The sequence below is a fragment of the Streptomyces sp. NPDC040589 genome, assembly GCF_055594445.1.
The window spans coordinates 702653-758937 of record NZ_JBVIWP010000002.1 but is presented as its reverse complement, the minus strand read 5'-3'; the positions used below and the strand labels follow the sequence as shown (position 1 = coordinate 758937).

49 protein-coding genes and 3 pseudogenes (2 of these 52 running past the window's edge) are annotated in these 56285 nt (G+C 71.6%); 25 read left to right on the top strand and 27 right to left on the bottom strand.

Going from position 1 to position 56285, the window contains the following annotated elements; genetic code table 11:
- The 4 genes from ACZ58V_RS10430 to ACZ58V_RS10415 form a co-directional block, all read left to right on the top strand.
- Nucleotides 1-485, top strand: partial view of a 6-phospho-beta-glucosidase gene (locus ACZ58V_RS10430; RefSeq protein WP_468184239.1) — the end only. Its footprint begins 853 nt before the window's first position; 485 of the gene's 1338 nt are visible here — the last part of the coding sequence; its start codon lies off the left edge, out of view; its stop codon occupies nucleotides 483-485.
- A 54-nt stretch (nucleotides 486-539) separates the two neighbouring features.
- Nucleotides 540-3581, top strand: coding sequence for an alpha-mannosidase (locus ACZ58V_RS10425; protein ID WP_471289457.1), 3042 nt, complete (start codon nucleotides 540-542; stop codon nucleotides 3579-3581).
- 3 nt (nucleotides 3582-3584) lie between these two features.
- A complete protein-coding gene (locus tag ACZ58V_RS10420; RefSeq protein ID WP_471289454.1) occupies nucleotides 3585-4835 on the top strand; it encodes an alpha-L-fucosidase in 1251 nt (416 codons plus the stop codon).
- 155 nt (nucleotides 4836-4990) lie between these two features.
- A complete protein-coding gene (locus ACZ58V_RS10415) occupies nucleotides 4991-5845 on the top strand; it encodes a sulfotransferase family protein (RefSeq protein WP_468186100.1) in 855 nt (284 codons plus the stop codon).
- A 16-nt stretch (nucleotides 5846-5861) separates the two neighbouring features.
- Here ACZ58V_RS10415 and ACZ58V_RS10410 read toward each other — a convergent pair whose 3' ends face one another.
- Nucleotides 5862-6989: an ATP-grasp domain-containing protein gene (locus tag ACZ58V_RS10410; RefSeq protein WP_468184247.1), complete on the bottom strand. Its 1128-nt coding sequence runs from the start codon at nucleotides 6987-6989 to the stop codon at nucleotides 5862-5864.
- A gap of 258 nt (nucleotides 6990-7247) precedes the next feature.
- On the opposite strand from ACZ58V_RS10410, the gene ACZ58V_RS10405 reads away from it, so the two are divergent.
- Nucleotides 7248-8108: a metallophosphoesterase family protein gene (locus ACZ58V_RS10405; protein WP_468184249.1), complete on the top strand. Its 861-nt coding sequence runs from the start codon at nucleotides 7248-7250 to the stop codon at nucleotides 8106-8108.
- Complete coding sequence (locus tag ACZ58V_RS10400) at nucleotides 8105-8764, top strand: 4'-phosphopantetheinyl transferase family protein (protein ID WP_468184252.1); 660 nt, start codon at nucleotides 8105-8107, stop codon at nucleotides 8762-8764. The genes ACZ58V_RS10405 and ACZ58V_RS10400 overlap by 4 nt, the downstream gene beginning before the upstream one ends.
- 108 nt (nucleotides 8765-8872) lie before the next feature.
- On the opposite strand, the gene ACZ58V_RS10395 is transcribed toward ACZ58V_RS10400, so the two are convergent.
- From ACZ58V_RS10395 to ACZ58V_RS10385, 3 genes are all read right to left on the bottom strand, one after another.
- Nucleotides 8873-9097, bottom strand: coding sequence for a hypothetical protein (locus ACZ58V_RS10395; protein ID WP_359889451.1), 225 nt, complete (start codon nucleotides 9095-9097; stop codon nucleotides 8873-8875).
- Between the two features lie 157 nt (nucleotides 9098-9254).
- Nucleotides 9255-9785, bottom strand: coding sequence for a toxin-antitoxin system, toxin component (locus tag ACZ58V_RS10390; protein WP_468186103.1), 531 nt, complete (start codon nucleotides 9783-9785; stop codon nucleotides 9255-9257).
- A gap of 32 nt (nucleotides 9786-9817) precedes the next feature.
- Entirely contained in the window at nucleotides 9818-10477 is a 660-nt protein-coding gene (locus ACZ58V_RS10385) for a helix-turn-helix domain-containing protein (protein WP_189726086.1), read from the bottom strand.
- Between the two features lie 238 nt (nucleotides 10478-10715).
- Here ACZ58V_RS10385 and ACZ58V_RS10380 point away from each other — a divergent pair, with 238 nt between their 5' ends.
- The 7 genes from ACZ58V_RS10380 (at nucleotide 10716) to ACZ58V_RS10350 (ending at nucleotide 16864) form a co-directional block, all read left to right on the top strand.
- A complete protein-coding gene (locus tag ACZ58V_RS10380; protein ID WP_468184258.1) occupies nucleotides 10716-11375 on the top strand; it encodes an MmyB family transcriptional regulator in 660 nt (219 codons plus the stop codon).
- A gap of 70 nt (nucleotides 11376-11445) precedes the next feature.
- Complete coding sequence (locus ACZ58V_RS10375) at nucleotides 11446-12600, top strand: NAD(P)/FAD-dependent oxidoreductase (RefSeq protein WP_471289450.1); 1155 nt, start codon at nucleotides 11446-11448, stop codon at nucleotides 12598-12600.
- A complete protein-coding gene (locus ACZ58V_RS10370; protein ID WP_184588232.1) occupies nucleotides 12597-12911 on the top strand; it encodes a (2Fe-2S)-binding protein in 315 nt (104 codons plus the stop codon). The genes ACZ58V_RS10375 and ACZ58V_RS10370 overlap by 4 nt, the downstream gene beginning before the upstream one ends.
- Complete coding sequence (locus ACZ58V_RS10365) at nucleotides 12901-14265, top strand: FAD-dependent oxidoreductase (protein ID WP_471289449.1); 1365 nt, start codon at nucleotides 12901-12903, stop codon at nucleotides 14263-14265. The genes ACZ58V_RS10370 and ACZ58V_RS10365 overlap by 11 nt, the downstream gene beginning before the upstream one ends.
- Nucleotides 14262-15152, top strand: coding sequence for a dihydrodipicolinate synthase family protein (locus ACZ58V_RS10360; protein WP_468184267.1), 891 nt, complete (start codon nucleotides 14262-14264; stop codon nucleotides 15150-15152). Before ACZ58V_RS10365 ends, ACZ58V_RS10360 begins: the two co-directional genes overlap by 4 nt.
- Nucleotides 15153-15157: 5 nt before the next feature.
- A complete protein-coding gene (locus tag ACZ58V_RS10355; protein WP_471289446.1) occupies nucleotides 15158-16159 on the top strand; it encodes a proline racemase family protein in 1002 nt (333 codons plus the stop codon).
- A 30-nt stretch (nucleotides 16160-16189) separates the two neighbouring features.
- Nucleotides 16190-16864 (top strand): GntR family transcriptional regulator, encoded by a 675-nt coding sequence (locus ACZ58V_RS10350; RefSeq protein ID WP_471289444.1) that lies wholly within the window; start codon nucleotides 16190-16192, stop codon nucleotides 16862-16864.
- 9 nt (nucleotides 16865-16873) lie between these two features.
- On the opposite strand, the gene ACZ58V_RS10345 is transcribed toward ACZ58V_RS10350, so the two are convergent.
- The 3 genes from ACZ58V_RS10345 to ACZ58V_RS10335 are packed head-to-tail and all read right to left on the bottom strand — an operon-like array spanning nucleotide 16874 to nucleotide 19064.
- Nucleotides 16874-17809: a PDR/VanB family oxidoreductase gene (locus tag ACZ58V_RS10345; RefSeq protein ID WP_471289443.1), complete on the bottom strand. Its 936-nt coding sequence runs from the start codon at nucleotides 17807-17809 to the stop codon at nucleotides 16874-16876.
- Nucleotides 17806-17997 carry a hypothetical protein gene (locus tag ACZ58V_RS10340; RefSeq protein WP_468184278.1) on the bottom strand — a complete coding sequence of 64 codons (192 nt, stop codon included), beginning with the start codon at nucleotides 17995-17997 and terminating at the stop codon, nucleotides 17806-17808. Before ACZ58V_RS10340 ends, ACZ58V_RS10345 begins: the two co-directional genes overlap by 4 nt.
- Entirely contained in the window at nucleotides 17994-19064 is a 1071-nt protein-coding gene (locus ACZ58V_RS10335; RefSeq protein ID WP_468184281.1) for a Rieske 2Fe-2S domain-containing protein, read from the bottom strand. The genes ACZ58V_RS10340 and ACZ58V_RS10335 overlap by 4 nt, the downstream gene beginning before the upstream one ends.
- 463 nt (nucleotides 19065-19527) lie before the next feature.
- Here ACZ58V_RS10335 and ACZ58V_RS10330 point away from each other — a divergent pair, with 463 nt between their 5' ends.
- Complete coding sequence (locus ACZ58V_RS10330; RefSeq protein ID WP_468184284.1) at nucleotides 19528-20052, top strand: RICIN domain-containing protein; 525 nt, start codon at nucleotides 19528-19530, stop codon at nucleotides 20050-20052.
- A 76-nt stretch (nucleotides 20053-20128) separates the two neighbouring features.
- Here ACZ58V_RS10330 and pcp read toward each other — a convergent pair.
- Both pcp and ACZ58V_RS10320 read right to left on the bottom strand, forming a co-directional pair.
- A pseudogene (gene pcp, locus ACZ58V_RS10325) lies at nucleotides 20129-20778 on the bottom strand (pyroglutamyl-peptidase I).
- Nucleotides 20779-20820: 42 nt separating this feature from the next.
- Complete coding sequence (locus ACZ58V_RS10320; protein ID WP_471289441.1) at nucleotides 20821-21123, bottom strand: hypothetical protein; 303 nt, start codon at nucleotides 21121-21123, stop codon at nucleotides 20821-20823.
- Nucleotides 21124-21242: 119 nt separating this feature from the next.
- Between ACZ58V_RS10320 and ACZ58V_RS10315 the strand changes: the two genes are divergently transcribed.
- Both ACZ58V_RS10315 and ACZ58V_RS10310 read left to right on the top strand, forming a co-directional pair.
- Nucleotides 21243-21980 carry a peptidoglycan-binding protein gene (locus ACZ58V_RS10315; RefSeq protein WP_468184290.1) on the top strand — a complete coding sequence of 246 codons (738 nt, stop codon included), beginning with the start codon at nucleotides 21243-21245 and terminating at the stop codon, nucleotides 21978-21980.
- 158 nt (nucleotides 21981-22138) lie between these two features.
- Nucleotides 22139-23224 (top strand): hypothetical protein, encoded by a 1086-nt coding sequence (locus tag ACZ58V_RS10310; RefSeq protein ID WP_468184293.1) that lies wholly within the window; start codon nucleotides 22139-22141, stop codon nucleotides 23222-23224.
- A 14-nt stretch (nucleotides 23225-23238) separates the two neighbouring features.
- Here ACZ58V_RS10310 and ACZ58V_RS10305 read toward each other — a convergent pair whose 3' ends face one another.
- Complete coding sequence (locus tag ACZ58V_RS10305; RefSeq protein WP_471289439.1) at nucleotides 23239-24528, bottom strand: MFS transporter; 1290 nt, start codon at nucleotides 24526-24528, stop codon at nucleotides 23239-23241.
- A gap of 163 nt (nucleotides 24529-24691) precedes the next feature.
- On the opposite strand from ACZ58V_RS10305, the gene ACZ58V_RS10300 reads away from it, so the two are divergent.
- On the top strand, nucleotides 24692-26743 hold the full coding sequence (locus ACZ58V_RS10300) for a phosphocholine-specific phospholipase C (RefSeq protein ID WP_471289437.1): 2052 nt from the start codon (nucleotides 24692-24694) through the stop codon (nucleotides 26741-26743).
- Here the strand turns inward: ACZ58V_RS10300 and ACZ58V_RS10295 are convergent.
- The gene (locus ACZ58V_RS10295; RefSeq protein WP_471289436.1) at nucleotides 26733-27686 is read right to left on the bottom strand and encodes a DMT family protein; all 954 of its coding nucleotides are present in this window, start codon (nucleotides 27684-27686) and stop codon (nucleotides 26733-26735) included. The genes ACZ58V_RS10300 and ACZ58V_RS10295 overlap by 11 nt on opposite strands.
- Nucleotides 27683-28513 (bottom strand): phosphatase PAP2 family protein, encoded by an 831-nt coding sequence (locus ACZ58V_RS10290; protein WP_468184304.1) that lies wholly within the window; start codon nucleotides 28511-28513, stop codon nucleotides 27683-27685. Before ACZ58V_RS10290 ends, ACZ58V_RS10295 begins: the two co-directional genes overlap by 4 nt.
- Nucleotides 28514-28677: 164 nt before the next feature.
- Between ACZ58V_RS10290 and ACZ58V_RS10285 the strand changes: the two genes are divergently transcribed.
- Nucleotides 28678-29292, top strand: coding sequence for a TetR/AcrR family transcriptional regulator (locus ACZ58V_RS10285; protein ID WP_471289434.1), 615 nt, complete (start codon nucleotides 28678-28680; stop codon nucleotides 29290-29292).
- 171 nt (nucleotides 29293-29463) lie between these two features.
- Here ACZ58V_RS10285 and ACZ58V_RS10280 read toward each other — a convergent pair.
- The 4 genes and pseudogenes from ACZ58V_RS10280 to ACZ58V_RS10265 form a co-directional block, all read right to left on the bottom strand.
- Nucleotides 29464-30372: pseudogene (locus ACZ58V_RS10280) on the bottom strand (hypothetical protein); the annotation flags it as partial.
- Between the two features lie 798 nt (nucleotides 30373-31170).
- Nucleotides 31171-31287 (bottom strand): annotated as a pseudogene (locus ACZ58V_RS10275) (DUF2510 domain-containing protein); the annotation flags it as partial.
- Nucleotides 31288-31344: 57 nt separating this feature from the next.
- Nucleotides 31345-32499 (bottom strand): anhydro-N-acetylmuramic acid kinase, encoded by a 1155-nt coding sequence (locus ACZ58V_RS10270; protein ID WP_471289433.1) that lies wholly within the window; start codon nucleotides 32497-32499, stop codon nucleotides 31345-31347.
- Nucleotides 32500-32503: 4 nt separating this feature from the next.
- Nucleotides 32504-33805 carry an MFS transporter gene (locus ACZ58V_RS10265; protein WP_471289431.1) on the bottom strand — a complete coding sequence of 434 codons (1302 nt, stop codon included), beginning with the start codon at nucleotides 33803-33805 and terminating at the stop codon, nucleotides 32504-32506.
- A gap of 180 nt (nucleotides 33806-33985) precedes the next feature.
- On the opposite strand from ACZ58V_RS10265, the gene ACZ58V_RS10260 reads away from it, so the two are divergent.
- Entirely contained in the window at nucleotides 33986-36670 is a 2685-nt protein-coding gene (locus ACZ58V_RS10260; RefSeq protein ID WP_471289430.1) for an ATP-binding protein, read from the top strand.
- 21 nt (nucleotides 36671-36691) lie between these two features.
- Here ACZ58V_RS10260 and pcaDC read toward each other — a convergent pair whose 3' ends face one another.
- From pcaDC to ACZ58V_RS10225, 7 genes are all read right to left on the bottom strand, one after another.
- Entirely contained in the window at nucleotides 36692-37813 is a 1122-nt protein-coding gene (gene pcaDC / locus ACZ58V_RS10255; RefSeq protein WP_471289429.1) for a bifunctional 3-oxoadipate enol-lactonase/4-carboxymuconolactone decarboxylase PcaDC, read from the bottom strand.
- Nucleotides 37810-39102, bottom strand: a complete 1293-nt coding sequence (gene pcaB / locus ACZ58V_RS10250; RefSeq protein WP_471289428.1) for a 3-carboxy-cis,cis-muconate cycloisomerase — start codon at nucleotides 39100-39102, stop codon at nucleotides 37810-37812. The genes pcaDC and pcaB overlap by 4 nt, the downstream gene beginning before the upstream one ends.
- Nucleotides 39099-39704: a protocatechuate 3,4-dioxygenase subunit alpha gene (pcaG, locus tag ACZ58V_RS10245; RefSeq protein WP_468184322.1), complete on the bottom strand. Its 606-nt coding sequence runs from the start codon at nucleotides 39702-39704 to the stop codon at nucleotides 39099-39101. Before pcaG ends, pcaB begins: the two co-directional genes overlap by 4 nt.
- Nucleotides 39705-39710: 6 nt before the next feature.
- Entirely contained in the window at nucleotides 39711-40484 is a 774-nt protein-coding gene (pcaH, locus tag ACZ58V_RS10240; RefSeq protein ID WP_468184325.1) for a protocatechuate 3,4-dioxygenase subunit beta, read from the bottom strand.
- Between the two features lie 91 nt (nucleotides 40485-40575).
- Nucleotides 40576-41778: a thiolase family protein gene (locus tag ACZ58V_RS10235; protein WP_471289426.1), complete on the bottom strand. Its 1203-nt coding sequence runs from the start codon at nucleotides 41776-41778 to the stop codon at nucleotides 40576-40578.
- Nucleotides 41775-42419: a CoA transferase subunit B gene (locus ACZ58V_RS10230; RefSeq protein ID WP_471289424.1), complete on the bottom strand. Its 645-nt coding sequence runs from the start codon at nucleotides 42417-42419 to the stop codon at nucleotides 41775-41777. The genes ACZ58V_RS10235 and ACZ58V_RS10230 overlap by 4 nt, the downstream gene beginning before the upstream one ends.
- Nucleotides 42419-43174, bottom strand: coding sequence for a CoA transferase subunit A (locus tag ACZ58V_RS10225; RefSeq protein WP_471289421.1), 756 nt, complete (start codon nucleotides 43172-43174; stop codon nucleotides 42419-42421). Before ACZ58V_RS10225 ends, ACZ58V_RS10230 begins: the two co-directional genes overlap by 1 nt.
- Before the next feature lie 208 nt (nucleotides 43175-43382).
- Here ACZ58V_RS10225 and ACZ58V_RS10220 point away from each other — a divergent pair, with 208 nt between their 5' ends.
- Entirely contained in the window at nucleotides 43383-43847 is a 465-nt protein-coding gene (locus ACZ58V_RS10220; RefSeq protein ID WP_468184334.1) for a MarR family winged helix-turn-helix transcriptional regulator, read from the top strand.
- Between the two features lie 23 nt (nucleotides 43848-43870).
- On the opposite strand, the gene ACZ58V_RS10215 is transcribed toward ACZ58V_RS10220, so the two are convergent.
- Entirely contained in the window at nucleotides 43871-44851 is a 981-nt protein-coding gene (locus ACZ58V_RS10215) for a DUF3048 domain-containing protein (protein WP_471289418.1), read from the bottom strand.
- Nucleotides 44852-45070: 219 nt separating this feature from the next.
- On the opposite strand from ACZ58V_RS10215, the gene ACZ58V_RS10210 reads away from it, so the two are divergent.
- Nucleotides 45071-46261: a zinc-dependent alcohol dehydrogenase gene (locus tag ACZ58V_RS10210; protein WP_471289417.1), complete on the top strand. Its 1191-nt coding sequence runs from the start codon at nucleotides 45071-45073 to the stop codon at nucleotides 46259-46261.
- A gap of 28 nt (nucleotides 46262-46289) precedes the next feature.
- Here the strand turns inward: ACZ58V_RS10210 and ACZ58V_RS10205 are convergent, their stop codons facing one another.
- The gene (locus ACZ58V_RS10205; RefSeq protein WP_468184342.1) at nucleotides 46290-47354 is read right to left on the bottom strand and encodes an ATP-dependent DNA ligase; all 1065 of its coding nucleotides are present in this window, start codon (nucleotides 47352-47354) and stop codon (nucleotides 46290-46292) included.
- A gap of 157 nt (nucleotides 47355-47511) precedes the next feature.
- On the opposite strand from ACZ58V_RS10205, the gene ACZ58V_RS10200 reads away from it, so the two are divergent.
- The gene (locus ACZ58V_RS10200) at nucleotides 47512-49275 is read left to right on the top strand and encodes a SpoIIE family protein phosphatase (RefSeq protein WP_468184344.1); all 1764 of its coding nucleotides are present in this window, start codon (nucleotides 47512-47514) and stop codon (nucleotides 49273-49275) included.
- Nucleotides 49276-49327: 52 nt separating this feature from the next.
- Entirely contained in the window at nucleotides 49328-50356 is a 1029-nt protein-coding gene (gene ligD / locus ACZ58V_RS10195; protein ID WP_468184346.1) for a non-homologous end-joining DNA ligase, read from the top strand.
- Here ligD and ACZ58V_RS10190 read toward each other — a convergent pair.
- The gene (locus tag ACZ58V_RS10190) at nucleotides 50343-52487 is read right to left on the bottom strand and encodes an OmpL47-type beta-barrel domain-containing protein (RefSeq protein ID WP_471289939.1); all 2145 of its coding nucleotides are present in this window, start codon (nucleotides 52485-52487) and stop codon (nucleotides 50343-50345) included. The two genes, ligD and ACZ58V_RS10190, sit on opposite strands and share 14 nt — an antisense overlap.
- Before the next feature lie 44 nt (nucleotides 52488-52531).
- Nucleotides 52532-55009: a ThuA domain-containing protein gene (locus ACZ58V_RS10185; protein ID WP_468184347.1), complete on the bottom strand. Its 2478-nt coding sequence runs from the start codon at nucleotides 55007-55009 to the stop codon at nucleotides 52532-52534.
- Nucleotides 55010-55198: 189 nt separating this feature from the next.
- Between ACZ58V_RS10185 and ACZ58V_RS10180 the strand changes: the two genes are divergently transcribed.
- Both ACZ58V_RS10180 and ACZ58V_RS10175 read left to right on the top strand, forming a co-directional pair.
- Nucleotides 55199-56170, top strand: coding sequence for a multicopper oxidase domain-containing protein (locus ACZ58V_RS10180; protein WP_468184349.1), 972 nt, complete (start codon nucleotides 55199-55201; stop codon nucleotides 56168-56170).
- A 102-nt stretch (nucleotides 56171-56272) separates the two neighbouring features.
- Nucleotides 56273-56285 carry the start of a LacI family DNA-binding transcriptional regulator gene (locus tag ACZ58V_RS10175; protein ID WP_468184351.1) on the top strand. It continues 1037 nt past the right edge of the window, so 13 of the gene's 1050 nt are visible here — the first part of the coding sequence; it begins with the start codon at nucleotides 56273-56275; its stop codon lies off the right edge, out of view.

Below are 56285 nucleotides of genomic sequence, written 5' to 3'. Positions count from 1 at the left end.
CCCCCGCCCTGAAGGTCTGGGACGACACCCGCGCCGAACGCGAGGCCACCTACATGGCCGAGAACCGTGAGACGGCGGGCGCCGGCGAACGCGACGAGGACGATCTGTCCGGCGGCTACGAGAAGGTGGCCCTCGCCCTGATGCGGGCCATCGCCCGGGACGAGCGCACGACCCTGATCCTCAACGTCCGCAACCGGCGCACCCTGTCGGTGCTGGACACCGACGCCGTCATCGAGGTCCCCTGCCTCGTCGACGCCAACGGCGCCCACCCCGTCACCGTCGAGCCGCTGCCCGACCACGCCACCGGACTGGTCTGCGCGGTCAAGGCCGTCGAGCGCGAGGTGCTGTCCGCCGCCGACTCCGGCTCGCAGGCGAGCGCCGTGAAGGCCTTCGCGCTGCACCCGCTCGTCGACTCCGTCAATGTGGCCCGCCGGCTGGTCGAGGGCTACACCGAGGTCCATCCCGGGCTGGCGTACCTTAGGTGAGCGCGGATCGGTAAGCGCTTTCCCTCCCGCTCTTCCCGTTTCTGGAGACACTTCATGCACGACGAACGCAGCCGCATCGAGGAGCGCGTGCAGCGCCTTCACGACCAGCGCATCAAGACCGCGATCTACGCGGCCACCGTCCCCTTCGAGGTGGAGGCCTGGCAGGCACCGGGGGAACCGGTCCCGTTCGAGGAGGCCGCCGCCGCCTCGTACGAGCCGTTCGCCATGGGCACCCCCTGGGGCCCGCCCTGGGGCACCACCTGGTTCCGCATGCGCGGCCAGGTGCCCGCCGAGTGGGCCGGCAAGCGCGTCGAGGCCGTCATCGACCTCGGCTTCGTGGGCGACTGGCCCGGCAACCAGGCCGAGGCCCTGGTGCACCTCACGGACGGCACCCCGCTGAAGGCCGTCAACCCGCTCAACCAGTACGTGGCGATCGCCAACCCGGCGACGGGCGGGGAGACGGTCGACTACCTGGTCGAGGCCGCCTCCAACCCGGACATCCTGGCGGACAACTTCTCGAAGATCACCCCGCTCGGCGACAAGCTGACCGCGGGCGACCAGCCGATCTACACCTTCCGCAGCGCCGACATCGCGATCCTCGACGAGGAGGTCTGGCACCTCGACCTCGACGTCCAGGTGCTGCGCGAGCTGATGCTGGAGCTGGGCGAGCACGACCCTCGCCGGCACGAGATCGCCCACGCGCTCGACCGGGCCATGGACCTGCTCGACCTGGACGACGTCTCCGGCTCCGCACCCGCCGTCCGCGCGGCGCTCCAGCCGGTCCTGTCCCGCCCCGCCCACGCCAGCGCGCACACCGTCTCCGGCGTCGGCCACGCCCACATCGACTCCGCCTGGCTCTGGCCGATCCGCGAGACCAAGCGCAAGACGTCCCGCACGTTCTCGAACGTCACGTCCCTGGCCGACGAGTACGACGACTTCATCTTCGCCTGCTCCCAGGCCCAGCAGTACGAGTGGGTGCGCGACAACTACCCCAAGGTGTGGGCCCGCATCCAGGAGTCGGTCAAGAAGGGCCAGTGGGCGCCGGTCGGCGGCATGTGGGTCGAGGCCGACGGCAACCTGCCCGGCGGCGAGGCCGTCGCCCGCCAGTTCATCCACGGCAAGCGGTTCTTCATCGAGCACTTCGGCATCGAGACCAAGGGCGTGTGGCTGCCGGACTCCTTCGGCTACAACGCGGCCTACCCGCAGCTCGCCAAGCTCGCCGGGAACGAGTGGTTCCTCACCCAGAAGATCTCCTGGAACCAGACCAACAAGTTCCCCCACCACACCTTCTGGTGGGAGGGCATCGACGGCACCCGCATCTTCACCCACTTCCCGCCGGTCGACACCTACAACGCCCGCTTCAGCGGCGAGGAGATGTCCCGCGCGGTCCGCAACTACTCGGAGAAGGGCGGCGCCAGCCGCTCCCTGGCCCCCTTCGGCTGGGGCGACGGCGGTGGCGGCCCCACCCGCGAGATCATGGAACGCGCCCGCCGGCTGGCGGACCTGGAGGGCTCCGCGAAGGTCGTCGTCGAACACCCCGACGAGTTCTTCGCCAAGGCCCGCGAGGAGTACCCGGACGCGCCCGTCTGGGTCGGCGAGCTCTACCTGGAGCTGCACCGCGCCACCTACACCTCCCAGGCCCGCACCAAGCAGGGCAACCGCCGCTCCGAGCACCTCCTGCGCGAGGCCGAGCTGTGGGCGACGACGGCCGCGCTGCACGCACCCGGGTACGCCTACCCCCACGAGAAGCTGGACCGGCTCTGGAAGACGGTGCTGCTGCACCAGTTCCACGACATCCTGCCCGGCTCCTCCATCGCCTGGGTGCACCGCGAGGCCGAGGCCGAGTACGCCCGCGTGGCCGGTGAGCTCAAGGAACTCACGGCCGAGGCCCTCGCCGCCCTCGGCGCGGGCGGGCCCCGTGCCTTCAACACGAGCCCCTACGACCGTGCCGAGGTGGTCCGTACCGCCGAGGGCGCGCCGGTGTACGTGGAGGTGCCCGCGAGCGGCTCCGCACCCCTCGCCGACGCCCGGCCCCCGCAGCCCGTGACGGTGAGCGGCCGGGTGCTCGACAACGGGCTGGTCCGCGTGGAGATCGCCGAGGACGGCACCCTGTCGTCCGTGCGCGACCTGCGCGCGAACCGCGAGGTCCTGGCCGACCAGGGCAACCTGCTGCGCCTGCACACCGACCTGCCCAACTACTGGGACGCCTGGGACATCGACAAGCACTACCGGAACCGCTACACGGACCTGCTGGACGCCTCGTCCGTCACGGTCGTCGAGCAGGACCCGCTGATCGGCGCGGTCCGCGTCGAGCGGTCCTTCGGCAAGGGCTCCACGATCACCCAGACGATCACCGTCCGGGCCGGCAGCCCCCGGATCGACATCGAGACGGACATCGACTGGCACGAGACCGAGAAGATCCTCAAGGCGGCCTTCCCGGTCGACATCCGCGCCCCGCACTCCTCCGCCGAGATCCAGTTCGGCCACATCCAGCGGCCCACCCACACCAACACCAGCTGGGAGGCGGCCCGCTTCGAGGTCTCCGGCCACCGCTGGGTGCACCTCGGCGAACCCGGCTACGGTGTCGCGGTCATCAACGACTCGACGTACGGCCACGACGTCTCCCGCACGGTCCGAGAGGACGGCGGCACCACGACCACCGTCCGCCTCAGCCTGGTCCGCGCCCCGCGCATCCCGGACCCCGAGGCCGACCAGGGCCGCCACCGCTTCACCTACGCGCTGCTGCCCGGCGCGAGCATCGAGGACGCCGTCGCCGAGGGCTACGCCCTCAACCTGCCGCTCCGGGTGGCCGAAACGGCGGGCGCCCCCGCACCGGTCGTCTCCGTCGAGGGCGAGGGCGTCACCGTGGAGGCGGTCAAGCTCGCCGACGACACCTCGGGCGATGTCGTCGTACGGCTCTACGAGTCCCGCGGCGGCCGCGCCCAGGGCGTCCTGCGCACCGGCTTCCCGCTCGCCGGCGCACAGATCACCGACCTGCTGGAGCGGCCCCTGGAGGACGCGGACCTCGCCGACGGCGGTGTCCCCGTCACCCTGCGGCCCTTCCAGATCCTCACACTGCGTCTGCGTAGGGGCTGACCCATGGCCATACAACCCTGGTTCTCCGACGCCAAGCTGGGGATCTTCATCCACTGGGGCATCTACGCCGTCGACGGCGTGCAGGAGTCCTGGTCGTTCTACGACGACATCGTCCCCTACGACCGGTACATGTCCCAGTTCGACCGCTTCACGGCCTCCCGCTACGACCCGCGCGACTGGGCGAAGCTCTTCGCGCGGGCCGGTGCCCGGTACGCCGTGCTGACCAGCCGCCACCACGACGGCGTCGCCCTGTGGGACACCGCCCACGGCGACCTGAACGTGGGCCGCGATCTGATCGCCGGCTACGCGGACGCCCTGCGCGAGCAGGGACTCAAGGTCGGCCTCTACTACTCGCACTCGGACTGGAGCCACCCCGACTACGCCTCCACCCGCAAGCCCGGCCGCCCGCCGGAGCTGGAGGACAACCGCTACTCCGAGGTCGCCGCCGAGTTCGAGGACCTGACCGCCTGGGAACGCTTCCTGGCCTACCGGGACGGCCAGATGCGGGAGCTGGTGTCCCGCTACCAGCCCGACCTGCTGTGGTTCGACGGCGAGTGGGACCGCAGCGAGGAGCAGTGGCGCATCCCCGAACTCGCCGCCCTCATCCGCTCCGAGGTCCCGGACGTCGTCTTCAACGCCCGCATGCTGAGCGAGGGCGACTACGCCACCCCGGAACAGGGCGCACCCGTCATCCCGCCGGAGGGACCCTGGGAGCTCTGCCTCACGATCAACGACTCCTGGGGCCACCAGCACCACGACCACAACCACAAGTCGGTCGACCAGCTGATCCGCTACTTCACCGAGACCATCGGCGGCGGAGGCAACCTGCTCCTCAGCGTCGGCCCGCGCGAGGACGGCACCATCCCGGCCGAGCAGGCGGAGCGGCTGGAAGGACTCGGCGCCTGGATCGCCAAGCACGCGGAAGCGGTGTACGGCACCGTCCGGGGACTCCCGCCCGGCCACCACTACGGCCCGAGCACCCTCTCCAAGGACCGGCGCACCCTCTACCTGACCCTGTTCGACGCCCCACGCGCCGCGATCAACGTCCGCGGACTGCTCAGCAAGGTGCGCGGGGTCACGGTCCTGGGCAGCGGCACGGAACTGCCCCACCGCGTCACCGGCGGCCTGCACGAAACACCGGGCATCCTCTGGATCGAACCCCCCGCCGCGGCGGACCTCGACCCGTACGCCACGGTGCTGGCCGTCGAACTGGAAGGGGAACTGGAGCTGTACCGCGGCGCGGGCCGGTTCTGACGAAAGTTTAAGAAAGCGGTGAAAGGCCTGCTCACGGGCGGTATGTGGACGCCCGTGAGCTGGCCGGTTCGCCTGTGCGACACCTGCGGTTCGCCCGGTCCCCCTGGGATCGGAACGCACAGCGAAAGAAAGGTGTCACCGTGCGAGACCCGCGTATGTCCGTCATCGGCAAGGGACTGAAGCGTCGCGGAAGGCTGGTGATAGAGGCGGTCAGTCCCCCGCGCCGGAACCTCGACGCCGTCCCCGGCCCCCGCCCGGACACCGACACCTACACCGCCCCGACCGCTCCCCGGCTGGTGGACTCGCCCGTCTTCGTGCTGTCGTCGGTGCGCTCCGGTTCGACCCTGCTGCGCGTCCTGCTGAACAGCCACAGCCGCATCCGCGCCCCGCACGAGATGCATCTGCGCACCGTGCACGTCAGCCTGTCCCGCGACTTCACCGCGGACGCCATGCGGGCGCTCCACCTCGACAAGGACGAGCTGGAACACGTGCTGTGGGACCGGGTGCTGCACCTCGAACTCACCCGCAGCGGCAAGGACGTCATCGTCGACAAGACCCCGCCGAACACCCTCATCTGGCCCCGCCTGCGCCGATGTTGGCCGAACGCCCGGTACATCCTGCTGCTCCGCCACCCCGGCGCGGTCGTCGCCTCCCTCACCAGCCGCCGCACCGACCCCGATCACGAGGCCGTCCGCGCCGAGGTCCTCGAGTACAGCGAGAAGCTGGAGGAGGCCCGCCGGAACCTCGACCCGCACGTGATCACGTACGAGGAGCTCACCGCCGAACCGGAGAAGGTCACCCGCGGCATCTGCGACCACCTCGGCGTGTCCTGGGAGCCCGGCATGCTCGACTACGGCAGCAAGGACCACGGCACGTTCCGCCCCCAGCTCGGCGACTGGTCCAGCACCATCAAGTCCGGCCGCATCCAGACGGCCCGCACCGCCGACCCGGACGTCGAACTGCCCCCACGCCTGAAGGAACTGGCCCAGGCGTGGGGGTACAGCGCTTAGCGGGAGCCGACGGGGCCTAGAGAGGCAGCGCCCCGACCGCGGCCTGCGGGGCCGCCCCGACGGAGTCGACCGGCATCGGCGGCAGCGGCTCGTCCGCCTCCGCCCGCTGCTGCGGCAGCGCCACCGGACGCAGCGGGCGCGGCCCCGACACCACGGTGTAGTCCTGGCCCAGGAACGGCGGAACCACCTCGCCCGGGTCCTCGCCGAGCGCCAGCCGCACAGCCGCCCAAGGGGCGTTGATCCCGCACAGGGACAGCTGGTGCAGGCCGCCGGCCGGGCGGGTGTTGACGTCCATGAGGACCGGACGGTCGCCGAACATCCGGAACTGGATGTTGGACAGGTAGTGCAGACCGAAGCCCTCCGCGAGCCGCCGGGCCGGGTCCAGCCACTGCTCGTGCAGTGTGAAGCCCCGGCGGCGGCCGTTCTTGGTGCGGCCCACGGCCATCCGGACCCGGTTGTCCGGACCGGTCAGGCAGTCCACCGACACCTCGGGCTGCTCCAGGCGCGGCATCACCAGCCAGTCCACCGGCTCCTCGGCCTGCCGCAGCGCCTCCAGCACCAGATCGAGCGGCACGTACGGGCTGGGGAACCCGTCGAGTTGCGACAGCGAGAAGGGCGAGCGGGTGATCACGCGGAAGCCCACACCGCCCGCTCCGGACGCAGGCTTGAAGCACGCCTTGTGCCCGCCTGCCTCCAACTCCTCGACAGCGGCGACCAGTTCGTCCTCCGAGCGGACCCGGTACCACGGCGGCACCGGCACGCCGATCGCCTGGACCGCCTCGTACGCGATCACCTTGTCGTGGAAGACGGCCACCGCCTCGGGCGGGGGCGCCAGCACCGCCGTACCGGCAGCTTCGAACTCGGCGCGGTGCGCCACGATCGCCGACTGGTGCAGCCGGGGCACGAACACATCGATGCCGCGCCGCGCGCACTGCACCAGCGCGTACTCGACGTACCCGGCCGGGGACAGGCCCTCGGGCTCCAGCTCGGCGGTGTCGGCGGCGGCCAGCACGGGGGAGTCGGGGTCGCCGTGGGTGGCATGGATCTCGACGGCCCGGTCGCTGGGATTTCTCCGCAGCTGATCCATGAAGAACACGTTCTCCGCGTACGTGCGGTTGAGCCAGACGCGTACGCGAGAGACCATGCAGGCCGCCTTTCAAGGTTCGCGGGCAGGGCTCAGCGGCCCGTGCCCGGGCAGATTGAATGTGGGTACACCAAACCGCCCCTGCGAAAGGGAAGTTTTCAGCGGTGGTGTTGGGGCCGATCATACGGCTTCGCCGGGCTCTCTCGTGCAACGCGCGTGTGAAGGATTCCTCCCGTCGTGGCCATCCGGCCGGTCTTGTCCCCGGACGCCGAGATGTGATCTCTTGGTGGCGTTCGTGTGTGCGGAGGGGGATGAAGGGTGACATCGACGGCCGGTGGTGCCGGACAGCTGCTGGCCATCAGCGATCTGCACATCGGCTACCCGGAGAACCGCGCCCTGGTCGAGAGCATGGCGCCCGTGACGGACGACGACTGGCTGCTCGTGGCCGGTGACGTCGCGGAGACCGTGGCCGACATCCGCTGGACCCTCAAGACACTCGCGGGCCGCTTCCGCAAGGTCGTCTGGGTGCCCGGGAACCACGAGCTGTGGACCCATCCGAGCGACTCCGTCACCCTGCGGGGCGTCGCCCGATACGAGTATCTGGTCGAGCTGTGCCGGGAACTCGGCGTGACGACACCCGAGGACCCCTACCCCGTCTGGGACGGCCCCGGCGGCCCGGTGGCCGTCGCCCCGCTGTTCCTGTTGTACGACTACTCGTTCCTGCCGGCCGGGTGCACGACCAAGGAACAGGGCCTGGAGTACGCCCACGGCACGGGGATCGTGTGCTCCGACGAGTATCTGCTGCACCCCGACCCGTACCCGAGCCGGGAGGCCTGGTGCCGGGCCCGGGTCGCCGAGACCGAACGCAGACTCGCCGAGCTGCCCGGCGATCTGCCCGTGATCCCCGTCAACCACTACCCGCTGGACCGGCATCCGATGGACGTCCTGTGGCACCCCGAGTTCGCCATGTGGTGCGGCACCGGCCTGACCGCCGACTGGCACCGCAGGTTCCGTGTCCACACGATGGTCTACGGCCACCTGCACATCCCTCGCACCACCTGGCACGAGGGCGTGCGCTTCGAGGAGGTGTCGGTGGGCTATCCCCGCGAGTGGCGCAAGCGGTCCGAGCCGCCGGGGCGACTGCGACGCATCCTGCCGAGGGAGGGCGAGGAGAGGTGATCGAGGAACTGCTGCCCGCGAGCGTGGTCACCGTGGAGGCCTACGGCCAGGACGGCGCGGACACCCCGCTGTACCCCGAGGAGGCGGCGCTCGTGGCGCGGGCGGTCGCCAAGCGCCGGCGGGAGTTCGCCGTCGTACGCTCCTGCGCCCGGCGCGCCATGGAGAAGCTCGGTGTGCCGCCGCAGCCGATCCTGCCCGGGGAGCGCGGCGCCCCGGGCTGGCCGGCCGGGCTGGCCGGCAGCATGACGCACTGCGACGGCTACTGTGCCGCCGCCCTGGTCCGCGCCGCCGACCTGGCCTCCCTCGGCATCGACGCCGAGGTCCACGGGCCGCTGCCCGAGGGGGTCCTGCCCTCGGTGTCCCTGCCGTCCGAGGCGGAGCGGCTGCGCCTGCTGGCGGCACAGCGGCCCGACGTCCACTGGGACCGGCTGCTGTTCAGCGCGAAGGAGTCCGTCTACAAGGCGTGGTTCCCCCTCACCGGGAAGTGGCTGGACTTCATGGAGGCGGACATCGAGATCTCCGTCGACGGCGGCTTCAGCGCGGCACTCCTCGTCCCCGGGCCCCTGGTGGGCGGCCGCCGCGTCGACCGCTTCGAGGGCCGCTGGACGACGTCCCGCGGCCTGGTTGCGACGGCCGTCGCTGTCTCGCACGCCTGAGGCGCCGCGCCCTCAAGGGCGGGGGGCTGCGCGAACAACCCCGAACAGGCCCGCACTCGGAAGACCACCCGCACTCCCGAGCTCGACTCCGCCCCCCTGGCCCCGGCGCTACGACTCGGGACACCAATTCCGCAGCAACCGGAAGAACTCCTCCTCGTTCCCGGTCAGCCCCGCCCGTTCGAGAGCCGCCTCCGCCTCGGCGAGGACCGCGGGCGGGACGATCGCGGGGCGGCTGCCGGTCTCCAGATCGAACGCGGCCCGGACGGTGTGCAGCAGTCGCAGATAGGCCTGGACGGCGGTGCGCTCACGGTCGGTCGGTACGGCGGTCTGCATCGGTCGGCTCTCCCCGTGTCGGCGTCATCGGTCCCGCGCCATGCGGCACGCACGCCCCGCACAGAAAGGGCGCACCTCCAGCTTGCCGTCCACCACTGACAATCCGGCCCCGCCGCCCCCCGGTTCGCCCGCTCGGCGGAAGAACCCGGACGGCCCGTCAGCCCTGCGGACCCCGATACCCCAGCGACGCCTCGATCCGCCCCGCCAGATGGTCCCGCTGCACCGGCCCCCGCGACGACGAACCGGCCAGCCACGCACGGCACTTGCTGGCCAGCAGCAGACCGAAGCTCTCGGCCTCCCTCTCGTCGTCCTGGTCGAAGCGGGTGCGCGCCGCGACCTTCAGGACCGTCGCCTGGAGATCGGCGGTGTCGTCGAGCAGCCGGGCCGCGACCGCCGCGCCCTCGACGTGGTGGGAGCAGTGCCCGGCGTTCATGTGCCACAGCTCGTGGCCCAGGATCACCAACTGGTGGTCCGGCGCGGTGCGTTCCTCGATCACGACGAGGTCCTGCTCGGCCATGTCGAGCCACAGCCCGCTCGCGGTCCCGACCGGGAAGGCGGCCGTACGGAAGTGGACGGGCCGGCCACGGCGTCTGCTCATGGCGTCGCACAGCGCGGCGTACAGCTCGTCGGGCCGCGCCGGCGCGGGGAGGGTCAGCTCCGCGACCAGCTCGCCGCACAGGCGGCGCATTTCCTTACCGATGCCCACAGTTCTCCCCACGGTCACGAATCGGGCCGCTTGACGCTCTCCAGGAGCATGTCCAGCCACTCCGCGACCTTGTCACGGTGCTGGTCGGTGGGCAGCTGCGCGGCCCGCCAGGCGATGCCGCGCACGCCGTGGTCCTGCAACAGCCGCTCCAGCGGGTCGTCGGCCGCCGCGGCCGCCTCCCGCTCGCGGTCGGCGAGCTTCTGCAACAGCTCCTGCTCGATGTGCTGGAGGGCGCTCACCAGCGCCTCGGGGTCCTCCGCCGTGAGGAAGCCCGCGTGCACCCGGAAGAACCGCTGGAGGGCGTCGCAGTGCTCCATGGTCGGCCGCCGGTCGCCGTTGATGAGGGCGCCGGCCTGCTGCCGGGACATGCCCGCGCCGTCGGCGATCTCCTGCTGGGTGTACTTGCGGCCGGTGGGCTTGAGCCGGGTCCGGCGCAGCAGATCCAGGCGCTGCAGGAACCGGGCCTGCACATCGGGCTCGCCCGCGGGCCTGCCGCAGAGCAGGGCCTTCACCACCGGCTCCGGAACCCCGGAGGCGACGGACAGCCGGCCGATGCCGAAGACCTCGGCGTGCGGCACACCGAGCCGGTCCGCGAGCGCGGTGACACGGGAGACGACGGCCGGTAGCACGGCCGTCGGCGTGGCGCCCGGACTTTCGACGAAGCCACCCGTCACCGACAGATCTCCTACGTCTCTCACAGGCTTCTCACAAGTGGATGCCGTGACTTTCCCCGGCGTGAACTTCCCGGAGCGTAGCCGGTGCTTCGAACTCACATCCAGGTCTCGCCACAACTGTGGCCAATTTCAGCCGTCAACAGGCATGAAATGCCACGATAGTTGACACGCCTCAGCTTCGGGCAGCAGGATCGGGGCGCCGCGTCAAGGCCGCACAGGCAAGAGGGGTGACCTCCCGATGGCATATCAGGCAGGAGGGCAGCGGCCGGCACCGCGGCCCGTCGCCGAGACTCCAGAGGCCCAGGCCTATCTGGAGGACTACACCGGGCTTCTGGAGGCCGTCTCCTCCCCCTCGCTCGTCGTCGACCACTGCTGGGACGTGGCGCTGACCAATAGCGCGTTCCGGTCACTTTTCGGTGGCGTGGGTCCGCACCCGACGGCCATGCCGGGCGACAACTTCCTCAGGTTCGTGCTGTTCCACCCCGACGCCCCCACGGTGCTCGGCGAGCACGAGTCGAGCTGGTGTCTGCCGATGCTCGCGCACTTCGCGCGCACCGTGGAGAGCCACGGCCCCGACCACGGACTCCAGGCCATCCGCCGTGACATCGCCCAGGACCCGATCATGGAGGCCGCGTACCGGCAGGGACTGCCGCACTGGATCCGCTCGGTCGGCGAGGACGCCGTCGAGCACGACGGAGCCGTACGCCCACTGGTGCACCCGGATCCGCGCCGGGGTGCCACCGAGTGCCGGGTCGTCGTCGAGACGTCCAGGACGCTCGAGGAGCTGGGCTGCACCCGGCTCACGTTCGTGCCGCGCGAGGCCCGCCGTACTCCGTCCAGGGAGCGCGGGACGCGTCGTAGCGCCTCCCACCTGAGGGTCGTACCGGCGGCCGACTGAGCGCTTCCGGCCTCGCCCAAACGACGTTCGCCCCATTCCCAGACGATGTGGTGTGTGACATAGTACTGGCGTGAGCGAGTCGCTGACCTGCGATGTCGTGGTGGTCGGAGCCGGAGTGGTCGGCGCCGCCTGTGCCTTGTACGCGGCCCGCGCCGGCCTCGATGTCGTCGTGGTGGACCGGGGCGCGGTGGCCGGCGGTACGACCGGCGCGGGGGAGGGGAACCTCCTCGTCTCCGACAAGGAGCCCGGACCCGAGCTCGAACTCGCCCTGCTTTCTGCCCGGCTCTGGGCCGAACTGGCCCGGGAAGGGCTGGGGAAGGCCGTCGAGTACGAGGCCAAGGGCGGTGTCGTCGTCGCCGGCACCGACAGGGCCCTGGCCGGTCTCGAGGAACTCGCCGCCGGGCAGCGCGCGGCCGGGGTCGAGGCCGTCCCCGTGCCGCCCGACCGGCTTCCCGACCTGGAGCCGTACCTGGCTCCCGGTCTCGCGGGCGGCATGCACTACCCGCAGGACGCCCAGGTGATGCCCGCCCTCGCGGCGGCGCATCTGCTGCGCGCCTCGAACGCCCGGCTGCTCACCGGCCGGGAGATGACCGCGGTGCTGCGGGGGCCCGGCGGTGCGGTGCGCGGGGTGCGGACCGACCGGGGCCACATCCACGCCCCGGCCGTCGTCAACGCGGCCGGCACCTGGGGCGGCGAGATCGCCGCCCGCGCGGGCGTGTCCCTGCCGGTGCTGCCCCGGCGCGGCTTCGTCCTGGTCACCGAGCCGCTGCCGCCCCGCATCCGGCACAAGGTGTACGCCGCCGACTATGTGGGCGATGTCGCGAGCGACTCGGCGGCGCTGCAGACCTCCCCGGTGGTGGAGGGCACGCCCGCCGGGCCGGTCCTGATCGGCGCCAGCCGTGAACGGGTCGGCTTCGACCGGTCGTTGTCGCTCCCGGCGCTGCGCGCGCTGGCGGCGGGCGCGACCGACCTCTTCCCCTTCCTCGCCGATGTCCGGGCCCTGCGCACCTACGTGGGCTTCCGGCCGTATCTGCCGGACCATCTGCCCGCCATCGGCCCGGACCCCCGGGCGCCCGGACTGCTCCACGCCTGCGGGCACGAGGGCGCCGGCATCGGTCTCGCCACCGGCACGGGCCGTCTGATCGCCCAGGCGCTGACCGGGCAGGCGCCCGACCTGGACCTCGGCCCGTTCCGGCCCGACCGCTTCACCGAGGAGGCCGAGTGAATCCGCTGGAGCTGGCGGGAGCCAGGCCAGGCCCCGCCTTCACGGTCACGTTCGACGGGCGGCCGGTCGAGGCCCTGCCCGGGCAGACGGTCGCCGCCGTGCTGTGGGCGGCGGGCATCACCTCCTGGCGCGCCACCCGGGGCGAGGGCCGTCCGCGGGGGGTGTTCTGCGGGATCGGCGTCTGCTTCGACTGCCTGGTGACCGTCAACGGCCGCCCCAACCAACGCGCCTGTCTGGTGCCGGTGCGGCCGGGGGACGTGATCGGCACACAGGAGGGCACGGGCCATGAGGGGGTGCGCCATGCGGACTGACCTGGTCGTGATCGGCGCAGGGCCTGCCGGTCTCGCCGCGTCCCTCGCGGCGGCCGCGCGGGGCACGCGGGTCGCGCTCGTCGACGGGGCGACGGAGCCGGGCGGGCAGTTCTACCGGCAGCCCGCCGCCGGGCTCGGGGCCGGGCGGCCCGAAGCGCTGCATCATCAGTGGCGGACCTGGGAGCGGCTGCGCGACGGACTCGCCGCCAGTGCCGTACGGGTGCTGACCGATCATCATGTGTGGTGTGTGGAGCGCGGGTCCGGCGGCTTCGTCGTGCACGCGCTGCTCGGGCCGCAGCAGGAGGAGCCGGCCGAGGTGCACGCCCCTGCCGTGCTCCTGGCCACCGGTGGCTACGAGCAGGTGCTGCCCTTCCCCGGCTGGACCCTGCCGGGCGTCGTCACCGCCGGGGGCGCCCAGGCCATGCTCAAGGGCGGCCTGGTGGTGCCGGGACGCCGAGCCGTCGTGGCCGGCACCGGGCCGCTGCTGCTGCCCGTGGCGACCGGGCTCGCGGCAGCCGGGGTGGAGGTCGCCGCGCTCGTCGAGTCCGCCGACCCGGGGCGCCTCGCCCGCCACGGCCGGGCCCTGGCCGGCAAGCTTCCCGAGGGCGCCGGATACGCCGCCCGGCTGCTGCGCCACCGCGTGCCGTTCCTCGCTCGTCACACCGTCGTCCGCGCCCACGGCGACGACCGGCTGACCGGCGTCACGGTCGCCGCCCTCGACAGCGACGGACGCGTCAGGACCGGCACCGAGCGGCAGTTGCCTTGCGACACCCTCGCCGTCGGGCACGGCATGCTCCCGCACACCGACCTGGCGGAGGGTCTCGGCTGCGGCCTCGACGGGCTCACCGTGGCCGTCGACACCGAGCAGCGCACGGACGTACCCGGCGTATGGGCGGCCGGGGAGGCCACCGGCATCGGCGGCGCGGCCCTCGCCCTCGCCGAGGGACACATCGCCGGGTGCTCCGCCGCCGCGTACCTGCACGGCACCGTCCCCGACCCGGCCCCCGCAGCCCTCAAGGCCCGTACGCGGCTCATGAGATCGGCCGCCGCCCTCGACGCCGCTTACGCGCCGCCCGCGCACTGGCCCGAGCAGGTCACCGACGACACCGTGGTCTGCCGCTGCGAGGAGGTCACCGCCGGTGCCGTGCGCGACGCCCTGGACCTCGGGGCGGGCGACGTGCGCACCGTGAAGCTGCTCACCCGGGCCGGGATGGGCTGGTGCCAGGGCCGGATGTGCGCCGGCGCGGTCGCCGGCCTCGCCGGATGCCCGCCCGCCCCGGCCAGAAGGCCCCTCGCCCGTCCCGTTCCGCTCGGCGTCCTCGCACGGCAACACCCCCAGGAGGGACAGTCATGACCGATCACCGCCCCTGGCGCGGCGTCCTCGTCGCCACCGCGCTCCCGCTGAACGACGACCTCTCCGTGAACTACGACCGGTACTCCGAACACTGCGCCTGGCTCGTCGAGAACGGCTGCGACGGCGTCGTGCCGAACGGTTCCCTCGGCGAGTACCAGGTGCTCACCCCCGAGGAGCGCGCCCGGGTCGTCGAGACGGCCGTCGCCGCGATCGGCGGGCGGCGCGTCATGCCCGGCGTCGCCGCGTACGGGTCCGCCGAGTCCCGGCGCTGGGCCGAACAGGCGGGCGAGGCGGGGTGCGAGGCGGTGATGCTGCTGCCGCCGAACGCCTACCGCGCCGACGAGCGGTCCGTCCTCGCCCACTACGCCGAGGTCGCGAAGGCCGGCCTGCCGGTCGTGGCCTACAACAACCCGATCGACACCAAGGTCGACCTGGTGCCCGAGCTGCTCGCCCGGCTGCACGGCGAGGGGCACATCCGGGGCGTGAAGGAGTTCTCAGGCGATGTCCGCCGGGCCTACCGGATCGCCGAACTCGCCCCCGAACTGGACCTGTTGATCGGCGCGGACGACGTCCTGCTGGAGCTGGCGGTCGCGGGCGCCAAGGGCTGGGTCGCGGGCTACCCGAACGCGCTGCCCCAGGCCTCGGTCGAGCTGTACCACGCGGCCGTCGACGGCGACCTCGACACCGCGCGGGACCTGTACCGGCGGCTGCACCCGCTGCTGCGGTGGGACTCGCGGGTGGAGTTCGTCCAGGCCATCAAGCTGTCCATGGACCTCGTCGGCCGCCACGGAGGCCCCTGCCGACCGCCGCGCATGCCGCTGCCGGCCGAGCAGGAGGCCGCCGTCCGAGCCGCCACCGAGAAGGCCGTAGCGGCCGGATTGGCGTAACGACCATGCGCAGCAGACTCGTCCTGCACGCCGTCGACTCGCACACCGAGGGCATGCCCACCCGGGTGATCACCGGCGGCATCGGCACCGTCCCCGGCGCCACCATGAACGAGCGGCGGCTGTACTTCCGCGAACACCGCGACGACATCAAGCAGTTGCTGATGAACGAGCCCCGCGGCCACTCCGCCATGAGCGGCGCGATCCTCCAGCCGCCGACCCGACCCGACTGCGACTGGGGCGTCGTCTACATCGAGGTCTCCGGCTATCTGCCGATGTGCGGGCACGGCACGATCGGCGTGGCGACCGTGCTCGTCGAGACCGGCATGGTCGAGGTCGTCGAGCCGGTCACCACCATCAGGCTCGACACCCCGGCGGGCCCGGTCGTCGCCGAGGTCGCGGTCGAAGACGGCGTCGCCAAGGCGGTGACGCTCCAGAACGTGCCCTCCTTCGCCGTCGCCCTCGACCGCAAGGCCACCCTCGCCGACGGGCGGACGGTGACGTACGACCTCGCCTTCGGCGGCAACTTCTACGCCATCCTGCCGCTGGAGCGGTTCGGCCTGCCCTTCGACCGGACCCGCAAGGAGGAGATCCTCGCCGCCGGGCTGTCCCTCATGGCCGCCGTCAACGACGAGGACCCGCCCGTCCACCCGGAGGACCCGTCCATCCACGGCCTCCACCACGTCTACCTGGCCGCCCCCGGCTCCACCGCCCGCCACTCCCGGCACGCCATGGCCATCCACCCCGGCTGGTTCGACCGCTCGCCCTGCGGCACGGGCACCAGCGCCCGCATGGCACAACTGCACGCGCGCGGCGAACTCCCGCTGCACACCGAGTTCGTGAACGAGTCCTTCATCGGCACCCGGTTCACCGGCAGACTGCTCGGCACGACCGAGGTGGCCGGCCGCCCGGCCGTACGGCCCAGCTTCACCGGACGCGCCTGGATCACCGGCACCGCCCAGTACCTGCTGGACCCCGACGACCCGTTCCCCGCCGGGTTCGTCCTGTAGCCCCGACCACGAGAGGACACCGCGACCGTCATGGCTGCCCCGCGGCACACCCCCGCCCTGCCCCTGCTGGGCAGCAGGAAGCCCAGCCACCGGGAGCGGGTGGCGGACGCGCTGCGGGCCGCCCTGATCGCCGGTGAACTGCGCCCCGGCGAGGTCTACTCGGCCCCCGGCCTCGCCGCCCGCTTCGGCGTCTCCGCCACCCCCGTGCGCGAGGCCATGCTCGACCTCGCCAAGGAGGGCCTGGTCGACACCGTGCCCAACAAGGGCTTCCGCGTCACCGCCGTCTCCGAGCGCCAACTCGACGAGTACACCCACATCCGGGCGCTGATCGAGATCCCCACGACGGCCGGCCTGGCCGTCACCGCCGACCCGGTGGCCCTGGAGGCACTGCGCCCGGTCGCCCAGGAGATCGTCACCTCCGCGGCGGCCGGCGACCTCATCGCCTACGTCGAGGCCGACCTGCGTTTCCACCTCGGCCTGCTGGCCCTCGCCGGCAACGACCATCTCGTCGACGTCGTACGGGACCTCAGACGCCGCTCCCGGCTGTACGGGCTGACCGCACTCGCCGGGCAGGGGTGGCTGGAGGCGTCGGCGGAGGAGCACCTGGAGATCCTGGACGCGCTGCTCGCCCGGGACGAAGAGGCCGTGCGGACGGTCATGACCCGGCACCTCGGGCATGTCCGGGGCCTGTGGGCCGCGCCCTGACCGTCCGGATCACAGGTCCAGCACGAGCCGCTTCCCACGGCAGCGGGACACACAGATGAGCATGGTCTGGCCCGTCGCGCGTTCGTCGTCGGTGAGTACCGAGTCGCGGTGGTCCGGTTCGCCCTCCAGGACATCGGTCTCGCATGTGCCGCAGGTGCCCTCGGCGCAGGAGTACAGCACCTCGACCCCGGCGGCGCGCACGGTGTCGAGCACGGACACGTCCGGTGCGACGGTGAGCGTCCTGCCGCTCTGCGCCAGCTCCACCTCGAACGCGGTGTCGCCGCCCGTCTCCCGCTCCTTGGGCCGGAACCGCTCGACGCGCAGCACCTCGGACGGGCTCCGGGCCTCCACCGCGTCCAGCAGCGGGCCGGGTCCGCAGCAGTAGACGAGCGTGCCGTCGGGAACGTCGTCCAGCACCGAGGGCAGGTCCAGCAGCCCCGTCTCGTCCTCGGGCGCGATCGTCACCCGGTCGCCGTACCGGCCCAGTTCCTCGCCGAACGCCATGGACCGGCGGGTGCGACCGCCGTAGAGCAGCGTCCACTCGGCGCCCGAGGCCTCGGCCGCCGCCAGCATCGGCAGGATCGGGGTGATGCCGATGCCGCCCGCGACGAACCGGTAGCGCGGGGCGGGCTCCAGGCCGAAGTTGTTGCGGGGGCCGCGCACCCGGACCTTGTCGCCCGGCCCCACCTGCTCGTGCACATGGGCTGATCCGCCCCGCCCGTCCGGCTCGCGCAGCACCGCGATCCGCCAGGCCGACCGGTCCGCCGGGTCGCCGCACAGCGAGTACTGCCGCTCCAGGCCGGGGCCGAGCACGACGTCGATGTGGGCGCCCGGTTCCCAGTCCGGGAGCGGATCGCCCAGCGGGTGGCGCAGAGTGAGGGCGAGCACGCCGTCGGCGGCGGACTCCCGCCGCTCGACGACGAGTTCGGCTTCGTACGCGCTCATGAGCTGTTCCCTCGCGGCTCGTGGACGGAGTGTCCCTGGGGGTGGGCGAGCATCCACTCCCACATCTCGACCGGGTCCTGCGCGGTGTGCTCACGTCCGCAGTGGCAGGTGCCGTGCAGGACGTCGGTGCCGGGCAGCCAGTCGATGCGGTAGATCTCGCCGGTCCTGAACGAAGAGGGCGCTGTCACTGGACCTTCTCCAGGGGCTTGTCGCCCTCCTCGACCAGCCGGGCGAGGATACGGCGGGCGGCCAGACCACCGGTGTCGATGTTGATGCTGAGTTCCTGGTAGCCGGTGCGCTCGGTGCCCAGCGTCTTCTGCAGCAGGTTGAGCGCGGTGACGTCCTGCATCACGACCGTGTGGTTGTTGCCCCGCAGGAATTCGGTGACCTCGGCGTCGTCCGTCGCCCAGTCGCGCGAGACGGCCCAGAAGTCGTACACCTTGCCGTCGCCGGACGGAGTGATCGCGTAGGTGATCTCCGTGTGGAAGCCGTTGGGGTCGCTGCCGTCCGGCTCCGGCACCACCCCGACCGGGGCGATGCGGCTGTGCAGCAGATACAGGCAGGGGGTGTGGTACTCGATGTCCTGCCAGCGGGTGATCCGGCCCTCTATGCCGGTGGACTTGGCGTAGAACGGCGGGCACTCGGCGTCGTCCATGTGCCGGCTCACCCGGACGATCCCGGCGCCCTCGTCGACCTCCGTGGTGATCGGCGTCTCGGCGACCTCGGGGGTGCCGATGTACCCGCCGTGCAGATACGTCTCGTGGGAGAGGTCGAGGAGGTTGTCGACGAGCAGGCCGTAGTCGCAGTCGATGGGCTCCATGCCGCGCACGGTGACCCAGCCGGGGGAGTCCAGATGCCTGGCCCTCGGGATGGTCTGCGGGTCGGCGAGTGCCGGGTCGCCGATCCACACCCAGATCAGCGAGTCCTGCTCGACGACGGGGTAGGAGGCGACCCGGGCGGTGCGCGGCACCCGTTTCTGTCCCGGCACGTACACACACGTACCGGTCGTGTCGTACGTGAACCCGTGGTACCCGCACACGATCCGGTCCCCGTCGAGACGGGTCGGTGCCTCGGACAGCGGGTACCGGCGGTGCACACACCGGTCGTGCAGGACGACCGGCGTGCCGTCCTCCTCGGTCCGGTACAGCACGAGCGTCTCACCGAGGATCGTCCGGCCGAGCAACTCCCGCCCGACCTCGTGACTGTAGGCGGCGACGTACCACTGGTTCCTGGCGAAGGCAGTGGTGTGAGGCATGGATGCGGCTCCCGTCTCTGGGTGGTGGTCGCATCGTCCGGGAGGGCGTCACGGGGGCACAATGCGACTTCCGTCCCACGGAAGGGCCTTGGTGTACGGCCTGATCCCGAAGCCTGGATCTCCGTACACCTCACCCTCGCCGAGGCGTCAACATCATGCCCGCGGATTCACCCTTGGAGAGGGTGAACGGGGGTTGTGTGGAGGGACGCTCTCGGTCACGACCGGAGGGCCGGGTGACGCCGAGGAACGCGTGTGTGGCAGCGGAGGTGTACCGACGGCGGGACGCGGTGGAGCGGTAGGGGGAAGAGCGCTCGAAACCTGCCGCGTCGGATTGGCCGGACCCGCCCGTTTCTCACTTTCGGTGTTCATTCGGGTGCGCTGCGCTACGGAGTGTTCCTCGCCTGTCCGGGCGGCGTATGTGAGGCCGGCCCGGCGGCGGATCGCACGGCAGGAAGGGCCTTCCATGCAACGCCTTCTGACCAGACTGTCACTCGTCCTCGGCATGCTCGGTGCGCTGCTCGGTTCAGCCGCAACCGCCACCACCGCGCACGCGCGGCCCCTGGCCACGACCCACATCGTCAACATCAAGACCGGCGGCAGTCTGCTGCCGCACAACTGGGGCGACGGCTTCCAGGACGGATGGGTGCACTACGTCTGGGACCGCGGCCAGACCCTCGGAGCCGACCAGTGGGAGTTCGAGCCCGTCGCCGGCTTCACCTACATCATCCGCAACACCAAGACCGGCATGTGCCTCAAGCCCGGTGCCCCCTGGTTCAACAAGCCACGGGTCACCGAGGGCACGTGCGGAACCGGCCTGGAGTTCCAGTGGCAGCTCACCCAGCGGGCTCTCGACGGCGCGTACAAGATCTACAGCCGTTCCGCGGGCCAGATCATGACCCCGTACTACGGCAACAACCTCGGGGAAGTCGTCGTTCTCGAGCCGAATAGCAACGCCGAGAAGGTCTGGTGGTCCATCGACGGCCTGTAAGCCTCTTGAACGGCTCACCTCGGCGAGCAGCCCCGAATCGTCTTCGGGCGGGGCTGCTCGCCGAACTGCGGTGAGGTCAGTGGGTCGCGCCGGCGGCGACGGCGAGGTCCGTGTCGTGGGCCAGTGCGGTCGACAGAACGACGCGCAGGCCCTTGGCCGTGTCCTCCACCGGGAGTGAGGGGACGAAGTGGTTGGCGGCAGCGGGCATCTCCGGGGTGTGCGGGATGTGCACGAAGCCGCCGCGCCGTTGCTTGCCCTCGGTGGCCAGCAGGTGCATGAGGCCGTAGAAGACGTGGTTGCACACGAACGTCCCGGCGGTCTGGGAGACCGCGGAATTCAGTCCGGTCCGCTTCTGCACCTCCGTGACACACCGTTTGATCGGGAGGGTGGAGAAGTAGGCCGCGGGGGCGTCGGGGACGATGGGCTCGTCGACGGGCTTGCGGCCGGCGTTGTCGGCTTGGGGCAGTCGTTGACGTTGATGGCGACGCGCTCGACCGAGATGCAGTCTCGGGGGGAGAGGCCGAGCGACACGACGAGCGCCGGATCCGAATCCAGCACGGCCTCTCGCAGCACTGTCAGCGACTTGCCGAAGACGCAGGGGAGTTGGACGGCCGTCACCTCGACGCCGTCCGGAGGGTTGTCCTGGAGGAGCTGGGCCGCGGCCCAGGAGGGGTTGTAGGTGTCCTGGGCGAACGGTTCGAATCCTGTCACCAATACACGGGTCATGCGTACGTCCTTCACGGGCGGAGTGGCGGGCTGTCGCCGGGGCTAGTCGATGTAGACGGAGGAGCCGTTCATGGTGGCCTGGCCGCCGGGCTGCACCCAGCCCTCGTACTGGCCGAAGCAACCGCCGTTCGGGTAGACGTAGGCCGTCCGGTCCGTGCGGTTGACGACTGACACCATGAACCCGTTCGACGGGTAGCAGCCGTGCGGGTCGGTGTGCGGGATGCCGTTGACGATCAGAGTGCCGGTGGCTGCGCCGGCGCCGGGGGCGGCCGCGGCAGGAAGAAAGCCGGGGCCGAGTACAGCGGTGGTGACGGTGACGCCGATGACGGCGAGGGATCTGCGCACGGTACGGTCCTCTCGGTTCGCGCTTCAGTGCGATTGATGCCCGTCTGTGCGAGGTACTTTGCCTGCTTTGCCGCGTGTTCGCCCGAGTGGAGGGAAGTGAATGCCGGGGGCGAGGTGGGATGCGCTTCTCCATCGACATCCCCGACTTCGGTGACTTCGCGGACCCGGGGAACGTCGCGACCGTGGCGGCGGCCGCCGAGCAGGCCGGCTGGGATGGGCTCTTCGTCCGTGGCCACCCTGTGGGGCCGCCGGTGGTCCGACCGGGGCTCGCTGTCGAGGCCATTGCGTTCCCCGCTTTGGTGTGGCCGTTGTCGGTGATCGCGAAGTCCCTTCCGGTAAAGCAGTTTCCGAATCAAAAAGTGAAATCGAAACGGAATTCCCCACTTCTCTATCTCGGTAAACTCATCTACTCTGGATACATGGAAAAGACAACGCAGTTCTACGTAGTGAAAACCGGCGACAACCTCACGAAGATCGCGCGTAGGTTCCATGTGACGGTGGATCAGATCATGGCATGGAACCCGCAGATCAAGGACCGAAATAAAATCTACCCCGACCAGCGGATACGCGTGGCCCCGCCACTGGACCAGGAAGAGGACGGCGAGTACGAGCGGTTTCCAGGCGCAGACTTCTTCCAAGCGTCAGTGACCAGCCCGGTCATCAAGGCCATGGGCGACCGCCTCGTCCAGGAGAAGTGCTCGGTGTACACCGGCGAGCCCGACTACACGTGGAGCGCGGCGGACCAGAAGTCGTACGCCAAGTGGCAGCGCAAGCTCGGATTCAGTGGCCCTGACGCGGATGGCATTCCAGGCAAGACGTCCTGGGACAAGCTGCACGTGCCAGCCGTTTACGAGTGACCAGAACAGAAACCCGGTCGGCCCGTACGCACAGCCGAATCACAGGCCTGCGTAACGGGCCGCCGCGGTCAGCGTGGCGCGCACGGGCCAAAGCGCGGATCGCCTATCTCGAAGCGCAGTTGAGATACGAGAGCGTCAGGCCGTGTCCGGAAGGCCGCATGACGCTCGTCGAGGGAATGCGGGGCCATCTCGAAAAGGCCCACGCGGCTGCCGACGAGGATTTCGAATGGCGATGGCCGTGGTCGAAGTCCGCTGCCCGCGAAGGCGTCTGGTCGAATGTGCGCAGCGCGGAGGTGCTGCTGCTTCAACTGGTTTCCGACGAGGAAGCCGCAGGCCGCGCCAGCGAGGTCATGGCGCTGGTCAAGCAACACCTGGAAACCGACGATCCCCGGCGGGTCAGACTCGCCCGGCGGCTCCGCCCCATCATCGCCGGGGACCTGACGCAGAGCGACCGGGACCTCATGGTCCGCGCGCTCGACGCCGCGTACAGCGCTCTGGACGACGAACTGGCCCGGGTGCGCAGTCTGCGCAACATCCTGTGGACCGCGACCTTCCTCGTACTGCTCGGCGTGACGGGCCTCGCCCTCTACGGCTGGTTCTCGCCCGGCTCGCTCAGTCTGTGCTTCACGCCCCAGAGCGGTCCCGCCGCTTCGGACCGGATCACCGTCGTCTGTCCCACCGCGGAGCATCACGACGTGCGGGCGGGCACCGACGTCAGCAGCCTGGCCGCGTCGAGGGACATTCTCACCGTCGAGATCGCCGGGCTCGCCGGCGCGGCCCTCACCGTCATCGCCTCGCTGCGCCGCATCCGGGGCACCGACTCCCCCTACATGCTGCCCCTGGCGTCGGCGGTGCTGAAGTTCCCCACCGGCGCCCTGTCCGCCTTCCTCGGGGTGCTGCTGATCAGGGGCGCCTTCGTCCCCGGGCTGAGCGATCTCGACAGCAGGGCGCAGGTCCTCGGCTGGGCCGCGGCCTTCGGCGCCGCACAGCACCTGGTGACCCGACTCGTCGACGACCGCGCCCAGCTGACGCTGGAGGAGGTCGGCAGACCCACCGAGGCCGCGACCGACCCGGAGCGGGCCGCCGTCAAGGAGATCGCCGCGGAGGGAGAGCCCGCGACGCCCGGACCGCAGGCTGCCGACCAATCCGGCAACGGAGAGTACGAAGGGCCTCTCGAGGGCTCGCGGGAGAGTACGGGTGAGGAGGAACGGGCGGTGGAGTCCGGTCGGCGACCCGGGTCATGACCCGGGTCGCCCGCTCACCGCCGCAGCGGTGCGTGGGCCGTCTCCGGCAGCCGCAGATACACCAGCGACGACAGCAGACAGATCACCGCGACGTACCAGGGGAACAGGCCCGAGTGTCCGAGTTCCTTGAACAGGGTGCCGACGTACGGAGCGGTGCCGCCGAAGAGGGCCACCGTCAGCGAGTAGGGGAAGCCGATGCCGGCCGCGCGCACCCGGGGCGGGAAGATCTCCGCGTTCACGGCCGCGCTGATCGAGGTGAAACCGGTCAGCAGCACCATGCCCGCGCACTGCACGAGCAGCAGCACGGCGAACGAGTCGCGCAGGCTGTGCAGCAGCGGCACCGTGAGCAGGGCGAAGCCCAGGCCGAAGAAGAGCAGCAAGGGGCGGCGGCCGAAGCGGTCCGAGAGCAGCCCGCCGAGCGGCTGCAGCAGGGCGAAGAAGGCCAGTGAGATCGTGCCCGCGAGCAGCGCGTCCGACTTCGGGAGACCCGCGTTGAGTTCGGCGTACGTCGGCAGATATGACGTCCACGTGTAGTACGCGATGGTGCCGCCCGCCGTGATGCCGCAGATCAGGAGCGACTCGCGCGGGTGCCGGCGCAGCGCCTCGAACAGGCCCGGGCGCGGGGCCTCCCGCTGCTCGGCGCTGCGGGTCTCCTGCGCGCCCCGCCGGATCCAGAAGCCGACCAGGCTCAGCACGGCCCCGAGCACGAACGGGACCCGCCAGCCCCAGCTGTCCATCTGCCCGACGCTCAGCGTGCCCACCAGCAGCGTGGCGATGCCGGAGGCGACGAGCTGCCCCACGGTCGTCGACACGTACTGGAAGCTGGAGAACAGCCCGCGCCGGCCCGGGCCCGCAGACTCCACCAGGAAGGTCGTCGAGGCCGCGAACTCGCCGCCCACGGACAGGCCCTGCAGCAGCCGGGCGAGGACGAGGACCACCGGAGCCAGCACGCCCACCGAGGCGTAGGTCGGGGTGAGCCCGACCAGCAGGCTGCTGCCGCCCATCAGCAGGATGGTGACCGTCAGCGCGGCCCGCCGCCCGTGCCGGTCCGCGACCGCGCCCATCAGCAGCCCGCCGACCGGCCGCATGAAGAAGCCCACCGCGAACACGGCGAACGTCGACAGCAGCGGCACCAGCGAGTTGTCCGCGCTCTTGGGGAAGACCTGGTCGGCGATGAAGGTCGCCAGGAACGTGTAGGCGTACCAGTCGTACCACTCCACGGCGTTGCCCACGGAGGCGGCGAGGAGCTGGCGGACGGGCCGTTTCGTCGGCGGGGAAACCGTCTGCGTCTCTGTCACGCTCATCACCCTCCCCGGGCAATGCCCCGGCACACCTGTCGTACCCGCGACTTTCACATGAGTGTCACCAGCCCCTTCCTTGGCGTTTGGTGTCCCTGAAACACTCCTTCCGCGCAGATTCCGTCATGTTCCGGCCATCCAGCACCTCAGGATGAGAGGTCTGTCCTTCATGTCCGAAGTAAACCGGCGCCGCTTTCTTCAACTCGCGGGTGCCACCACGGCCTTCAGTGCGCTGTCCGCCAGCATCCAGCGTGCCGCCGCGCTTCCGGCGAACCACCGCACCGGGTCGATCGAGGATGTCGAGCACATCGTCGTCCTGATGCAGGAGAACCGTTCCTTCGACCACTGCTTCGGGACCCTGAGAGGCGTCCGCGGCTTCGGCGACCCGCGTCCGGTCACGCTCGACAACGGAAAACCGGTCTGGCACCAGGAGAAGGACGGCAAGGAGATCCTGCCGTTCCACCCGGACGCCGACGACCTCGGCATGCAGTTCCTGGAGGGCCTGCCGCACTCCTGGCCCGACGGCCACCAGGCCTACCGCGGCGGCAAGTACGACCGGTGGGTGCCCGCCAAGGGCACCACGACCATGGCGTACCTGACCCGCGAGGACATCCCCTTCCACTACGCCCTCGCCGACTCGTTCACCGTCTGCGACGCCTACCACTGCTCGTTCATCGGCTCCACCGACCCGAACCGCTACTACATGTGGTCCGGATACACGGGCAACGACGGCACCGGCGGCGGCCCGGTCCTCGGCAACGACGAACTCGGTTACGGCTGGACGACCTACCCCGAGCGCCTGGAGCAGGCCGGCCTCTCCTGGAAGATCTACCAGGACATCGGCGACGGCCTGGACGCGGCCGGCTCCTGGGGCTGGATCGAGGACGCCTACCGGGGCAACTACGGCGACAACTCGCTGCTGTACTTCAACAAGTACCGCAATGCCAAGCCCGGCGACCCCTGGTACGACAAGGCCCGCACCGGCACGAACGCCAAGGCGGGCGAGGGCTACTTCGACCGGCTGAAGGCGGACGTCAAGGCGGGCAAGCTGCCGCAGATCTCCTGGATCGCCGCCCCCGAGGCCTTCTCCGAGCACTCCAACTGGCCCTCGAACTACGGTGCCTGGTACATCGCGCAGGTCCTGGACGCCCTCACCTCCAACCCGGAGGTCTGGTCGAAGACCGCCCTGTTCATCACGTACGACGAGAACGACGGCTTCTTCGACCACGTGGTGCCGCCGCTGCCGCCCAAGGACGCCTCCCGCGGCCTGTCCACCGTCGACGTCTCCCTCGACCTCTTCCCGGGCGACAGCAAGAACACGGCCGGCCCCTACGGCCTCGGCCCCCGGGTGCCGATGCTGGTCGTCTCGCCGTGGAGCAAGGGCGGCTACGTCTGCTCGGAGACCCTCGACCACACCTCGATCCTGCGGTTCATGGAACGGCGCTTCGGTGTGCGCGAGCCCAACATCTCGCCCTGGCGCCGGGCCGTCTGCGGCGATCTGACGGCCGCGTTCGACTTCTCCCGCAAGGACACGCGGCCGGTCCCGCTGCCCGGCACCGACGAGTACGAGCCCCAGGACCGCGAACGCCACCCCGACTACAAGCCGGCCCCGCCCGCCGACCCGCGCATGCCCCGGCAGGAACGCGGCTCGCGCCGCACCCGGCCGCTGAAGTACGCCCCGCGCGTGGACGCCTCGGTCGACGCCGCCGCCGGGAAGCTCACCCTCGCCTTCGCCTCCGGGCCGAAGGCCGGCGCCGCCTTCCACATCACCTCAGGCAACCGCGCCGACGGCCCCTGGATGTACACCACCGAGGCCGGCAAGTCCCTCTCGGACACCTGGAACTCCGCCTACTCGGCGGGTTCGTACGACCTGACCGTGCACGGCCCGAACGGCTTCGTGCGGGTCTTCAAGGGGTCGAACAAGAAGGCCGGCTGCGAGGTCACCGCACGCCACACCGGTGACGACGTGGAACTGACCTTCACCAACAAGGGCTCCGGCACGGCACGGCTGAAGCTCTCCGACCGTTACGGCACCAAGCCCTCGACCGTCACCGTCCGCCCGGGCGCGACGGTACGGCGGACCGTCGACCTCGACCGCAGCCGCCGCTGGTACGACCTGACCGTCACCGTCGAGGGCGACGCGGCGTTCCTGCGGCGGTTCGCGGGGCACGTCGAGAACGGCCGGCCGGGGGTGAGCGACCCGGCGATCGTCACCGGGTAGCCGGGAAGAGGTGCCCCGGATCGTGCGGCCGGGGCACCAACGCCGGTTCGGCCGTGGCCGAGCCGGGTTCCAGGGCCAGGACGGCGGCCACCGGATGGTCGTCGTCCACCGGACGGTCGTGGTCCACGGGCGCCGCCCTGCTGAGGAGCACCACGCCCCAGGACGCCAGGCCCGCCCCGGCGAGCGCGAGCAGCACGCCCGCCGGGCCGCCCTGGAGGCGTTCGCCCAGCAGCGACAGCCCGATCGCCGCGGCGGCCAGCGGGTTGGCCAGGGTCACCATCGCGAGCGGAGCGCCCAGCCCGCCCCGGTACGCCACTTGCGACAGCAGCAGCCCGCCGGCCGCGAAGGCCGCCACGAGCAGCGCCACCCCGACCACCTGGACGCTCAGCAGCGGACCCGACCGGTCCGTCGCGGCCACCGTCACCGTCTGGGTGAGGGCCGAGGCGACTCCCGAGGCAATGCCGGACGCGGTCGCGTGCCGCAGCCCGGGGCGGGTGCCCGGCCGGGACAGCACCCCGATGAGGGCGGCGGTGGCACCCGCCACCGCCAGCGCCTCGGGAACGCTCAGCACATCGTCGGGCGCCGGGCCGGACGCCGTGACCAGGATCGCGCCCAGGCCGAGCAGCGTCAGCGCGGTGCCCTTCCACTCGACCACGCTCACCCGCCGTCCCGCGAGCCGCGCCCCCATGGGCACCGCCGCGACCAGGGTGAGCGCGCCGAGCGGCTGGACCACGGTCAGCGGCCCGTACCTCAGGGCCACGACGTGCAGCAGCGCGGCCGACGCGTTCAGTCCGACCGAGCACCACCAGGCGCCGCTGCCGAGCAGCCGCAGCACGCCCGAGCCGGGGGAGCAGGAGGCGAGCCGCTCCTGGGCGACCGCCGCTGCCGCGTAGGCGACGGCGGAGACGAGGGACAGGGCGACGGCGACGACGACGGCGTTCATCGGCCGGCTCCCGCGAGTGCCTGCTCCTCGGTTCGGCCCTGGGCCGGTACGAGCCTGACCTGCGCGCGGCCCGCGGTGGTCGCCGTACGGTGCGGCACGTGGATCACCGCGAGCGCGAGACCGAGCAGGGCCGTCGCCACGATCGCGTCCAGCCAGTAGTGGTTCGCGGTGCCGACGATCACCAGCAGCGTCAGCAGCGGATGCAGCAGCCAGAGCCGGCGCCACCGTGACCGGGTCGCGACGATCAGGCCGATGGCCACCATCAGGGCCCAGCCGAAGTGCAGCGACGGCATCGCCGCGAACTGGTTCGACAGGGAGTCGGTCGCGGGATCGCCGTAGACCGACGGCCCGTACACCCGTGCCGTGTCCACCAGACCGGTCGCGGCCAGCATCCGGGGCGGGGCGAGCGGGAAGAGCAGGTGCAGCACCAGCGCGGCGGCGGTGACGGCGGCCAGGACCCGGCGGGCCCACACGTAGTGGGCCGGGCGGCGCAGATAGAGCCAGACCAGGAAGGCGACGGTGGCCGGGAAGTGGACCGCCGCGTAGTAGGTGTTCGCGACATGCGCCAGACCGTCGCCGTGCAGCAGCAGGGACTGCACCGCACCCTCGCCGGGGAGATGGACCGCTCGCTCGAAGTCCCACACGCGGTGCGCGTTGTGGAAGGCCTCGCCGGTGTGGCCCGTGGCCAGCTGCCGGCCGAACTTGTAGACGAGGAAGAGCCCCACGACGAGCAGGAGCTCCCGGACGAGCGGCGGTCGGGCTATGACGTGCGGCGGTCGCGCTGTCGCGTCGGACCCCGCCGGCGCAGGCTCGGTGCGGGCATTCATCCCCCGGCCCCTTCGGTGACGGTGGTGCTGTTATCGGTACGAGTGCGTACCGATACGCCAGTGTACCGATACGGTCGCGTTCCGGTACACTGGCGTATCGATAGACGTAGAACACACTGCCGGCCGGAATTTCTCGGCCGCCGAGGAAAGCCAGGAGCAGAGCCATGACGTCGCAGGCTGGGGACCGACCCGAGCCGGTCGGTGCCACGCGCCGCTCCAAGATCACGCCCGAGCGTGAGCAGGAGTTCTTCGAGGCCGTGCTGGAACAGCTCCGCGAGTGCGGCTACGACTCCGTCACCATGGAGGGGATCGCCGCCAGCACCCGCTGCAGCAAGTCCACGCTCTACCGGCAGTGGAAGACCAAGCCCCAGTTCGTGGCGGCGGCGCTGCGCTCCCACCGGCGGACGCGCTGCATCGACACCGGCTCGCTCGCGGACGACCTGCGCGAGGCCGCCCGGGCGGCGGGGGAGCTGTCGGGCCGGGACACCAAGCTTCTCCAGGCGCTCGCCCACGCGGCCCCTCAGGACCCGGAGCTGCAGCGCGCGTTGCGCGAGGCGCTGGTCGAACCGGAGATCGCCGCGCTGAAGGAGATCATCCGGCGCGGGGTCGAGAGGGGAGAGGTGCCCGCCGATCATCCGGCGCTGGAGTACATCCCGGCGCAGATGTTCGGCGTCCTGCGCATCCGGCCCGTCCTGGAGGGTGAGTACGCGGACCCGGACTACCTGGTGCGATTCGTGGAGGCCGCCGTGCTGCCGGCCCTGGGCCTGGGCCTGAGCTGAGACCCGGGCCGCCGTCCGTCGGATGACAGGACGGTGACCCGACCGCGCCGACCCGTGGGGACGGGGGCGGCGCGCACCCCCCGGCCGGGTGGGGTTCCCCTGTGAGCGGCGGGGGCGCCCCACCCGGCCGATCCGGTTACGGGCGGGGCGGTCGTTCCCTTGTGCTCCTGGTCAGACGTCCTGGCCGTTGCCGCTGCCCGTCGACACCTTGATGCCCTTGGCGATGTCGTCGAGGACGGACTCCTTCTGGCCGGCGTCCACGCCGAACCGGACGACGACCATCTGCTTCGCGTTCGCGGGGGAGGGGAACGCGAGCGACTCCACGATGCCGTCGGCGCCCTTGGTGGTGACGGCCTTCCAGCGGACCAGGTAGCCCTTCTGCCCGGCCACGGTCACCGCCTTGGCGGCCAGTACGTCGTGCGAGGTGATCCCGCCGTAGGACTTGCCGCCGTAGGACTCCTCGGCGTTGGCCGAGATGTCCGCCTTGGCGATCTCCTCGGCGGTGCTGCCCTTGGCGCCGAGGGCCAGGGCCGGTGCGGAGTAGGCTCCGCCCTTCGTGCAGGTCGAGGAGGTGTCGCCGGGGCACTTGTAGGAGTCGTCGGACGTGAGCTGCGCGCCGACCGTGATCTCCTGGCCGTACCAGCCCTCCGGGATCGGCATGCTGATCCCGCTGACGGCGTCGGTCACCGACCCGCTCCTGATCTTCGGCGGCTCGGACTGCTCGGGAGACGGGCTCTGGCCGCCGGAACCTCCGGAGCCGCCATTGCCTCCGGATCCCCCCGACCCGCCGAACGGCCCGCCCTGGCCACCGGTTCCGCCCGGGCCGCCCGGCCCCTGTGAAGTGGCCGAACCGCCGCCCGAGCCGCCGTTGTCGGTCAGCGCGTACACGCCGACACCGATACTCGCGAGAACAACGACGGCCGCCCCGACGGCAATCCCGATCCGCAGCCGGCTTCCCCGGGCGGCCGGGGGTGTGTTGGGGTAGCCGGGATACGCGCCGGCGCCCGGGTACCCGGGGGTGTTCGGGTAGGGGGCCGGCCCTGGGGGTTGGCCGGGGGTGCCTGGGTATCCAGGGGTGCCTGGGTACGCGGTAGCGCCTGGGTGGCCGGGGGTGCCTGGGTACGCGGTAGCGCCTGGGTGGCCGGGGGTGCCTGGGTACGCGGTAGCGCCTGGGTGGCCAGGGGCGCTCGGATGTCCGGTGGTGCTTGGGTGTGCGGGAGGTCCCGGGTGCCCGGCGGCGCTGCCATGAGCGGCAGCGTCCGGCTGTGCGGCAGCAGTCGGATCCCCCGCCGGGGTCGAATCACCCGCAGCGCCGGAGCCTGCCGCAGGGGCAGGATCGCCGGCGGCGCCCGCGTCTGTCGCGGTCCCAGAGCCTTCCGCAGAGGCCGCACTTACTGCAGCGCCGGAGCCCGCCGCAGGGGCGTGACGGCCCGCAGCGGCCGAGCGGTCCGCAGCGCCGGAGCCTGCCGCAGGGGCAGAATCGCCGGCGGCGCCCGCGTCTGTCGCGGCCCCCGAGCCTTCCGCGGAGGCCGCATTCACCGCAGCGCCGGAGCCCGCCGCAGGGGCGTGACGGCCCGCAGTGGCCGAGCGGTCCGCGGTGCCCGAGCCCCCCGAAGGGGCAGAGCCCCCAGCGGCGGCCGGATTCCTCGCGGCGGAGCCTGCGGCGGGAGCCGGGCCGTCCGCGGCGCCCGAGTCTCCGGCAGTGCCCGCAGCGCCCGAGTTCGTCGCAGCCGCCGAGTCTCCCGCAGAGGTGGGGACGGGTTCGCTCCTGGCGGCCGAACCCTCCGCGCCGGAGCCTGCGGTAGTGGCCGAACCGGCGTGCTCGCGCGGGGCTCCCGCAGAAGCCGAACCCTCCCCAGCCGCCGGATGCGTCGGCGGCTGGGCCGGACGGATGCGGGCCGTCCAGGCCTTTCCGTCCCACCAGCGCTCGGTGGCGGGCCCGTCACTTTTCTGGCCGGGGTCCGGGTACCACCCGGAAGGAGTCTCCTGCGTCATGCCCCCACCGTATGAGGCGTCGGTGAAAGAGGCATGAGAGGAGTCGACCAGGATCGGTCATTCCAGGATCAAGCGGGTCGGCAGAAGGCGGGCGGGTGGTGGCAGCCGTAGTCCGTCCCGGCCCGGGGTCACCGAACCGAGCACGCTCGGATGCCGGGCACCGGTGCTCGCGGGCGAGGTGCCCGGCAGGCCGTGCAGGGTCAGGAACCCCAGGACGGCGAAGGCGTAGGCCTCCTTCGCCCCGGACGGCAGCCCCAGTTCGTCCGAGGCGCGCACCGAAACCCCGGGCAGCAGCTCCCCGAGCATCCTCATCAGCACCGGGTTGCGCGTCCCGCCGCCGGAGGTGATCACCTCCGTCGCGCCCACCGACCGCACGGCGTCCGCCACGGTCCGGGCCGTGAGCATCGTCAGGGTGGCGACCACGTCCTCGGCGGGCAGTGTCCCGAACCCGGCCAGCGCGTCCCGCAGATGACCGAGATGAAACAGCTCCTTGCCCGTGGTCTTGGGCGCGGGCAGCGCGTAGTACGGCTCCTGGAGCAGCCGGTCCAGCAGTGGCCCGTGCACCCGGCCGCGGGCGGCCAGGACCCCGTCCGTGTCGTAGGACAGGGCTCCGCCGCTGAACCCATGGGCCGCCGCGTCGATCAGCGCGCAGCCCGGCCCGGTGTCGAAGGCGGTCCCGTCGGGTGCGGTGAGGTTGGCGATACCGCCGACGTTGAGTGCGACGGGCCGGCCCGGCCGGCCGCGCAGCCACAGCAGGTCGACCAGGCTGACCAGCGGCGCGCCCTGCCCGCCGGCGGCGATGTCACGCGGCCGGAAGTCGGCGACGACCGGCAGCCCGGTCGCCTCGGCGATCCAGGCCGGCTGCCCCAGCTGGAGCGTGCCGTGGACCTCGCCCCCGGCGACCCAGTGGTACACGGTCTGCCCGTGCGAGGCCACCAACTCGGCCCGTCCCTCGCACAGTTCGCGGTCGGCCCGGAGCGCGGCCGCCGCGAAGGCCTGCCCGATCCGGGTGTCCAGCCGGCACACCTCGCCCAGGGTGGTGGTCCCCGGCGGCAGGGCGGCCGACAGGATCTCGCGCAGTTCGCCGTCGTACGCCTCGCTCACCATGCCGAGCGGTTTCAGCACCAGACCGTCGCCGACGAGGTCCAGCTCGGCCGCCGCCGCGTCGATCGCGTCGTACGACGTGCCGGACATCAGACCGATCACCCGCATCGCCTCAACCAGTCCTCTCCTCCACCGCCTTCGCCCCGCGCACCCGCCGCGAGGGCGGCGTGAGCAGCGCCGGTACGCTCACCGCGCACGCCGCCGCCGCGTAGTACGCGGGGATGTCCACGCTCCCCGTCCGCTCGATGGTCTCCGTGATGATGAGCCCGGCACACCCCGAGAACACCGCATTGGACAGCGCGTAGGCGAGTCCCAGGCCCGTGTACCGCACCCGCGTCGGGAACATCTCCGACAGCATCGCCGGGCCCGGCCCCGCCATCAGTCCCACCACGGCACCCGCGCCGCACACCGCCACACCCTTCACGGTGTTCGAAACGCCGGGCTCCTGCAGAAGGTTGAGCAGCGGCACCGAGAGGGCCACGACCAGCAACGCGCCCGTCAGCATCACCGCCCGCCGGCCGAGCAGGTCGCTGAGCAGCCCCGCCGGCACGATCGTCACCGCGAAACCCAGATTGGCCAGCACGGTGGCGGCCAGCGCCTGCTGGAAGGTCGCGCCCAGCGAACTCTGCAGATACGACGGCAGCACGACGAGGAACGTGTAACCGGCCGCGGCCCAGCCCATGATCCGCCCCGCGCCCAGCGCGATCGCCCTCGCGACCTCGCGCGGGGGAGGCGTCTGCTGGGACCGCTCCGCCACGAACTCCGGCGTCTCGTCCAGCCGCAGTCTCAGCCACAACGCCCCGAGCCCCAGCGGCAGGGTCAGCAGGAACGGCAGCCGCCAGCCCCACGCGCCGAGCTGCTCCTCGGTCAGCACGGTGGCGAGCAGTGCCGCCGCGCCCGCACCGCCCAGCAGCCCCAGTGCCACCGTGAACGACTGCCACGACCCGTACAGCCCCCGCCGGCCCGGCGGAGCGAACTCCGTCATCACCGACACCGCCCCGCCGAACTCCCCACCGGCCGACAGCCCTTGGAGCACCCGCAGGAAGGTGAGCAGCCAGGGCGCCAGCGCGCCCGCCTGGGCGTAGGTCGGCAGCACGCCGATCAGTGTCGTCGCCACCGTCATCAGCGTGATCACCAGGACCAGCACCGGCCGACGGCCGACGCGGTCCCCGAGACGGCCGAAAAGCGCCGCCCCGACCGGTCGGAAGAAGAACGCGAGCGCGAACGACGCGTACGTCTTCACCAGAGCCTCGATCTCGCTGCCGCCCTCCGGTGTGAAGAACCGCGCCGCGATGATCGTCGCGAAGTAGCCGTAGACGCCGAACTCGTACCACTCGATGAGATTGCCCACCGACCCCGCGACCAGCGCCCGCCGGCCGCGCCGTGTGTCCCGTCCCTGGTGAATGAACGTCACCTCCCGTACCGTTGTGCCTTGTTGACCCGAAGGCGGCTGGTGACGGGCCGATTGCGTCGTCCGGTCACCGTCGGCTTCACCCGCCACGGCAACAGGTGCCCGGACCGCCCTCCACTCAGGCAATCGGACGGCTACGCTCGACGTCTGTACGTCGTTCGGGCGACTTGGGGAGGTAGCGGGATGACGGAGGTACGGCCCACGGCCGGCCCCTCGGCTTCCCTTTGGGAGCGCGACGAGGAAGTCGCCGCCGTCGCGCGGGCGGTCGACGGCCTGTGCGCGGACCGCTCCTCGTCCGGCGGACTGCTGGTCTTCCGGGGCGAGGCCGGACTCGGCAAGACCACGCTGCTGGCCGAAACCCGCCGCATCGCCGAGGCCCGCGGCTGCACGGTCTGGTCGGCCCGCGGCGGCGAGACCCTCCGGTCGGTCCCCTTCAACGTGGTACGGCAGTTGCTGCAGCCGGCACTGGTGTCGATGCTCCCGGAGGAGGCACGCGAATACCTCGGCGACTGGTACGACATCGCCGGCCCCGCCCTCGGCATAGCGGAACCCGGCGACCGGCAGGCCGACCCGCAGGGCGTGTGCGACGGACTGGTCGCCGCCGTGCGCCGGCTCGCCCGCCGGGACTGGCCGCTGGTGCTGCTGATCGACGACGCCCACTGGGCCGACCAGGAGACCCTGCACTGGCTCGCCGGGCTCGCCGAGCGCCTCGACGAGATGTCCGTGCTGGTCGTGGTCACCCGCCGCCCCGGCGAGGTCTCCGGCACCAGCGCCCGCCACCTCGACACCGTCGCCGCCGCCGCGGACGGACCCGTCGCGACCCTGAGCGCCCTCACCCCGGACGCGACGGCCGGACTCACCCGCGCCACCCTCGGCCCGCACGCCGACGCCGCGTTCTGCCGCGAGGTCTGGGCCGTCACCGCGGGCAACCCCTACGAGACCGTCGAACTCCTCGCCAAGGTCCAGGACAGCGAACTCGAACCGGTCGAGGCCCGGGCCGGGGAGCTGCGTGAACTGAACCGCTCGGCCCGCGGCGGTGGCCTAGTCGCCCGCCTGGAGGAACTCGGCATCGACGCCACGCGGTTCGCCTGGGCCGCCGCGATCCTCGGCACCGACATCTCCACCGACCTGGTCGCCAAGCTCGCCACCCTGGGGCCCGACGACGCCCGCCGCTGCGCCGAACTGCTGCGCACCGCCCGCATCCTCACCACACCCGACCCCGCGACCGGCCGCAGCGCCGACGGCGACCTGGAGTTCGTCCACCCGCTGATCGCCACCGCCGTCTACAACTCCATACCCGACGCCCTGTGCACCGCCATGCACGGCATCGCCGCCCGGATCGTCACCGACGAGGGGCGCGGCGCCGCCGCGGCCGCGCGCCACCTCCTCGAAGTCCACCCGGACGACGACGAGGAACTCGTGGGTCAGCTTCGCGAGGCCGCCCGTGAGCACCTCGCCGTCGGCGCCCCCGACGCCGCCCGCCGCTGCCTGGAGCGCGCCCTGGCGGAACCGCCCCGGCCCGAGTCCCACCCGCACGTGCTGTACGAACTGGCCGAGGCCACCTTCCTCACCGCGCCCGCCCGCACCATCGGCCATCTGCGGACCGCGCTCGGCATGCCCGGCCTCGGCGGGGACAAGCGGGTGGACGCCGTCTTCCGGCTCTCCCAGGCGCTGCTCCACAACGACCAGCTGGAGGAGGCCGTCCGCACGGTCGAGGCGGAGGCCGCGCGGCTGAGGCCCGGGCCCGCCCGGATGCGGCTCCAGGCCGTGCACTTCATGTGGGAGGGCATACACGCGGGCGAGGTCACCTCGCCCGACCGCTCCCGGCGGCTCGCCGACCTCGCCGCCACCTGCACCGGCCGGGACAACTCCGAACGCGCGCTGCTCATGCTGCGCGGCTTCGACGCCCTCATGCACGGCGAGAACGCGGAGGAGGTCGCCGAACTGTGCGACCGCTCCCTCGTCAACGGCCGCCTGGCCCCCGGGCTCGGCTGGACCGACACCGAGTGGGGCATCGAACTGCTGCTGATGCTGGCCAACGCGTACGCCTTCACCGACCGCCTCGACCGCGCCGAGACCCTCTACAACGAGGCCCTGCGCGCCTACGAGACGGCCGGCTGGAGCGGCGGCCACCTCGCCCTCGCCCACGCCTACGTCGGGCTCGGCCACCGCAGGCGGGGCCGTCTGAAGGAGGCGGAGTCGTCCCTGCGCGAGTCGCTGCGCCTCGCCGAGCGCGTCGGCCGCGGTCTGCCGCTGTACTGGTCCGCGACCTGCAACCTCGTCGACACACTGCTCGCCCGCGGCCATGTCCAGGAGGCCTGGGAGGTCGCCGAACGGTACGGCTTCGCCCCGCCCTACCCCTCCACCATCGTCCTGCCGGACCCGCGCTCGGTGCGCGGGAGGCTGCTGCTGGCCGTCGGCCGCACCAAGGACGGCATCAACGAACTGGAGGCCGCCGAGAAGGCCGCGGCGGCACGCGGCCACCACAACCCCGTGCTCGTCCCCTGGGCGGCGGACCTCGCCCGGGCCCTCAGCACCGAGGACCCGGCCCGTGCCGCCCGGCTCGCCGTCGACGTCCGCCGGCAGGCCGAGCGCTTCGGCACGGACACCGCCATCGGCGAGGCCCTGCGCTGCGCCGCCGCCCTGGAGACCGGACAGCGCGCGGTCCGGCTCGCCGCCCAGGCCGTCACCTACCTGGAGGCGTCGCCCTGCCAGTACGAGCACGCGGCGGCCCGCATCGAGTACGGCATCGCGGCCCGCTCGGTGAGCGACCTCGAACGCGGCCTGGACCTGGCGGTCTCGTGCGGCGCGGACGGTCTGGCGGAGCGGGCGCGGGCCGTGCTCAAGGCCGGCGTCGGACCGGCGTAGCCCAGACCACGACCGGCAGGGTCACCCTGCCGTGCCGTCCTCCTCCGCGAGCACCCGCTGGGCCGTCGCGAACGCCGAGTTCGCCGCCGGCACCCCGCAGTACACGGCTGTCTGCAGCAGCACCGCGCCGATCTCCTCGGGCGTGAGCCCGTTGCGGCGGGCCGCCCGGACGTGCATGGCCAGTTCGTCGTAGTGGCCGTGCGCGACCAGCGCGGTGAGGGTGATCATGCTGCGCTCGCGGCGCGACAGCGTCGGGTCGGTCCAGATCTCGCCCCAGGCGTAGCGCGAGATGAAGTCCTGGAAGCGCGCGGTGAAGGGCGTCTGCTTGGACTGGGCCCGGTCGACGTGGGTGTCGCCGAGCACCTCGCGCCGCACCTCCATCCCGCGTCCGACGGGCCCGCCGAAGTGGGCCCGCAGCGCGGTCAGCACCGCTTCCGGGCACTGTGCCGGCGCCAGGTGCGAGGCGCCTGGGAGCTCGACGAGCGTCGAGCCCGGCACCGCGTCGGCGATCTCCCGCAGATGCGCGGGCGGCGTCGCCGGATCCTCGCGGCCGGCGACCAGCAGCGTCGGTACGGCGATCTCGGGCAGCCGGTCCCGCAGATCGAACGCGGCGAGCGCGTCACAGCAGGCGGCGTACGCGTCCGGGTCGGCGTCCCGGTGGTCCCGCACCAGCTCCGGCACGCTGAACCCGGGCGTGAACCAGCGCGTGTCCGCGCCCTCCGCCAGCCCGGCCAGCCCCTCCCGCCGCACCAGCGCGGCCCGTTCCTCCCATGGCTTGGCCCCGTTGAAGTGCGCCGACGAGCAGATGACGGCGAGCGACGACAGCCGCTCCGGACGGTGCACCGCGAGATGCAGCCCCACGGCCCCGCCCAGCGACACACCCGCATACGCGAACTGTTCGATGCCGAGCGAGTCGGCGAGCGCCAGCACCAGACCGGCGAGGTCACCGACCGTCGCGCCCGCCTTGATGAGGTCGGCCGCCGAACCGCCGTGTCCCGGCAGATCCCAGCGGACCACCCGGTGGGTTACCGACAGTTCGGGCGCCACCTTGTCCCACAGGGCGTACGACGTGCCGAGGGAGGGGCCGAGCAGCAGCGGGGGAGCGGAGGCGGGCCCTTCGGTGTGATGGTTCAGGAGTGTCAACGTCGCTCCAGAGCACGGTCGGTCAGGGCTCCGGCGGAGCCGGTGTAGTGGGTGGGGTCGAGGTCGACGTCCGCCAGCTCCGGTGCCTCGGCGAGCGGGCGCCCCTCGGCGGCCAGCCGGGTGAGGAGTTCCTTGGCGCGGGCGCGGCCCAGCAGCGGGGCCAGTTCGGCGGAGAGCCGCTCGGACACGATCAACCCGCCGGTCAGGTCCAGGTGTTCACGCATGACCTCGGGCCTGACCCGCAGTCCCTCGGCCAGCTCCACGGCGTCCCGGGCGGCCCCGCCGACCAGCCGCAGCAGGTCCCGCAACGGCTCCCACTCGGCGTGCCAGGACCCGGCCGGCCGCTCGTCCTCCGCCGCCAGCGAGCCGTACAGCGTGGCCGCGAGCTGCGGGGCCCGTCGCGCGGCGGAGGCGATGAGGGTGGACCGTACGGGGTTGGACTTGTGCGGCATGGCGGACGAGCCCCCGCCACTGCCCTCCGCGACCTCGGCGATCTCGGTGCGCGACAGGGTGAGGACGTCCACGGCGAGTTTGCCGAGCGCGCCTGCCGTGAAGGCGAGGCACCCGGCGAGGTCGGCGACGGGCGTCCGCAGGGTGTGCCAGGGCAGATCGGGTGCCCTGAGGCCGAGTTCACGGGCGTACGCCGCCGGCAGTCCGGTCGGATCGCTCGCGCCGTACGCGCCGAACGCCGCCAATGTGCCCGCCGCGCCGCCGAGTTGGGCGGGCAGCGAGTCCCGTACGGCCGTCGTCCGGTCCCGCGCGTCGAGGACCAGCGCCCGCCATCCGGCCGCCTTCAGCCCGAAGGTCGTCGGTACGGCGTGCTGGGTGAGCGTCCGCCCCGGCATCGCGGTGTCACGGTGCTCGGCGGCCAGCCGGGCGAGAGCCCGCTCGGTGCGGCCGAGGTCGGCGAGGACCAGGTCCAGGGTCCGCGCGGCGACCAGCATCGTCGCCGTGTCCATGATGTCCTGGCTGGTCGCGCCCCGGTGGACGTAGGGGCCGTACGCGTCGCCGACGGCCTTCGTCAGCTCCGCGACCAGCGGGATGACGGGGTTGCCGCCCGCGCGGGCCCGCTCGGTGAGGGACCGTACGTCGAAGGTGCCGGCGGCCGCCTCGGCCACCGCCGTCGCCGCCTCGGCGGGTGCGAGCCCCAACGCGGCCTGGGCCCGGGTCAGCGCGGCCTCCGCGTCGAGCAGCGCCCGCAGATACGCGTGGTCGCTCGTCGCGGACGCGGCCGCCGAGTCGGCCCACCCGGGGGCGAGCAGGCCGGTGTCGCCGTGCGCAGCTGTCACTGGAACTCCAGGAAGACCGTCTCGCCTTCGCCCTGAAGGCGGATGTCGAAACGGTACGTGCCGGGCGTCTCCTCCGCGGCGATCAGCGTGTCGCGGCGCCCGTCCTCCAGCCGGGACAGCAGCGGGTCGGCGGCGAGCACCGCCGCATCGCCCGGCAGATAGATCCGGGTGTACAGGTGCAACAGGAGTCCGCGCGCGAAGACGCACACGCTGAGGTACGGGGCGTTCCGCCCGCGCGCTCCGGGTCGCAGCGTGCGCGCGTACCAGTGGCCGTTCGCGTCGGTCTGGATACGGCCCCACCCGGTGAACTCCACGCCGTTGCGCCCCAGGAAGCCGCCCGACGCCGGGTCGCGCCGCATCGAACCGTCGGCCGTCGCCAGGTTGCCGTCCGGGTCCGGCCCCCACAGTTCGATCAGGGCGTCCGGCAGCGGATCGCCCTCGCCGTCGGTGACGTACCCGTGCACGGTGACCGTGTCCGGATGCCCGACGGGCGCGATGTCCTCACCGCCGCGGAACGGCAGGGCGTGGCCGTAGAACGGGCCGACGGTGTGCGAGGGGGTGGGCAGCACGCTCTCGGGCCTGCTGGTGTCGGTCTTCGTCATGGCAGGTCAGCGCCCTTCTTCGATCCAGGTGGCCTGGGGCCCGTCGAGCACGATGTCCCAGTGGTAGCCCATCGAGAACTCCGGCACCGACAGGCTGTGGTCGTACGTCGCGACCAGCCGTTGCCGGGCCGCGTCGTCCGTCACCGACTGGATGATCGGGTCGTAGGGGAAGAGCGGGTCGCTCGGGAAGTACATCTGCGTCACGAGCCGCTGGGTGAACGCCGAGCCGAAGAGCGAGAAGTGGATGTGGGCCGGCCGCCAGGCGTTGACGTGCTGGCGCCACGGGTACGGTCCCGGCTGGACGGTGGTGAAGCGGTAGTGGCCCTCGGCGTCGGTGAGCGTGCGGCCCACGCCGGTGAAGTTCGGGTCCAGCGGAGCGTCGTGCTGCTCACGCTGATGGGCGTAGCGACCCGCCGAGTTGGCCTGCCATATCTCCACGAGCTGGCCGCGCACCGGGCGGCCGTCGCGGTCGAGCAGCCGGCCCGAGACGGTGATGCGCTCACCGATCGGCTCGCCGTCGTGCTGCCGGGTGAGGTCGTTGTCGACCTCGGTGATGTCCCGCTCCCCGAACGCCGGGGAGGACAGCTCCACCAGCTCCGGGTCCTTGCTGACGTCGATGGTGACCGGCGGCCGCTTGGGGTGCCGGAGCACCGAGGAGCGGTACGGCGCGTAGTCCCGCCGGGGCTGATGCTCGACGGGACCGCCGTCGGCGAGACGCTTCTCGTACGCGGCGTGCTCGGCCGCGATCTCCTGATCGATGTCGTGCTGTGTGAGAGTCATGGAAATCCCTGAGATTCTTGAGGGTCGTGCCCCGTCAGGGGCGCGGGGAACCGCGCGACCAGCCACATGCGGCCCGCAGTCTCGAACGGCGCTAGCGCTCCAGGACCAGCGCAAGCCCCTGGCCCACGCCGATACAAAGCGTGGCGACACCAACGCCACTGCCCCGCCGGGCAAGCTGATGAGCGACCGTGCCGGCGAGTCGGGCCCCGGACGCACCCAGCGGATGGCCGAGGGCGATGGCCCCGCCCTGCGGGTTGAGGATCGAGGGGGCGAACTCGGGCCACTCGGCCACACACCCCAGCACCTGCGCCGCGAACGCCTCGTTCAGCTCCAGCACGGACAGGTCGCCGAACCCCTTGCCCGCCTTGGCCAACGCCCGGTTGACGGCCTCGACGGGCGCCAGTCCGAAGTAGTGCGGGTCGGTCGCGGAGACACCGGTGGCGGACACCCGGGCCAGCGGCTCACGACCCGTGGCCTTCAGACCCTCCTCATCGACCAGAAGAAGGGCCGCCGCCCCGTCGTTGAGCGGTGAGGCGTTGCCCGCCGTCACCGTGCCGCCCTCTTTGCGGAAGGACGGCTTCAGCTTGGCCATCGAGGCCAGGGAGGCATCCGCACGGACACACTCGTCGGCGGCGAAGACCACCGGATCGCCCTTGCGCTGCGGGACCGCTACCGGTGTCAACTCACTCTCGAACAGTCCCTGTTCCCGCGCCCGCGCGGCCTTCTCATGGCTGTGCAGCGCGTACTCGTCCTGCTGCTCGCGGCTGATCTTGTGCTTGTCGGCGATGAGTTCGGCCGACTCGCCCAGCGGGATCGTCCACTGCGGCTCCATCCTCGGGTTGACCATCCGCCAGCCCAGAGTCGTGGAGTACAGCTCGGTGTGCCCGGCAGGGAAGGCCTTGTCGGACTTGGGCAGCACGAACGGTGCCCGGGTCATCGACTCCACACCACCCGCCAGGGCGATCGAGGCGTCCCCGACCGCGATGGCGCGGGCCGCCTGGATGACCGCCTCCAGGCCGGAGGCGCACAGCCGGTTGACGGTCACGCCCGGCACCGAGGTGGGCAGGCCCGCCAGCAGGGCGGCCATGCGGCCGACGTTGCGGTTCTCCTCACCGGCGCCGTTGGCGTTGCCGAAGTACACGTCCTCGATCCGGCCCGGATCCAACTCGGGTGTGCGGGCGAGGAGTTCGCGGATCGCGTGCGCCCCCAGGTCGTCCGGGCGGACCGAGGCCAGGCCGCCGTTGTAGCGGCCGATCGGGGTGCGGACCGCGTCGACGAGGTAGACGTCCTTCACTTCACACCCTCCGGCACACTCAGCTCGGCGTCGGTCCGGGCGACGATCTCGCCGGCGCTCACACCCGGTGCGGTCTCGACCAGGACGAGCCCGTCCCCGGTGACGTCCAGGACGCCGAGGTCGGTGATGATCCGGTTCACACACCCCTTGCCGGTCAGCGGCAGGGCGCACTCGGTGAGGATCTTCGGGGAGCCGTCCTTGGCGGTGTGGGTCATCACGACGACGACCGTACGGGCGCCGTGCACCAGGTCCATCGCCCCGCCGATCCCGGTGATCAGCTTGCCGGGGACCGCCCAGTTGGCCAGGTCGCCCCGCTCGGAGACCTGCATCGCGCCCAGCACCGCGACGTCGATGTGCCCGCCCCGGATCATCGAGAAGGACAGCGCCGAGTCGAAGAAGGACGCGCCCGGCAGGACCGTCACGGTCTCCTTGCCGGCGTTGATCAGGTCCGGGTCGACACTGTCCTCGGTGGGGTAGGGGCCGGTGCCCAGGATGCCGTTCTCCGATTCGAGGACGACCTCGACGCCCTCGGGCAGGTAGTTGGGGATGAGGGTGGGCAGGCCGATGCCGAGATTGACGTACTGGCCGTCCCGCAGCTCGCGCGCGGCCCGCGCGGCCATCTGTTCACGCGTCCAGGCCATCAGTTGCTCACCGTCCGCCGCTCGATCTTCTTGTCCGCCGCCTGCTCAGGGGTGAGCGCGAGCACCCGCTGCACGAAGACGCCGGGCAGATGCACCGCGTCCGGATCGATCTCCCCGGGCTCCACCAGCTCCTCCACCTCCGCGATCGTCACCCGCCCGGCCATCGCCGCCAGCGGGTTGAAGTTCCGGGAGGACTTGTTGAAGACCAGGTTGCCGTGCCGGTCGCCCTTCGCCGCCCGGACCAGGGCGAAGTCCGTACGGATACCGCGCTCCAGCACGAACTCCTCGCCGTCGAACTCCCGGACCTCCTTCGGCGGCGAGGCCAGCGCGACACCGCCCTCACCGTCGTAGCGCCACGGCAGACCGCCCTCGGCGACCTGCGTACCCACCCCCGCCGGGGTGTAGAAGGCGGGGATCCCGGCACCGCCGGCCCGCAGCCGCTCGGCCAGCGTGCCCTGCGGGATCAGCTCGACCTCCAGTTCCCCGGCCAGGTACTGCCGCGCGAACTCCTTGTTCGCGCCGATGTAGGACCCCGTCACCCGGGCGATCCGGCCCGCGGCGAGCAGGACCGCAAGACCCGACTCCATCGCCCCGCAGTTGTTGGAGACCACCGACACCCCGGCCACCCCGCGCTCGTACAGCGCCTGGATCAGCACGTTCGGCACACCGCTCAGCCCGAAACCACCCACCGCGAGCGACGCGCCGTCCGGCACATCGGCCACCGCCTCCAGGGCTGTGGCGACCACCTTGTCCATCCGAGAAGCCCCATCTCTTCCGAGCGCCCCCGACCTTGATTAGTCAGCGCACTGAGTATTTCCGTGAAGCTCCTTTCACGCTGCCATCGCCACAGCGGGGCGTCAAGACCTCGGCATATGCGCCTCTGATCCCTTGTGTAGCCAGCAGACAGCCCGGGAGTGGGCCGGTATTGTTCAGTGCACCAACGAAAACGACCGAGGGGTGCACATGGCGGCGGCCGACCTCACCACCCACCCCGGGCACCTGGCCCGGCGGCTCCAGCAGGCGCACTACCTGCTGTGGAACACGATGGTCTCCGAGGAGATCACCTCTCCCCAGTACGCGGTCCTCAACACGCTCGTCGCCGAGCCCGGCCTGGACCAGCGCACGGTGGGGGAGCGGGTGGGGCTCGACCGGTCCACCATCGCCGAGGTGATCAGCCGGCTCATCCGGCGCGAACTGCTCGACAAGGTCCGTGACCCGCAGGACGGCCGCCGCTTCCTGCTGCGTCTCACGGAAGAGGGCGTACGCACTCACCGCAAGCTGACCGTGCGCACCGCCCGGATGAACCAGATCTTCCTGGCGCCGCTGACCGCCGAGGAGCAGACGGTGTTCTTCGACCTCATCCGGCGCGTGTCGGACGCGGCCGAAGGGCTGCGCAACCCGGGGGAGCCCCTGGTGGCGCCCCGCTGACCGGCGCGGCCCGCGCGGGCCGGTCAGGGCGCCTTGGCGTACACCACCCACACCTGGCCCTTCGCGAAGTTCACGGGTGTGCCGTCGCGGGTGGTGAACGCCGTGCCGTCCGTGGCGTCCTCGCGATCCCAGTTCACGTCGTAGGCGCGCCCGTCGCGCAGCACCTTCGCCTTCCCCGAGCCCACCGTCTCGGTGTACGGCGTGTTGTTGCCGAGGAAGTCCCGGAAGGCGGACTCGCGCACCTTCACGTACTGCACGACGACCGTCGCGGCCGCCATCCGCTTGCCGTCGGCCGTCGTGGCGGGCGTGCCGTCCATGCCGACCAGCCAGCGGTCCCGGGAGTCCGACCAGGCGAAGGTGAAACGGGCCGCCGGATAGCGCACCGTCTGCGAGGTCGTCGTGGTGCCGCCCGCCGGGGCGGAGCCGTAGCGGAAGCCGGTGGTCAGTGCGGCCCGGCCCGGGGCTTCCGGCACGATCCGCTCGGGCCGCACATAGAGGTTGTGCGGGGCGGACCGGTCGGGTTCGCGGAAGAAGGCGTCGGAGGCGCTGCCCGGCGTCGCCGTCCGCAGCGGTGCCTTGTCGATCAGCGGCAAGAGCTTCGTCTGGGCGCCGGAGAAGGCGAGTGTGGGCCGGTCGAACTGGCGCAGCAGCTCCAGATCCGACTCACGGGCGCTGCGCACCGGGCCGACCGCCTTCGGCAGCTTCGTCGCGTACACCGCCATCAGGCGGCTCAGTCCGCCCTCGACCTGCTCCACGTACACCACGTCCGCGGCATCGACACCCGTGGGCGGGCGGGCCGAGGCGGCGTTGTCGATCTTGACGGCGAGTACGGAGCCGTCGGTCGGCGTGGGTGACGTGCCGCGCTCCGACGCGCTGGCCGAGCCCCGCCCGTCGTCGGGCGGCCCGCCCCCGCTCGTGCAGCCCGCCGCCAGGGCCGCCGTCACCGTGGCGGCCAGCAGCGCCGCTGTCGTCGCGGACCACCGTCCGCGCGCCTCTCGTCCCATGCCCACCGTCGCCACCGCGCCTCATGTCAGCTTCTTGTTCTGATTGTGCGCTTATCTGAGCATTGATGGCCATGTCCGATTGTTTCTGAACGGACGGTGTCCCCGTCGCGTCCGTCGATCGGCTCAAGGTTCAGTGCGGGGCACCCGGGTACCCGGGCCTCTCCGAAACGGCCGAGCCGAAACGACCGACGCGCACGCCGACGGAGGGAGCGCGAGGCGATGAGGGCAGTGACCTGGCAGGGCAAGCGGGACGTGCGGGTGGAGAACGTGCCCGATCCGACGATCCAGGAGCCGACGGACGCGGTCATCCGCATCACCTCCACCGGGTTGTGCGGGTCCGACCTGCATCTGTACGAAGTGCTCACGCCGTTCATGACACCGGGGGACATCCTCGGCCATGAGCCCATGGGCATCGTCGAGGAGGTCGGCGCCGGTGTCCCGGACCTCCAGGCCGGGGACCGGGTCGTGGTGCCGTTCCAGATCGCCTGCGGCAACTGCTGGATGTGCCTCACCGGCCTGCCCACCCAGTGCGAGACCACCCAGGTCAGCGGCGAGGGCATGGGCGCCGCCCTGTTCGGCTACACCCGCCTGTACGGCGCCGTGCCGGGCGCCCAGGCCGAGTACCTGCGGGTCCCGCAGGCGCAGTTCGGCCCGATCAAGGTCCCGGAGGGCCCGCCCGACGACCGCTTCGTCTACCTCTCCGACGTCCTGCCCACCGCCTGGCAGGCGGTCGCCTACGCCGACGTCCCGCAGGGCGGCAGCGTCGCCGTGCTCGGCCTCGGACCCATCGGCGACATGGCCTGCCGCGTCGCCCGGCTCCGGGGCGCCGGACGGGTGTTCGGCGTGGACCGGGTCACGGAGCGGCTGCGCCGGGCCCGCGCGCGAGGCGTGGAGACGTACGACCTCAGGTCCTTCGACGACGAGAAGGAACTCGTCGCCGCGATCCGCGACGAGACCGACGGCCGAGGCCCCGACGCCGTGATCGACGCGGTCGGCACCGAGGCCCACGGCAGCGCGGCCGCGCGCATGGTACAGAACGCCTCGTCGATCCTGCCCCGCAAACTGAGCGGCCCGCTCGCCGAACGCTTCAGCGTCGACCGGCTCACCGCCCTCCACACCGCCATCGACCTGGTGCGCCGCGGCGGCACCCTCTCGCTGTCCGGCATCTACGGCGGTCTGGCGGACCCGCTGCCGCTGCTCACCCTGTTCGACAAGCAGGTCCAGATCCGGATGGGCCAGGCCAACGTCCGCCGCTGGAGCGACGACATCATCCCGTACCTGACCGACGAGGACCCCCTCGGTGTCGAGGACTTCGCCACCCACCGGCTGCCGCTGTCGGAGGCCCCGCACGCCTACGAGATGTTCCAGCGCAAGCAGGACGGCGCGGTCAAGGTGCTGATGCGGCCCTGAGCGCCCTTGATTCCTCAGGCAGGCGTCCTCAGGCGCCGAGGATCTCCGCCAGGTCGTAGCGGACCGGCTCCTGCAACTGCGCGTAGGTGCAGCTCTCCGGGGTCCGGTCCGGGCGCCAGCGGCGGAACCGGGCGGTGTGCCGGAAACGCTGCCCGTTCTCCATGTGGTCGTACGCCACCTCGGCCACCCGCTCGGGCCTGAGCGGCACCCACGACAGATCCTTCCGGCCCGACCAGCGGCTCGGCGCCCCGGGCAGCCGGGCCTTCTCGTGCGCGGCCTCCTCGGACCAGGCCGCCCACGGATGCCCCTGCGCGTCGTCCAGCCGCAGCGGCTCCAGCTCCTCCACCAGCTCGGCACGCCTCTTCATGGGGAAGGCGGCGGACACACCCACGTGCTGGAGGGTGCCCCGGTCGTCGTACAGGCCGAGCAGCAGCGAGCCCACGACGGGGCCGCTCTTGTGCAGGCGGTACCCGGCGACGACCACGTCCGCCGTGCGCTCGTGCTTGATCTTGAACATCGCGCGCGCGTCCGGGCGGTAGCGCACCGTCAGCGGCTTGGCGATGACACCGTCCAGGCCCGCCCCCTCGTACTGCTCGAACCACTGCCGCGCCACCTCGATGTCGGTGGTCGCGGGCGCCAGGTGCACCGGCGCCGTCACCTCCGCCAGCTCCCCGGCCAGCCGCTCCCGCCGGTCGGTCATCGGGACGTCCATCAGCGACTCGTCCCCCAGCGCCAGCAGATCGAAGGCGACGAGCGAGGCCGGCGTCCGTTCCGCCAGCATCCGCACCCGCGAGTCCGCCGGATGGATCCGCTCCGTCAGCGCGTCGAAGTCCAGATGCCCCTCCCGCGCGATCACGATCTCCCCGTCCACCACACAGCGCTCCGGCAACCGCTCCCGCACAGCCGTCACCAGCTCGGGAAAGTACCTGGTCAGCGGCTTGCCCGTACGGCTGCCGAGCTCGACCTCGTCCCCGTCGCGGAACACGATCGCCCGGAACCCGTCCCACTTCGCCTCGTACTGCATGCCCGCCGGGATCGCCGCCACGGACTTGGCGAGCATGGGCAGCACGGGGGGCATCACCGGGAGATCCATGCCTCGACTCTAAGAGCCGCCCCCGTGGTCCGCCTGTCGAGCGCGGAGGTGAAAGCCGCAGGTCAGGACGGGATCACCCGAGGATGCGGAGGTGGGGCCCCGGCGACACACTGGTACGTGGCGTGCTCTGATCAGGGGGCGGACGAGGAGGATCCGCGTGGACTTCGACCAGCTTCCGCTGAAGTCGCTTTTCACCGGCGCCGAGGACGCGCTGCTGTCGATGCTGGCCGACGCACCGGCCGAGGCCGTCGAGAAGGCCCACGAGTACAAGATCCTCCGCGATGTCCTGGACGGCACCCCGGCCGCGGTGGCCGTCCTCGACGAACGGCTGCGCTTCCGGTACGTCAACGACGCCATGGCGCGCATGAGCGGAGTGCCGCCCGACGCGTTCCACGGCCGGACCATGGCCGAGGTACTGCCGGGCATCCACCGCTCCGAGGACGTCCTGCGCATGGTCCTCGGCGACGGCCGGGCCCGGGCACTGTCCGTCACCGGCACCACACGCGCCCCCTCGCCGTTCCGGCAGCGGCAGTGGAGCGCGGTCTACCACCGCCTCGACCACGGCGACCGCGTGCTCGGCCTGTGCGGCATCGCGGTCGAGGTCAGCGGGCTGCGCCAGTACCTGGACGACCTGGAGCGGGCCCACCAGCGCCTCGCCCTGCTGGACACCGCCGCGACCAGGGTCGGCACCACACTCCGCGTCGAACAGACCTGCGCGGAGCTGGCCGACTTCGTCGTGCCGAGTCTGGCCGACCGGGCGTCCGTGTGGACCCTGGACACGGAGGGAACCGTCGACGACGTGCCCCCGCCGGCGCCCGGCGTCCTCCGGCTGCGGGTCATCGCCTCGGCGGGCGGCCCGGAGGTCGTCGGCCGCGTGGGACTGACCGCGAAGGCCGGATACTACTTCGACGTCGTGCGTGACTCGCCGACCCGGAGCTGCCTGGACACCGGACGCCCGTGGGTCGGGAACCTCGCCTCGGACGACGTCCTGCTGAAGATGGTGCGCACGCAGCTCAACGTGGAGGTCTTCCGCGAGGTCGGAATCCACTCCATCGTCGTGGTCCCCCTGCCCACACGAGAGCACCCGGTCGGAGTCCTGTACCTGCTCCGCGCCGGCGACTCGGCGCCCTTCACCGACGAGGACGTCGTCGTGGCCCAGGAACTCGCCGCCCGCGCCGCCGTCTCCATCGACAACGCCCGCCAGTACACCCTCGAACACACCATGGCGCTGGAACTGCAACGCGCCCTGATGTCCGAGCCCGGCACCCCGCACCCGGACATCGAGACGGCCTCCCGCTACCTCCCCGCCGGGCAACGCGCCCTCGTCGGCGGGGACTGGTTCGACTCGATGGCTCTGCCCTGCGGCCGCACCCTCCAGGTGATGGGCGACGTCATGGGCCATGGCTTCACCGCCGCCGTCGCCATGAGCCAGTACCGCTCCCTGCTGCGCACCATCGCCGCCTCCGGCGCCCCCGTCGAACGCATCCTCCAGGAGGCCGACCACCGGCTGGCGAGCATCGGCCTCGACCGGGTGGCCACCTGTCTGCTCGCCCTCGTCGACCCCGGCCAGGGCACCTGCACCTTCGCCGGCGCCGGGCACCCGCCGCCCGTGCTGCTGCACCCCGACGCCCCGGCCGAGCTCGTGCACGTCCCGACCGGACCTCCCCTCGGCACCGACCTCGGCGGATACGAGGCACTGACCCTTCCCGTGCGGCCCGGAACCGTGCTGCTCATGTACACCGACGGCCTGATCGAGGACCGCCGCAGGGACATCGACGCCTCGCTGCGACGCCTGACGCATCTGCGCCTCGACCTCGACGGTCCGCTGGAGAGCGTCGTCGACGCCCTCCTCGCACGCCTCGTGCACGGCACCACCGAGGACGACGTCACCCTGCTCGCCACCCGCCTGCGCGCCCCGTGACGCCTGAACGCTCCGCATGCGAGGCCCACGCGCTGCGCCTACCGTGACGAGCATGGGTGACGCGGTGGAACTGGAGGCGGGAGGCCGGACCGTACGGCTGTCCAGCCCGGACAAGATGTTCTTCCCGGAGCGCGGCTTCACCAAGCTGGACCTCGCCCGCTACTACATCGCCGTCGGCCCCGGCATCCTGCGAGCCCTGCGCGACCGGCCCACGACCCTGGAGCGCTACCCCGAGGGGCTGAACGGAGAGAACTTCTTCCAGAAGCGGGCGCCCAAGAACATGCCCGACTGGATCCCGACCGCGCACATCACCTTTCCCAGCGGCCGCAGCGCCGACGAGATGTGTCCCACCGAGGTCGGAGCGGTGGTGTGGGCCGCCCAGTTCGGCACCCTCACCTTCCACCCCTGGCCGGTACGCCGCGACGACGTCGACCACCCGGACGAACTCCGCATCGACCTCGACCCGCAGCCCGGCACCGACTACGACGACGCCGCCCGCGCCGCCCATGAACTCCGGGCGGTGCTCGACGAGTTCGGCGGACTGCGCGGCTTCCCCAAGACCTCGGGCGGCCGGGGCCTGCACGTCTTCGTGCCCATCGAACCGCGCTGGACCTTCACCCAGGTCCGGCGCGCCGCCATCGCCGTCGGCAGGGAGCTGGAGCGGCGCATGCCGGACCAGGTGACCATCAAGTGGTGGAAGGAGGAGCGGGGCAGACGCATCTTCGTCGACTACAACCAGACGGCACGCGACCGCACGATCGCCTCCGCCTATTCGGTACGGCCCCGCCCGCACGCCCCCGTCTCCGCGCCCCTGAGCTGGGACGAGGTGGGGGTCGCGCACCCCCAGGACTTCGACCTCGCGACCATGCCCGCGCGCTTCGCCGAACTCGGCGACGTGCACGCGGACATGGACGACCACCGCTACTCGCTGGAGACCCTGCTCGACCTCGCCCGCCGTGACGAGCACGACCACGGGCTGGGGGACCTGCCGTACCCGCCCGAGTATCCGAAGATGCCGGGAGAACCGAGGCGGGTACAGCCGAGCAGGGCCCGCAAGGAGAAGCCTCCTACAGCTCCTTGATCCGGATGTCCCGGTACGAGACCACATCCGTCGTGCCGTGCACCTGGAGCCCGAGGTAGCCGGAGGCGAACCGCCGCCCGTCCGTGCCCGGGTCGTCCGAGCGGGGCGGGGTGAACGCCTGGCCGCCGGTGTTGTCGAACTCGTTGATCAGCACACCGTTGCGGTACACCGAGTAGTGCTGGTCGACCACGCGGATCTCGTAGTCGTTCCAGGTGCCCTTCTGGGTCACGCCGGCACCGGCGAGCCCCACCCGGTCGAAGCCGTAGACCGACCCCGTCTTGTACATGTCGCCGTCGGGCCGGTCGAGCACCTGCACCTCGTGCCCGTACTTGATGGCGACCCACTCCGGCCGTGACTCCTCCGGGTGGTCGTGGACCCAGGGGAAGCGCACGAACACACCGGAGTTGGCGTTGCCCGTGCCCGGCGCGTCGTCACGCCACTGGAGCTTCAGCGAGAAGTCGCCGTACTTGCGCTCCGGGAACCACAGCATGCCCATGCCGGGCGTCGTGGTGCTGGAGGTGATCGTCCCGTCGGCGTTCAGCCCGAACGAGCCGCCGCCCACCTGCTGCCACTTGGCCAGCGACTCCGCGGTGCCGTCGAAGAGCGCGCGATAGCCCTCGGTCTGCCCCGGCTTGCCGATGCCGGACTGGCGGGCGGCCTTCCGGACGGCGTTGTACTCGCGCTGGTCGATCACGCCCTCCTTCAGCAGCGCGTCGAGGACGGACGTCACGTGCTTGAGGAACAGGGCGTGGGACGTCCACTCCTTCTCGTCCTCGATCAGCTCGCCGATCCGGCACCGGTTGTCGGTCACCCGGTTGCGCACTCCCGAGTCGACCGAGCCGACGATCACCGTCAACCGCTCGTCGTACTCCGGGCAGTCGGGCGCCGGGACCTGGCCGGAGACGACCGTGAAGGTCACGGTGCGCGCCGCCGCGGTATTGCCGGCCTTGTCGCTCGCCCGGTACGCCACCGTGTGGCCGCCCGCCCGGTCGACCACCACCGGGGCCGAGTAGGCGAGATACGGCCCGCCGTCGAGCGAGTACTCGATCTTCTCGACGCCCGAACCGTGCGCGTCGGTCGCCGTGACGGTCACCCGGGCGCTGTTGACGTACGCCCCGGCGGAGTTCTTCGTGCCCTCCACGGACACACCCGTCACCGGCGGGGTCGTGTCCTGCGGCGGTGCCGCGACGACCGTGAACCGCACGCTCTTCTCGGCCGCGACGTTGCCCGCCTTGTCGGTGGCGCGGTAGCGGACGGTGTGCGTGCCGACCTGGTGCACCATCACGGGCGCGGTGTACGGCTGCCAGGCGCCGGAACCGACCGCGTACTCGATCGTGTTGACCCCGGACCCCGTGTCGGAGGCGGAGACGGTGACCGTCGCCATGTCGATGTACGCCCCGTCGGGATCGCGCTCACCGCTCACCGTCGCCGAGGTCTCCGGCGCGGTCGTGTCGTCCGACTGCGGCGCCACGACCGTGAACGCCGCGCTCTTCTCCGCGGAGACGTTCCCCGCCTTGTCGAAGGCGCGGTAGCGGACCTTGTGGGCGCCGACCTGGTCGACGACGACCGGCGCGGTGTACGGCTGCCAGGCACCCGCGTCGCCGATCGCGTACTCGATCCTCTCGACGCCCGAGCCGCCCTCGTCCGTGGCCTGCAGCGCCACGCTCGCCGAGCCGACGTACTCGCCCTGCGTGTTCTGCGTCCCGCTCACCTGCGCCGACGCCTCGGGCGCCGTGGTGTCCTCGCCGGTGCCCTCGGTCACCACGAGGATGCCCTGCATCTGGCCGTGGCCGGGGATCGTGCAGTGATAGAAGTACCGGCCGGGCGTGAGCGTGACCTGGGCGGTGTGCTTGCCGCCCTGGGCGTCGTTCGGGTTGGCCAGGATGTTGAGCGTGACGTCGTCGTTGAACTCGGGATCGCTCGTCACGAACGTCAGCGTGTGCGGCATGCCCGTGGTGTTGCCGGTGGCCACACTGTTCTCGAACACGATCGTGGCCGTGCCCGCGACGGCTGTCTTGGGCGCCGAGAGGTACTTGTCGATGTCGTTGCCGGCCGTCCAGGTGAGGACCTGTTCGGCGGCCTTCGCCTCCGGCTGCCCGGACGCCGGCATCGCCTGCACGCCGAGCATCATGAGCAGGGCGGCCAGCAGGGCGGCCCAGATTCTTCGTTGCCGGGTCACTCGGTCCCCCTAGCCAGCTGGTCGGCGGCCGGGGTCGGCCCGCCGCCCTTGTAGGTGACCCGCCACAGGGCCGACTTGGAGTCCGAGGTGAAGAAGCCGCGGCCGTAGTCGAGGACGTACAGCGCACCGTCCGGACCGAACTTCCAGTCCATGAGGTTCTTGATGCCGTCGTTGCCGATCGGCACGATCTTCTTCAGCGACTCCGAGTGCACCGGCAGACCGCCGTCGCCCTGCGTCTTCGGGTCCATGAGCACCGCGTTGCGCGGCTGGTCGGCGTCGTAGAAGTCACCGACGAACCACTTGCCGTCCCAGTAGGCGGGCCACTTGGCCGCGCTCGTGCTGCCGGTGTCGTACCGGTAGACCGGCCCGTTCATCGCGGCCTGGCCGCCGCCCTTCAGCCAGGGCAGCCGGTACGTCGCCTCCTCCGGCTTGTACGAGGGGACGCCGTTCGCGTCCCTCGGGTAGTCCGGCGCGCCGCCCTGCGGCGAGTACCAGATGTTGTTGCCGGTGACGGGCGGCAGATTGACCAGGCCGTCGTTGTTCGGCGACTCGTTCTTCGGGCGGTCGCAGTCGTACCAGCCCAGCGGCTTGGACGGGTCCGGCAGATTGCGGTCGCGGTAGGGCTGCTTGTTGCCCATGCAGTACGGCCAGCCGCGGTTGCCCGCCTTGGTGATGGCGGCGAAGGTGTCGTACTTGGCCGGACCCCAGGTGGTCGAGGGCGCGCTCGCGTCCGGACCGACCCAGCCGGCGTAGAGCACATCGGTCGACTTGTCGACGAAGATACGGGCGGGGTTCCTGACCCCCATCACATAGATCTCGCCGCGGGTCTTGCCGCCGCCCTCGTCGGTCTCCTTCCCGGTGAAGAGGTTGCCCTCGGGAAGCGTGAACGTCCCGTCCGGCTCCGGGTGGATGCGAAGGATCTTGCCGTTGAGGTTGTTGGTGTTGCCGGCGGTGCGGCGCGCGTCCGCGAAGGAGACGCCCTTGTAGTTCGGCTGCGGGTTGTTGCCCGAGTAACCGGAGCTGAACCCGCTGGAGTTGTTGTCACCGGTGGCGATGTACAGATTGCCCTTCGAGTCCCAGGCCATCCCGCCGCCCGAGTGGCAGCAACTGTGAATCTGCACCGGCCACTTCAGCAGCACCTTCTCACTGGCCAGGTCCAGCTTGTTCGTGGCCTGGTCGAGTGTGAAGCGCGAGACGCGCCGCTCGGCCATGCGGGTGTCACGGTTGATCTGCGAGTGCGGCGTGTAGTGCAGATACACCCAGCCGTTCGTCGCGAAACCCGGGTCCAGCTCGATGCCGAGCAGCCCCTCCTCGACCTTGATCAGCTCGTCGCCGCCGCCCTTGTTGCCGAAGACGGTGAGCGCACCGGCGAGCGTGACCTGCTTGGTCTTCGGGTCGTAGACGTGGATCTCGCCCTTGCCCTTGCCTATGTCGGGGTTGTTCCAGTCCGTGACCACCGGCTGCGAGGAGTCGGCGCCGCCCCGGCCGATGTAGAACACCCGGCCGTCGGGCGCGGTGACCAGCCCGTGTGGTTCGCCGATCTGGTCGTTCTGCCCCGGCTGGTTGGGCTTGGTCAGCCGTTCCGCCTGGTAGTTGGCGTTGATGGTCGCCTTGCAGTCGGCCTGCTCCAGCCGGGTCGTCCACATCAGCGCGCCGCGCAGATGGGCACGGAAGTCGGTCTCGTCGTACGACGACACCGTGCCGCCCATGCCGGTGTAGAAGGAGCGGCCGCCGTCGTAGTCACGGCACCAGCTGACCGGATGATCCCAGCCGTTGGCGCCCGTCCCGGGCTGGTAGCTCGACTCCCGTACCCGGGCCACCGTATGGACCTCACCCGACGGGTTCTTCGCCCAGTTCAGCCACTTGTCGGGGTGCTTCCACTGCACCGGCAGGTCCTTGGTGGCCGGGTGCCGGCGGTCTCCGACCTCGACGGTCGCCCGCTGCGCGGCCGAGGGGCTCGACGCCGCCGGGCGGGCTCCCACCAGTCCGGTGAACCAGTCGGAGTACGGCTCCGCGCGCGCCGCGTCATGGAGGCCGACGAAACCGCCGCCGGCCTCCATGTACGCCTCCAGGCCCGCCTCCTGCTCCGCGTCGAGGACATCGCCCCCGCCGGTCAGGAACACGATCGCGTTGAAGCGGCCGAGCCTCGTCTCGTTGGTGAACACCGAGGCGTCGCCGGTGGCTTCGACCTTGAAACGGCGGTTCGCCGGGCCCGAGAGCCCGATCGCCTCGATGGCCTCGATCCCGGCGTTCACGACCGGGGACTCCTCCCCGGCCGCGGCGGAGCCGTGGAAGAGCAGCACCTTTACATTCGCGCCGCCCGGCGGCGACTTGATCGACATCGTTGTCAGCGGGGGTTCCGGATACGGCCTCGCGTTCGCGGCCGGCCCCGACAGCAGCCCGGCGGTCACGACTCCGGCGGCCACGGAGGCCGCCCAGACACGTCTTCCCTTGCTCAACCCTCGTAAGTGCATGGGCACCTCCTCGGTCACAGCAACACCGCCAAGGAAGCTAAACCCCTTTGCTCGGCTCGCCAATACCTATGACCGGGATGGCTCCAACTTTGTCTTGAGTGTGGATAAACGGGAGTGCGGCCGGTACCGTCGCACAGGTTCATCACAGGTACGCCTCTGCAAAAGCCTTACCAGGGTGGGGAGTTCCGCATGGACAGACGCAGCTTCAACCGGCGGGTCCTGCTGGGCGGCGCGGCCGTCGCGACATCGTTGTCGGTGGCGCCGGAGGCCGTGAGCGTCGACGGACCGGCGAAGACGGCACCCGCCGGAGGCGAGGTGAAGCGCATCAAGCTGTACGCCGAGAAGCTCGCCGACGGCCAGATGGGCTACGGACTGGAGAAGGGCAAGGCGAGCGTCCCCGGCCCGCTGATCGAGCTCAACGAGGGCGACACCCTGCACATCGAGTTCGAGAACACCATGGACGTCGCGGTGAGTCTGCACGTCCACGGCCTGGACTACGAGATCACCAGCGACGGCACGAAGATGAACCGCAGCCATGTCGAACCGGGCGGCACCCGCACCTACACCTGGCGCACCCACGCCCCCGGCCGCCGCAAGGACGGCACCTGGCGGGCGGGCAGCGCGGGCTACTGGCACTACCACGACCATGTCGTCGGCACCGAACACGGCACGCAGGGGCTCCAGAAGGGCCTCTACGGCCCGGTGATCGTCCGCCGCAAGGGCGATGTCCTGCCGGACCGGACGCACACGGTCGTCTTCAACGACATGCGCATCAACAACAGGCCGCCGCACTCCGGGCCGAACTTCGAGGCCACGGTGGGTGATCGCGTCGAGTTCATCGTGATCACGCACGGCGAGTTCTACCACACGTTCCATATGCACGGTCACCGCTGGGCGGACAACCGCACCGGCATGCTGACCGGCCCCGACGACCCCAGCCAGGTCATCGACAACAAGATCACGGGCCCGGCCGACTCCTTCGGCTTCCAGGTGATCGCGGGGGAGGGGGTCGGCGCCGGGGCCTGGATGTACCACTGCCATGTGCAGAGCCACTCCGACATGGGGATGGTGGGCCTGTTCCTCGTGAAGAAGCCGGACGGGACGATTCCCGGGTACGAGCCGCACGAGCACGGGGGCGAACAGCCGGGGCACGAGCACTGACCGACGGTCGGCCGGCCGCTCCCGGGCAGGCACGAGAGCGCTCTCACCACGCCGCGTCCCCGGGGCTATCCTGATCCGCAACCGCAGATGAGGAGCCCCGAAGTGACCGACACCG

Bases quoted from the DNA above. Each gene is read 5' to 3' on its own strand.
- ACZ58V_RS10345 (WP_471289443.1), bottom strand. From the start codon at position 17,809: ATGAGCGCGTACGAAGCCGAACTCGTCGTCGAGCGGCGGGAGTCCGCC.
- ACZ58V_RS10360 (WP_468184267.1), top strand. From the start codon at position 14,262: ATGACCGATCACCGCCCCTGGCGCGGCGTCCTCGTCGCCACCGCGCTC.
- ACZ58V_RS10215 (WP_471289418.1), bottom strand. From the start codon at position 44,851: ATGGGACGAGAGGCGCGCGGACGGTGGTCCGCGACGACAGCGGCGCTG.
- ACZ58V_RS10410 (WP_468184247.1), bottom strand. From the start codon at position 6,989: ATGGTCTCTCGCGTACGCGTCTGGCTCAACCGCACGTACGCGGAGAAC.
- ACZ58V_RS10270 (WP_471289433.1), bottom strand. From the start codon at position 32,499: ATGCGGGTGATCGGTCTGATGTCCGGCACGTCGTACGACGCGATCGAC.
- ACZ58V_RS10285 (WP_471289434.1), top strand. From the start codon at position 28,678: ATGACGTCGCAGGCTGGGGACCGACCCGAGCCGGTCGGTGCCACGCGC.
- ACZ58V_RS10225 (WP_471289421.1), bottom strand. From the start codon at position 43,174: ATGGACAAGGTGGTCGCCACAGCCCTGGAGGCGGTGGCCGATGTGCCG.
- ligD (WP_468184346.1), top strand. From the start codon at position 49,328: ATGGGTGACGCGGTGGAACTGGAGGCGGGAGGCCGGACCGTACGGCTG.
- ACZ58V_RS10210 (WP_471289417.1), top strand. From the start codon at position 45,071: ATGAGGGCAGTGACCTGGCAGGGCAAGCGGGACGTGCGGGTGGAGAAC.
- ACZ58V_RS10335 (WP_468184281.1), bottom strand. From the start codon at position 19,064: ATGCCTCACACCACTGCCTTCGCCAGGAACCAGTGGTACGTCGCCGCC.
- ACZ58V_RS10330 (WP_468184284.1), top strand. From the start codon at position 19,528: ATGCAACGCCTTCTGACCAGACTGTCACTCGTCCTCGGCATGCTCGGT.
- ACZ58V_RS10390 (WP_468186103.1), bottom strand. From the start codon at position 9,785: ATGCGCCGCCTGTGCGGCGAGCTGGTCGCGGAGCTGACCCTCCCCGCG.
- ACZ58V_RS10395 (WP_359889451.1), bottom strand. From the start codon at position 9,097: ATGCAGACCGCCGTACCGACCGACCGTGAGCGCACCGCCGTCCAGGCC.
- ACZ58V_RS10350 (WP_471289444.1), top strand. From the start codon at position 16,190: ATGGCTGCCCCGCGGCACACCCCCGCCCTGCCCCTGCTGGGCAGCAGG.
- pcaG (WP_468184322.1), bottom strand. From the start codon at position 39,704: ATGACGAAGACCGACACCAGCAGGCCCGAGAGCGTGCTGCCCACCCCC.
- ACZ58V_RS10380 (WP_468184258.1), top strand. From the start codon at position 10,716: ATGGCATATCAGGCAGGAGGGCAGCGGCCGGCACCGCGGCCCGTCGCC.
- ACZ58V_RS10295 (WP_471289436.1), bottom strand. From the start codon at position 27,686: ATGAACGCCGTCGTCGTCGCCGTCGCCCTGTCCCTCGTCTCCGCCGTC.
- ACZ58V_RS10365 (WP_471289449.1), top strand. From the start codon at position 12,901: ATGCGGACTGACCTGGTCGTGATCGGCGCAGGGCCTGCCGGTCTCGCC.
- ACZ58V_RS10230 (WP_471289424.1), bottom strand. From the start codon at position 42,419: ATGGCCTGGACGCGTGAACAGATGGCCGCGCGGGCCGCGCGCGAGCTG.
- ACZ58V_RS10355 (WP_471289446.1), top strand. From the start codon at position 15,158: ATGCGCAGCAGACTCGTCCTGCACGCCGTCGACTCGCACACCGAGGGC.
- ACZ58V_RS10220 (WP_468184334.1), top strand. From the start codon at position 43,383: ATGGCGGCGGCCGACCTCACCACCCACCCCGGGCACCTGGCCCGGCGG.
- ACZ58V_RS10415 (WP_468186100.1), top strand. From the start codon at position 4,991: ATGTCCGTCATCGGCAAGGGACTGAAGCGTCGCGGAAGGCTGGTGATA.
- ACZ58V_RS10300 (WP_471289437.1), top strand. From the start codon at position 24,692: ATGTCCGAAGTAAACCGGCGCCGCTTTCTTCAACTCGCGGGTGCCACC.
- ACZ58V_RS10205 (WP_468184342.1), bottom strand. From the start codon at position 47,354: ATGGATCTCCCGGTGATGCCCCCCGTGCTGCCCATGCTCGCCAAGTCC.
- ACZ58V_RS10180 (WP_468184349.1), top strand. From the start codon at position 55,199: ATGGACAGACGCAGCTTCAACCGGCGGGTCCTGCTGGGCGGCGCGGCC.
- ACZ58V_RS10315 (WP_468184290.1), top strand. From the start codon at position 21,243: ATGCGCTTCTCCATCGACATCCCCGACTTCGGTGACTTCGCGGACCCG.
- ACZ58V_RS10190 (WP_471289939.1), bottom strand. From the start codon at position 52,487: ATGATGCTCGGCGTGCAGGCGATGCCGGCGTCCGGGCAGCCGGAGGCG.
- ACZ58V_RS10425 (WP_471289457.1), top strand. From the start codon at position 540: ATGCACGACGAACGCAGCCGCATCGAGGAGCGCGTGCAGCGCCTTCAC.
- ACZ58V_RS10260 (WP_471289430.1), top strand. From the start codon at position 33,986: ATGACGGAGGTACGGCCCACGGCCGGCCCCTCGGCTTCCCTTTGGGAG.
- ACZ58V_RS10305 (WP_471289439.1), bottom strand. From the start codon at position 24,528: ATGAGCGTGACAGAGACGCAGACGGTTTCCCCGCCGACGAAACGGCCC.
- ACZ58V_RS10310 (WP_468184293.1), top strand. From the start codon at position 22,139: ATGACGCTCGTCGAGGGAATGCGGGGCCATCTCGAAAAGGCCCACGCG.
- ACZ58V_RS10420 (WP_471289454.1), top strand. From the start codon at position 3,585: ATGGCCATACAACCCTGGTTCTCCGACGCCAAGCTGGGGATCTTCATC.
- ACZ58V_RS10185 (WP_468184347.1), bottom strand. From the start codon at position 55,009: ATGCACTTACGAGGGTTGAGCAAGGGAAGACGTGTCTGGGCGGCCTCC.
- ACZ58V_RS10290 (WP_468184304.1), bottom strand. From the start codon at position 28,513: ATGAATGCCCGCACCGAGCCTGCGCCGGCGGGGTCCGACGCGACAGCG.
- pcaH (WP_468184325.1), bottom strand. From the start codon at position 40,484: ATGACTCTCACACAGCACGACATCGATCAGGAGATCGCGGCCGAGCAC.